This is a genomic window from Promicromonospora sp. NPDC057138, assembly GCF_042670845.1.
In the GTDB taxonomy this organism is placed as follows: Bacteria; Actinomycetota; Actinomycetes; order Actinomycetales; family Cellulomonadaceae; genus Promicromonospora.
In genome coordinates, this window is sequence record NZ_JBHUUX010000048.1 from 1 (window position 1) to 42851 (window position 42851).

The window sequence follows — 42851 nt, forward strand, 5'->3', positions numbered from 1 at the left end:
CGTTGCGCCTAAGTGCCCGTCTTAGGCGCAACGATCACGCCCACAACCAAGTCAGACGCCTAGGTTCAGGTCCTTGATGCGGATCGGGTCTCCTGTTTCCAGCGAGCGGTTGCCCGCGTAGCCGACCGACGACGCACGGACGCCGTCGACGTAGCCGGCCGCGCGGCCCAGCGGGTCCGGCTCGCCCGACGGCGCGAACACGCTGGCCAGCAGCAGCGCGTCGCCGCCGCCGTGCCCGCCGCCGCCGCGCACGATGGGCCGCTCCTCCGCGCGCTCCCAGTGCCGCTGCACCACGAGCCGCTCCCCGATGGGCCGCACCTCGTCGCCGGCGAACACCTCGGTGGCGCTCGGGTCGAGGATCGCCGCGTCGTTCTCGCCGAACTCGACCGAGCCCCGCTCGGTGACCTCGAGCTCCGCCCTGCCGCGTGTGCCGTTCACCACCACGCGGTAGCCCTCCCAGGGCGCGTGCGCCGTGAGCGAGTAGGTCAGCAGCGCGCCGCCCTGGTACTCGACGACGAGGCCGAGCGTGTCCTCCGTGGTGATCCCCGCGTCGAAGACCGAGCGGTTGCGCACGTAGCCGTCCACCGCCTGGGCCTCGGGCCCGTACAGCGTGGACAGCCACTCGTTCTTCTCGACGGAGAGCTGCCACGGGTCGACGCCGCGCTCGTTCAGCGCGCGCTCGGCGTCGGTGGGCTCGTAGTCGGTGGCGTGCGCGCCGTCGTCGCCGTAGAAGCGCCGGCCGCCCGTGGCGAAGACGCGCTCGGGCACGCCGTCGATCCACCAGTTGACCAGGTCGAAGTGGTGACTCGACTTGTGCACGAGCAGGCCGCCGTTGTTCACCTTCTCGCGGTGCCAGCGGCGGAAGTAGTCGGCGCCGTGCACGGTGTCGAGGGCCCAGTCGAAGTGGACCGACAGCACCCGGCCGATCTCGCCGCTCGCGATCACCTCGCGCAGCGCGCTGTTGCGCGGCGAGTAGCGGTAGTTGAACGTCGTGACCAGGTCGCGCCCCGTCTCGGCGACGGCGTCCACGATCTGCCGGGCCTGGTCGGCGTGCGCCGCGATCGGCTTCTCCACGACGACGTCGGCGCCGGCCCGCAGCGCGCGCGCCACCAGGTCGCCGTGCGTGCGGTCGACCGAGGTGACGATCACGCGGTCCACGGACTGCTCGGCTATCGCCTTCTCCAGGTCGTCCGGCTGGTAGACGGGGCGGAGGCCCCCGAGCGCCGCCGCGACCCTCGCCTCGTAGGCCGCGGCGCGCACGGGGTTGGGCTCGACCCAGGCGACGATCTCCCCGTCGGGGGCGTGCGTGCCGATCAGCGCGTTGACGTACATCGAGGCGCGATGCCCCGTACCGACCACCGCGTAGCGGCGCCGCCCCTCGGGCAGCGGGCCCGACGGCGGCTCGGGTGCTCGGGTCGGACCGGTGATCGGCTCGGTGGTCGGCTCAGGCATCGGTGAGAGCTCCTTCGGTCGTCATCGACGTCGGGTGGACGGACTGAACGATACGACGCCGGGAAAGCGCTGTCCATGGCCCCGAGGTCACCGCTCGGGCGTCAGCACCACCTGGCCGGCCCAGGCGAAACCGCCGCCGAAGCCGAACAGCAGCGCGGGCGCCCCCGCCGGGATCTTCCCGGCGTGCCACCACTTGGACAGCCCGAGGGGGATCGACGCCGCGGAGGTGTTGCCCGACTCCGTGATGTCGGTGACGACCACCTTGCCCTCCAGCCCGAGCGCCTTGGCCAGCGGCTCGATGATCCGGAGGTTCGCCTGGTGCGCCACGAGCACCTCGATGTCGTCGAGGCTCAGCCCGGAGCGGGCCACGACGTCCCGCGCCCGGTCCGCGGCCCGCGTGATGGCCCACTTGAACACCGCGCGGCCGTCCTGTTGGAACTTCACCTCCGGCGCCTCGATCCGCACGGCGGGCGTGAGCTCCGGCTCCGTGCCCCAGACGACCGGCCCGACCGCGGGGGCGTCGGTGGCCTGCAGCACCGCCGCCCCCGCGCCGTCGGCCGTCAGGATGCACGTCGAGCGGTCCGTCCAGTCCGTGTACGCGGTGAGCTTCTCCGCGCCGATGACCAGCGCCGTGCGCGCCGACCCCGCGCGGATCGCCTGGTCGGCGACTCCTACCCCGTGCGCGAACCCCGAGCAGGCCACGTTGAGGTCCATCGCCGCCGGTCCCACGATGTTGCGCAGGTCCGGCGCCTCCTCGCCCTCGGGGGTCGAGGCGCCCGGCTGGACCCCCGTATGCAGGGCGTACGCGACCCGGCCGGCGGTGTTCGGCGAGCGGTCGTCGGCGGTGGCGGTCGCGACGATCACCAGGTCGACGGCGTCCGCGGACAGACCTGCGTCAGCGAGCGCGTGCACGGCGGCGGCCGTCGCCATGTCGGCGACGGTGACGTCGTCGGCCGCGGCGTGCCGCGTGATGATGCCGGTGCGGGACCGGATCCACTCGTCGTTGGTCTCGACGCGCTGGGCGATGTCCTCGTTCGTGAGCGTCTTCGGCGGCTGATGGTGACCCAGGCCGATGATGCGGGACCCGGCAGCGCCGGCGGGGAGGGTCAGTGTGGGCGGCTTGGCCATGAGGTCAACGTAGCGCGCTCAGGTCGAACGGTTCGACGAGCAGCCCGGGAACCCGCTCCCGCGCCGCCCGGACGATGCGCTCCTCGGCGCCCGGCCCCAGGTCCGGCACCTCACCCACCTCGCGGAACGCGCTACGGAGCTGCGCGTCGTACCGCTCCCCCATCGCCGCGTTGCGGCCCTTGTACGTCCACCCGATCAGGTTGCCCAGGTCGAACCGCGGCGCGCACGCGCGGCACGACATGATGCCCGGCGGCCGCCGGAACCGGGTGGTCCGGTGGCCGGCCGGGCACGCCCCGACCCACGGCCCGTCGATCGACGGCGCGGCCGGGTCCACGCACCGCCGTCCCGAGCACCCGATCCGCACCGCCACCTCGCGCCACGCCGGCCCGTGCTTCGCCCTGGACCCCGCGAGCGCGTGCGCCACCTCGTGCAGGATCGTGTCCCGCACCTCCCGCTCGTCATGGATACGGGTGAGCGGCGCGGACAGGCTGATGCGGCTCTTGGTGTAGTTGCACATCCCGGCGCGCCGGACGGCGTCGTCGAACTCGAACGTCCAGGCCTTCAGGCCGTGCTGGTCCATCAGCTCGCGCGCCAGGCGCGAGGCGGCGACAAGGTTCATGGGTTCCCCTGCGTTGCTAGTGAGTGGGTCGAGGCGTCCGGCCGTGCCGGACGCGGTCGAACCTACGGGCCCTCACTGACACCCCCGCGGAGTTATCCACAGCCCCATGCCGCAATGCCGACCAGTCAGGCATCGCTCCCCAGGGTGCCCGACGGCGATTCCGCCGGCGGGATCGGGAAGTTCGTCCGGAACACGTTCGACGGATCGTAGACCGCCTTCACCGTCCGCAGCCGCGTGAACGTCGGTTCCGGGAAGGCCTCCAGGAGCCGTTCGGGCCGGCTGTCGGTGTCGAACGAGAGGTACGAGCCGTCCATCACCGGCCCGATCTCGGCGTCCCACGCCTGGTCGAGCCGCTCCTGGCCACTCCCGATCGCCGACAGGGAGAAGTTCTGGTGCCGGTGCGCGTATGCCGTGGCGTCGGGCGCGACGTCGTTCCCGGCGCCGCCCGTGGCCCGGATCGCCGTGAAGTACGACTCGCCCGAGCCCAGCAGCCGCTCGATCGCCCGGCTCGTTCCCTGGTCCAGGTGGTCCAGCAGGCCCGACCGCGCCGACGGGTCGCCGCCGCCGGAGTGGTGGGCGTCCTCCTGGCGCACGATCCCCGAGTAGGGCGTGAGCTGGGCCTGGTGCCCGAGCAGCGGCCCGGCGTCGGCCAGCAGCTCGAGCTGAGCTATCGCCTCGTCCGGGTCGGCGTCGGCGCCCTCGGCCGCGAACACGGTCATGAGCTGCGCCATCGGCGTCTGGCCGCGGCGTCCGCCGGACAGGTACATGAACGAGGTCAGCCCGCGCGGCGCCGCCTCGACGGTGGCGCCCCACTTCTCCAGCAGGCCCACGGTGTCGGTCGCGTCGAGAGTCATCTGCGAGAAGACGACGTCGCCGACGGCGCCGACCTCGATCTCCAGCCAGGTGACCACGCCCATGTTCCCGCCCGCGCCGCGCAGCGCCCAGAACAGGTCGGGGTGCTCGTCGCGGGAGGCGTGCAGCACCCGCCCGTCGGCAGTGACGACCTCGGCGGCGACCACGTGGTCGATCGTGAGGCCCTGGAGCCGCCCGAGGTAGCCGATGCCGCCGGTGGTCCCGAGCCCCCCGACGCCCACGCCGCCGTAGTCGCCCGAGGTGATGGCCCAGCCGCGCGGCGCGAGCGTCGCGGCCACCTCGCCCCAGGTGGCCCCGGCGCCGATCCGAACGCGGCGCGTCGCCTCGTCGACCACCTCGACCGACCGCATGCCGCTCATGCTGAGCACCACGCCGCCGTCGTTGGTGGACCGGCCGGAGATGCCGTGCCCGGCCGAGCGGACGGCGAACTCCACGTCCTGCTTCTGCACCCAGGCCAGGCCGGACGCGACCTCCTCGGCCCCCTGCGGCCGCAGGACCAGGCCCGGCGCGCCCGAGCGCAGGTAGTTGTGCCGCACCGCCGGGTACTCGCGGTCGCCCGGCTCGACGGCGCGCGAAGCGAGCTCCGCCGGGAGCGAGTCGTAGTCGATCCCCGGGCGCCGCGCGGCCAGCGCGGCCGTGCCCCGGCGGGCGGACGCCGGGGCGGTCCCGGCGGAACGCCGCTCCGCCGCCACGGCCTCGCGCACGGCCGGTGCGACGTCCTGCGCGAACGCCCGGATCTGGTCCGGGTCGTCACCCATGACGACGAACCCGCTGACGCCGTCCTCGACGGCAAGCTGCGTGAGCTCCTCGACCCACTGGTCGGCGGGGCCCTGCAGCGGGCCCGTCGAGCGGTCGGTGATCGCGCCACCCACGTTGAGCAGACGGCGGATCTCGCTCGGCGAACGGCCGGCCTCGACGGCGGCGCCGTCGATCGCCGCGTTGCCGCGCGCCAGGTCGCCGTCCTTCATGTAGGGCAGCGAGGGCAGCCAGCCGTCGGCCTTCGCGCCGATGAGCCGGAGCATGCGCTTCTTGTACGCGCCGAGCCAGATCGGGATGTCGTGCGCGGGCGCCGGGCCGCGCTTGGCGCCGTCGACCTGGTGGAACGTGCCGGGCACGCGCAGGGGCGTGCGGTCGGTCGCGTCCCAGATGCCCCGCATGATCTCGATGGCCTCCTCGAGGGCGCCGACGCTCTCGGCCGGCGTGCGGCGCGTGACGCCCATCGCCGCCATCGCGTCCCAGAAGCCGCCGGCACCGGCGCCCATCTCGAACCGGCCGCCGCTGAGCAGGTCGAGGCTCGCGGCCGCGCGGGCCATGAGCGCCGGCTGGCGCATGCCCAGGTTGAGCACGTTGGCGGAGATGTGGATGCGCTCGGTCTGCGCCGCCACCCACGACATCAGCGTCCACGTATCGAGGAACGACGGCTGGTACGGGTGGTCCTGGAACGTGACCAGGTCCAGGCCGAGCCGCTCGGAGAGCTGGGCGAGCTGCACCGGCGTCTGCGGGTCCGCGTTGGTCGGAGTGATGAACGTGCCGAAGAGCAGCTCGTGGCCATAGTCGGTCATGTGTGGGTCCCTCGCGTCGCTCGCTCTGCCGCACCTCACGGCAGATCGTCTGTCTGGCAGACGATATTACTCACAACTCTTCTTGCCTGCCGCACATTCCGCGTAGGATGAGGCCATGAGCACCACGCCCACCGAGACCCGCGCCGGCCGGCACTCGCTGTTCGGCTGGTCCCTCGCCGCGCTGTTGCGCGAGTGGAGCGCCCGGGTCGACGCCGCAGCCGACGACCTGCCGCAGGGCACGCGCGGGTACCAGCTCCTCACGGCGGTGGTGCACGGCGACCTGCCGAGCCAGGCGGCGCTCGCCTCCTCGCTCGGCATCGACCGCACGGTGATGACCTACCTGCTGGACGCGTTCGAGGATTGCGGGCTCGTCGAGCGACAGCTCGACCCGGCCGACCGGCGCGCGCGGCGCATCGTCGCCACGGACAAGGGCCTGGAGGTGCTGGCCGGGATGGACGCGCGCGTCGCGGCGGCGGAGGAGGAGCTGCTCGCGGGGCTCGAACCGGGGCAGCGCGCGATGCTCCGCGAGCTCCTGGAGCGCGCCGCGACGGGCACCGGCCCGGACGAGGACCCGTGCGGCACCGTCGTCCGGGCGACCCGCCCGTCCTGACCTGTCAGACGTCCGGTGACGTGTCAGAAGCCCAGGTCACCCGGGTGATCTGAGCGTCTGACGCCACCGGGTGTCTGACAGGTCGGCGGCCGGTCAGGAGTCCAGGCCGGCTTCCCGGTAGAAACCCTCGATGTGCTCGCGGATGAGTCGCTCGGCCTCGGCACCGTCGTGCCGCGCCACGGCGTCGACGATCTCGCGGTGCTCCGCGCAGAGACGGGCCGCGGTCGCGGGCCAGTCCTCGACGGCCGCCGCACCCGCCGCTACGTACGAGGCGACGGCGGCCCGCATGCCGCTCAGGATCGCCTCCACGAGCTGGTTCCCGCCCAGACGGGCGAGCTCGATGTGGAAGTCCTGGTCGTGCTCCAGGAAGATCGCGATGTCGAGGCCAGGGTCGGCCATCGCCTCGACGTGCGCGCGCGCCTGGTCGAGCGCGGTGTCGTTGGGCACTCGCGCGGCGGCGTCGCGCACCGCGCCCGCCTCGAGCAGGACGCGCGTGCGCACGACGTCGGACACGGGCAGGGTGCCGGACGCCACGTGCAGTCGCACCGCCGCACCCAGGCCGGCCGCAGGCCGGTCGATCACGGTGGCGCCCGCGCTGGGGCCCGAGCCGACGGCGGTGCGCACGATGCCCATCGCCTCCAGGATGCGGATGGCCTCGCGCACCGACGGGCGGGACACCCCCAGCTCCTCCGCGAGCGCCCGCTCCGCCGGGAGCCGCTCGCCGATGGGCCACTTGCCCGCGTTCAGGCCCGACTCGATCTGGGCCAGGACGCGCTCGTGGGTTCTCACCGGGACAGTGTACTTCTGTGGTCTGTCCACAGTGGGCTATGGTGAGGACAGACCTCGAAGGAGAGTGCCCATGCGCATAGCCCTGGCCGCCACCTGTATCGCCGACGCCATGTTTCCGCAGGCCCCGAAGGCCGTCGTCACGCTCCTGGAGCGTCTGGGTCACGAGGTGGTCTTCCCGGCCGCGCAGGCGTGCTGCGGCCAGATGCACGTCAACACCGGCTACCTCGCCGACGCCGTGCCGGTCGTCCGGAACCACGTGCGCACCTTCGCCCCCGTGGCGGACGGCGAGTGGGACGCCGTCGTCGTGCCATCCGGGTCGTGCACGGGGTCGATCCGGCATCAGCAGGCCATGGTCCTGGAGCGCGCGGGGCTGGCCGCCGAGGCGCGCACCGCGACCGCCGTCGCCGAACGCACCTACGAGCTGTCCGAGCTGCTGGTCGACGTGCTGGGGGTGACCGACGTCGGCGCGTGGTTCCCGCACCGCGTCACCTACCACCCCACGTGCCACTCGCTGCGGATGCTGGGCGTCGGCGACAAGCCCGAGCGGCTCCTGCGGGCCGTCGATGGGCTGGAGCTCGTCCCGCTCGCGGAGGCCGAGGGCTGCTGCGGGTTCGGCGGGACGTTCTCCCTGAAGAACGCGGACACGTCCGCGGCGATGCTGCAGGACAAGGTGGCCACCGTGGTCGACACGGGGGCCGAGGTGCTCACCGCGGGCGACTGGTCGTGCCTGATGCATATCGGCGGCGGCCTCTCCCGGGGTGGCACGGGCGTGCGGCCGATGCACCTGGCGGAGATCCTCGCCTCGACGCGTCAGGCGCCGGTCGTCCCGGGCCCGCCGGGTGCCGATCGGGCCGGGGCGGGCCGATCCGGGGCCAACCGTCCGGGGGCCAACCGTTCCGGCGCCGACCAGGAGGCGGCCCGATGAGCACGTTCCTCGGCATGCCCGCCGCCCGCGACGGCCGCGGGCCGAGCCCGCAGGCCGCCCCCGGGACGCTGTCGGGGGTGGGCCGCCCGGAGGACCCGCTGCACTGGGGCGCGTCGTTCCCCCACGCCGCGAAGACCGCGCTCGGCAACGCGCAGCTCCGCCGCAACCTGGGCAACGCGACGTCGACCATCCGGGCCAAGCGGGCGCGCGTCGTCGGCGAGGTGCCCGACTGGGAGGCGCTGCGCGACGCCGGGTCCGCGGTGAAGACCGACGTCATGGCGCGGCTGCCTGAGCTGCTCGAGACCTTGGAACGCAACGTGACCGCGCGCGGCGGCGTCGTGCACTGGGCGCGGGACGCCGCAGAGGCCAACCGGATCGTCGCTGACCTGGTGCGGGCCAAGGAGGCCGACGAGGTCGTCAAGGTCAAGTCCATGGCCACCCAGGAGATCGGGCTGAACGAGGCGCTCGCCGAGGAAGGCATCGCGGCGGTCGAGACGGACCTGGCGGAGCTGATCGTGCAGCTCGCGGACGACATGCCGTCGCACATCCTGGTGCCCGCGATCCACCGGAACCGCACCGAGATCCGCGACATCTTCCTGGAGCGGATGGCCGACGCCCCGCCCGACCTGACGGACGTGCCGCGCGAGCTCGCGATGGCGGCGCGGGCGCACCTGCGGCGCAAGTTCCTCTCGGCGAAGGTCGCGATCAGTGGCGCCAACTTCGCCGTCGCGGACACCGGGACGCTCGCCGTGGTGGAGTCCGAGGGCAACGGCCGCATGTGCCTCACGCTGCCCGAGACCCTGATCACCGTGATGGGCATCGAGAAGCTGATCCCGACGTTCGACGACCTCGAGGTGTTCCTGCAGCTCCTGCCGCGGTCCTCGACGGGCGAGCGGATGAACCCGTACACCTCGATGTGGACGGGCGTGACACCCGGCGACGGGCCGCAGGAGTTCCACCTGGTGCTGCTCGACAACGGCCGCACCAAGGTGCTGGCGGACGAGGCCGGGCGCTCGGCCCTGCACTGCATCCGCTGTTCAGCGTGCCTCAACGTCTGCCCCGTGTACGAGCGGGTGGGCGGGCACGCCTACGGCTCGGTCTACCCCGGCCCGATCGGGGCGATCCTCACCCCGCAGCTCACCGGCGAGAAGTCGGACCTGCCGTACGCCTCCACGCTGTGCGGCGCGTGCTACGAGGTCTGCCCGGTCAAGATCGACATCCCGTCGATCCTCGTGGAGCTGCGGGCGCGCGAGGTCGAGCTCGGGGGCGCCTCGCCCGACACCGCGGACCGGGTCTGGAAGGCGGCCATGAAGGCCGCGTCCTTCGCGATGGCCGACGGCGGACGGTTCCGCCGGGCCGCCCGCGTCCCGCGGCTGCTGCGCGCGATCTCGCGCCACGGCGTGATCCGGCGGCTGCCGTTCCCCGGCTCGCTCTGGACGCGGTCGAGGGACCTCCCGGAGCCGCCGAAGCAGACCTTCCACGACTGGTGGGCCGGACGAGAGGACGGGCGATGAGCGACGCCAGGACGGAGATCCTGACCCGCATCCGGGAGGCGCTGGGGTCGGACGGCGGCTCCGCCGATCCGGCGGGCGGCGCTGAAGCGACGGCGACCGGCCCTGTGCCACGCGAGTACCGGTCCGCCGGCGAGCACGCGCCCGGGTCCGGCGTCGTGCTGGACCTCCTGGTCGACCGGCTCGAGGACTACAAGGCGCACGTCCACCGGACAACCTCCGCGGACCTGCCGGGTGTGCTGGCGCGGCTGCTCAGCGAGCAGCGCAGCGGGCAGTCGGCAGAACGTCAGGAGGTCGGCAGCTCGGACCACCGATCACCTGACATTCTGCCGACCGCCCGGAAAGCCGCGCGCGGGTCCGTTGTGGTGCCCGACGGGCTGGAACCCGCCTGGGTTTCCGGGCTGGGCGGGGTCGACGTGCACGTCGACTCGCGGGATGCTCCCCTGTCGGCGGTCGCGCTGGACCAGATCGACGCCGTCGTGACGGCCGCCCGGGTCGCCGTCGCCGAGACCGGCACCATCGTGCTGGACGGCGAACCCGACCAGGGCCGGCGCGCCATCTCGCTGGTGCCCGACGTGCACGTGTGCGTCGTCCGGACCGACCAGGTGGTGCAGACCGTCCCCGAGGCGGTGCGCCTGCTCGGCACCGACCCCGGCAGGCCCCTGACCTGGATCAGCGGCCCGAGCGCCACGAGCGACATCGAGCTGGACCGGGTAGAGGGCGTCCACGGCCCCCGGACGCTGCACGTGGTGCTGGTGTCCTGACACATCGGGTCTCGACGGGCTCGACCACCGTCGAGTCAGGGGTGCAGGCGTGCGCCCTTGACCACCTTGTCCACCACGCGCCGCTCGCCGGCGACCACGACCCCGACCAGGTCCAGCTTCTCGGTCGCGACGCTCGCTACGGCGGCCCGGTTGTCGACGTCGTTCCCCGTGGCGAACAGGTCCGCCGTGTAGACGCCGATGCGCAGCCCCCGGGTGTCGGCGCGCTCGCGGATCGTGGCGAGCCGGTCGCCGTCGGCCACCATGACCATGACCGGGGTGCCGAGCATGGCGAGGTACTCGCGCCCGTCGGCGTCGCGGTAGGTCTCCCCGACCAGCTCGGGGTAGGCGGCGGTCACGGCGCTGGCCAGGAACGCTGTCACGTTGTTCTCCTGCCAGCCGAGCAGGTGGTCCCGCAGGACGATCACGATCTTGGCTTGTTCGAAGGTCATGACACCCAGGGTGCGGGCGGGCGGCGGCGCGGATCTTGTACGTTCTTGACATGGGCCCGCCTGATTCCGACGTCGTACGCGCCTGGCGCCCCGGCGTGCCCGGCGTCGCCGAGGTGCTGCACGCCGCGTGGCACGAGCACGCCTACCCGGCCCACACGCACGACACCTGGGCCGTGCTGGTCGTCGATCGCGGCCTGATCGGCTACGGCCTGGACGGCCAGGAGCACGCGGCGCGGCACACCGGGGTGACCGTGCTGCCGCCCGGCGTCGTGCACGACGGCCGGTCCGTGACCGCCGGCGGCTTCCGCAAGCGCGTCGTCTACCTGGAGCCCACGGTGCTCGATGACGGCCTGGTCGGCCGCGCCGTCGACGCCCCGCTGGTCCTGGACGACGCGCTCCGCGCCCGCTTCGTGGGCCTCGACCAGGCCCTCACTGTGCGCGAGGACCTGGCGGCCGAGGGCCTGCTCGCCCTGGTCACGGAGGGCCTGGCCTGGCATCTCTCCGGCCGCCCGACGCCGCCGCGCGAGCCGCCCGCCGCCTCGACCGCCCGGCGGGCCCGCGACCTGCTCGACGCCGATCCGGCCCGCCCTGTCCGGCTGGCCGAGGTCGCCGCCGAGCTCGGCGTCACCGTGCCGCACCTGGTGCGCGCGTTCACCCGCGAGCTCGGCCTCCCGCCGCACCGGTACCTCGTGGGCCGGCGCCTCGACATGGCGCGCCGCCGGCTCCTGGCCGGCGAGCCCGCGGCCGACGTCGCCGTCGCCACCGGGTTCCACGACCAGGCGCACCTGACCCGCCACTTCCGCCGCCTCCTGCGCACGACCCCAGCCCGCTACCAGCGCGGCGGCCTCGCGGTCTGATCCCCTCTGCTGGTCGAACCTGTCGAGACCCCGTGACCCGACGGACCAGGTCTCGACAGGCTCGGGTCTCGACAGGCTCGACCAGCGGATGCGCCGTGCGCACACGCCGCGCGGTACGGGAGAATGGACACTCGTGACCGATCGAGCGCCCGAGCCCACCCTCTTCGACCTCCCGCCGGGTGCCCGGCGTCCGCGGGCGCGGGTGGTGCTGCTGACCGGGCCCTCGGGGTCGGGCAAGACGTCGCTCACGCAGCGCCTCGGCCTGCCGGTGGTGCAGCTCGACGACTTCTACCTCGACATCGACCACCCGGGCCTGCCTCAGCGGTACGGCAGCGTCGACTGGGACAGCCCGAAGACCTGGGACGCCAAGGGCGCGCTCGCCGCCCTGGAGGAGCTGGCCACGGAGGGCCGGGCCAACGTCCCGGTGTACGACATCCCGACGTCGCGGCGCACGGGTATGCGGCGGCTCGACATCGGCGACTCGCCGCTGATCCTGGCCGAGGGCATCTTCGCGGCACACCTCGTCGACGACTGCCGCGCCGAGGGCTTGCTCGCGGACGCGATCTGCCTCGTCCGGCCCCGCCTGGTCACCTTCTGGTTCCGGTTCCTCCGGGACGTCGCGGAGGCGCGGAAGCCGATCGGCACGCTGTTGCGCCGCGGGACGTCGCTGCTGCGGGCCGAGCCCGCGATGATCGAGGGGTGGGCGGCGCTGGGCTGCCGCGAGACATCACCCGCTCAAGCCGAGAAGGACATCCGAAACCTCCTTGTGCAAAAGTCCTTGGATACGTAATCCTCGTGTAACCGCTTTGCCATGTAATGCACATCCACAGGGCTCACCCTGGGCGCAGGAGGTGGTGTCTGTGATCCAGCGCAATGGCTTGCGTGTGCTCTCGCTGTACGAGGGCTTTTTCAGCGGCGGGGCTCGTGTCCTGCACTCGACGGTGGTCGCCGGTCTGCATCAGGGCGGTCGCCAGCAGCATTCTGTGCTGAGCCTGCACCACGAGGTCCGGCGTGAGGCCACCCTCCAGCGGATGGAGGACGACCCCCGCTACCGCGCGCTGCGCGCCGCGGGCGTCCGGATCGGGTCCCTGGGGCGGAGCACCGACGGGGGCCACGACCCCCGCGTGTTCAGCGAGGTCGAGCTCCGGGCGGCGGCCCGCCAGGCCGAGAGCTCGCACGTCGTGCTGTCCCTCAAGGAACAGCCGCTCCGGCTCGTGAACCAGGACGCGTTCCCGCAACGACCCGTCATCGCCTGCCTGCACCGGTCCGACCCGGAGCACCAGGGCGACGCCCTCGGCGACCTGCTGACCGCGGCGGACCGGGGCCGGCTCGCCGCCGTCGTCTGCTGCGCCGAGTCCACGCGCGACGCGTACCGCGAGGCCGGCGTGCCGGCCGAGCTGCTGCGCGTGGTGCCGAACGGCATCAACCTCGCGCGGTTCCGCCCGGTCCAGGGCGCACGCCGGCTCGCCCTGCGCGGCGCCGCGGGGATTCCGAGCGATGCGACGGTGGTGGTCTACGCCGCGCGGTACGACGAGATGAAGAACCCGGAGCTCTTCCTCCGGTCGGCCCGCACGTTCCTCGAGCTCGAGCCCAAGGGGCACGTGCAGATGTGCGGCGCCGGCATGACGGCGGCCAACCCGGATCTCCAGAACGATCTCGCCCGCATCTTCGGCGACCGGCCGGACCTGCTGGGACACCTGGACCTGCTGGGCGTGCGGCACGACATGGAGCTCGTCTACGCGACGGCCGACGTCGTCGCGCTCACCTCGACGTTCGGCGAGGCCGCGCCGCTGTGCCTGATCGAGGGCTCGATGTGCGGGGCCGTGCCGGTCACCACCCCGGTGGGCGACGCGCCGTCGATCGTGGAGCGCATCGGGTTCGTGACGTCGTACGACCCCGCCGAGATCGCCACCACCTGGATCGAGGCCGCGGCTCGACGCGAGGAGCTGGAGTCCGCGCGGACCGCCGTCCGGCCCCGGTTCAGCCACGTCCGGATGATCGCCGGGTACTCGAGCATCATCGAGCGCACGCACCGCGAAGCAGGCTTAAGGCCGCTCCGCGTCTGACCACCAGCAGCACTAAGCCCCTCCGCGTCCGACCGAGCCCGCCCGAGCGCAAGCGGCGGCCTGAGGAAAGAAATGACCCCCGCGCGGATGTATCTTTTCCCGAAGTGGAGGGCCCCCTGGGGCCCGTGAACGCATCCGCGCGGGGGTCATTTCTTTCCTCAGGCCGCCGCTTGCGCGACCACAGGGACGCCGGACACGGCAGGATGACCTCATGTCCGACGCCCCCGTCACCCTGAGCCAGGTCGCCCGCGAGGCCGGCGTCTCACTCGCGACGGCGTCGCGCGCGATCAACGGGAGCGCCACCCGCAGCGTCCGCGAGGACCTGCGCGAGCGTGTCCTGGAGACCGCGCGGCGCCTCGACTACTCGCCCGACCCCAGCGCCCAGGCCATGGCCCGCGGCCGCACGACGGCGCTCGGGCTCGTGGTGCACGACATCGCCGACCCGTACTTCTCGACCATCGCCGCCGGCGTCGCGCGCGCCGCCGAGCGCGAGGGTCTGATCGTCACGCTCGCCTCGACGGAGCACAGCCCCGAGCGCGAGCTGGCCTTCGTCGAGCTCGCGCGGCGGCAGCGGTCGCGCGCGATCATCCTGGCGGGCAGCAGGACGACGCCGCCGGACGGCGGGGCCGGGTCGGCCCCCGCGGAGACTGTCGCCCTGGCGGAGGGCCGGCCCCAGGCGCTGGAGTCGTCCCTCACCGCCTTCCGGGCCGCCGGGGGCGGCGTAGCCGTGATCGGGCAGGCCGTCGGCGACCTGCCCGCCGTGGAGATCGACAACGTCGGCGGCGCGGACGCCCTCGCGCGAGCGCTGCACGGGATCGGGTACCGCCGGTTCGGGGTGCTCGCCGGGCCTCCTCGCCTACGCACCGCCGCCGACCGGACCAGCGGGTTCCTGGACACGCTCGCCGAGCTGGGCTGCCCGGCACCCGACCGGGACGTCGTGCACGGCGCCTTCACGCGAGACGGGGGCTACGAGGCGATGACAGAGCTGGTCGCGCGGTCGCACGGCGGCACGGCGGGTGCGCGGGCCGACGCCCCGGAGGTGGTGTTCGCCGTCAACGACGTCATGGCGGTGGGTGCGATGGCCGCCGTCCGCGACGCCGGCCGGAGCGTGCCCGACGACGTGGCCGTCGCCGGCTTCGACGACATCCACACCTTGCGCGACGTGACCCCAGCCCTCACGACGGTGCGCGTGCCGCTGGAGGAGGTCGGCGAGATCGCCACTCGCCTGGCGCTGGGCGTCGAGCTGGAGAACGTGCTCGTGCACACCGAGGTCGTGCTCCGGGAGTCGACCCGGACGCGCACCGCGTAGAGCACACTGGGAAGAACGGTTCGCACTCGAGCCACGAGGAGGTGGCCGGCATGGGTGGACGCAGGCTGACTCGCACGGGGAACCGGATCGGTACATGGATGTACCGCACGCTGAACGGCAGGCTGGCCAGCGGCAGCAAGAACGTGCACGTCCTGATGATCACGACCCCGGGCCGCCTGACCGGTATCCCGCGCTCGACCTGCGTGCGCTACCTCGATGTGGACGACGGCTATCTCGTATGGGGCACCGGCTCCGGTTCGCCGCGCGACCCGGACTGGTTCCGCAACCTCCGCCACGCGCCGGTGGCGGACGTCCAGGTGGGCTCCAGGCGCCTGCGCGCCCGCCCGCACGAGCTGACCGGCTCCCAGCGCGACAAGACCTGGACCGAGGTCATCATCGCCGAGGCCCCCGAGGTCGCCAGGATCGCCCGCAAAGCCAACCGGCCCATCCCGGTGGCCATCCTCGAACCGGTCGACGGCGGAGATTAGTCGGCCGTACACGGCGCCGCGATCTCAGCACCGGCCCGGCCATGTACGCAGCACGCGTGGGTGCGCTATTCTCCGTGGGAAAGCGCATTCCCAGCACCGACGATGGAGTCTCGCCCGTGACCACACTTCGCATCGCCATGAACGGCGTCACCGGCCGCATGGGCTACCGCCAGCACCTCGCGCGCTCGATCCTGCCGATCCGCGACCAGGGCGGCGTCACGCTCCCCGACGGTTCCCGGGTCCAGGTCGAGCCGGTGCTGGTGGGCCGCAACGCGGACAAGCTCAAGGAGCTCGCGACGCTGCACGACGTCGAGCACTGGACCACCGATCTCGACTCCGCCATCGCGGACGCCGACATCGTGTTCGACGCCGCGATGACCAACCTGCGCCCCGCGACGCTGTCCAAGGCCATGCGCCAGGGCAAGCACGTCTACACCGAGAAGCCGACGGCGGAGACGCTCACCGAGGCGATCGAGCTCGCGCGGCTCCAGGCGGAGACGGGCGTGACCGTCGGCGTCGTGCACGACAAGCTGTACCTGCCCGGCCTGGTGAAGCTGCGCCGCCTCGTGGACGAGGGCTTCTTCGGCCGCATCCTGTCGCTGCGCGGCGAGTTCGGCTACTGGGTGTTCGAGGGCGACTCGCAGCCCGCCCAGCGCCCCTCCTGGAACTACCGCGCCGAGGACGGCGGCGGCATCACCACCGACATGTTCTGCCACTGGAACTACGTGCTGGAGGGCATCCTCGGGCAGGTCAGGACCGTGACGGCCAAGACGGTCACGCACATCCCGGCCCGCTGGGACGAGTCCGGCAAGGAGTACGTCGCCACGGCCGACGATGCCGCGTACGGCATCTTCGACGTCACAACGCCCGGCGGGGACGACGTCGTCGCGCAGATCAACTCCTCCTGGGCGGTGCGCGTGTTCCGCGACGAGCTCGTCGAGTTCCAGGTGGACGGCACCCATGGCTCCGCCGTCGCGGGCCTGCGCGAGTGCCGCGCCCAGCACCGGTCGCACACCCCGAAGCCCGTGTGGAACCCGGACCTGCCCGTGACCGAGCCGTTCCGCGACCAGTGGCTCGACGTCCCGGCGAACGCCGACCTCGACAACGGCTTCAAGCTGCAGTGGGAGGAGTTCCTGCGCGACGTCGTCGCCGGGCGCCCGCACCGCTACGACCTGCTCTCGGCGGCGCGGGGCGTGCAGCTCGCGGAGCTGGGGCTGCGGTCGTCCGCGGAGGGGCGCCGCGTCGACATCCCGGAGATCACGCTGTGAGCGCCCCGGAGGTCGAGCCTGTCGAGACCAGGGTTTCGACAAGCTCAACCAGCGAGTCCGCGGTCGCCCTTCCCGTGTTCGACGGCGACGGCCGGTTCACCGGGTCGGAGACCGTCGAGCTCGGTGCGCCGGGGCCCTGGACGACGCCGTCGGGCCCGCTGACCTCGCGCGTCGCGTTCGCGGCGGCCCACGTGGTGCCGCAGGTCGGGGCGGAGAACGTGCCGGGTGCGCCGGCCGTCGTCGACTGGGACTCGACACTCGCCTACCGGCACCGCATCTGGGAGCACGGGCTCGGCGTCGCCGACGCGATGGACACAGCGCAGCGCGGCATGGGGCTCGACTGGGCCGCGACGCAGGAGCTGGTGCGGCGGTCGGCGGCCGAGGCGGCCTCCGTGGGCGCGCGCGTCGCCTGCGGTGCGGGCACCGACCAGCTCGCGCCCGACGTCGTCGCTGGGCTGGAGCCGGGCGATGCCGGCCTGGCCACGGTGACCGACGCCTACCGCGAGCAGGTCCACCTGGTGCAGGACGCCGGGGCGCAGGTCATCGTCATGGCCTCCCGTGCCCTGGCGAAGGTCGCCCGGGGCCCCGAGGACTACGCCCGCGTCTACGACGCGGTGCTGGCCGAGGCCGACCGGCCGGTGATCCTGCACTGGCTGGGCACCATGTTCGACCCGGCGCTGGCCGGCTACTGGGGCTCGGACTCCGTGGACTCCGCGACTGCGACGTTCCTCGACCTGGTCCGCGCGCACCAGTCCCGGATCGACGGCGTGAAGGTGTCGCTGCTCGACGCCGCCCACGAGGTGAGCCTGCGCCGGTCGTTGGCGGCGCTGCCGACCTCGTTGGTCGAGCCTGTCGAGACCGGGGCTTCGACAAGCTCAACCGGCGATGCCCGCGTCCGGCTCTACACCGGCGACGACTTCAACTACCCCGAGCTCATCGCGGGCGACGAGCAGGGCCACTCGGACGCGCTGCTCGGCATCTTCGCCGCGATCTACCCGGCCGCCTCGACGGCGCTGCAGGCGTTCGACGCCGGCGACGCCGAGCGCGGGCACAAGATCCTCGCCTCGACCGAGGCGCTGGGCCGGCACATCTTCGCCGCGCCCACGTACTACTACAAGACCGGGATCGCGTTCCTGTCCTGGCTGGGCGGGTTCCAGCCCGGGTTCTCGCTCGTGGGCGGCCTGCACTCCGGGCGGTCGCTGCGCCACCTGGTCGAGCTGGCCCGCCTCGCCGACGGCTGCGGGATGCTGCTCGACCCGCCCCTGGCCGCTGCCCGCCTGCGCGCCTTCCTGACGACGAACGGGGTGCCCGCATGAACGTGTCAGAACCTCAGGGCACCCCGGTGACCCCTACGTCTGACAGGTCGGGTCGGGCGTCGCTGAACACCGCCACCGTCAAGCACGCCTCGCTCGCCGAGGCGTGCGAGGCCGCGGCCGCCGCCGGTTTCGGCGCCGTAGGACCGTGGCGCAACGTGGTGCAGGACGTCGGTGCGGCGCAGGCGGCCCGCATCATCGCCGACGCCGGGCTGCGCGCCTCGTCCCTGTGCCGCGGCGGGTTTCTCACCGCGGCGGACGACGCCGGGATCCGCGCCGCGCTCGACGACAACAAGCTGGCGATCGAGGAGGCCGCGACGATCGGGACGACGGAGCTGGTCTTCGTCGTCGGCGGGCTGGTGGGGTCGACGCCGGGCGGCGCTCCGACGTCGGACGTCGACCGGGACCTCGTCGCGACGCGCGGCCGGGTCGCCGACCGGATCGCCGACCTCGTGCCGTTCGGCGCCGAGCACGGCGTGCGGATCGTGCTCGAGCCGCTGCACCCGATCTTCGCGGCCGACCGGGCAGTGATCTCCACGCTCGCGCAGGCGCTGGACCTGGCGGCGCCGTTCGCGGCGTCCGAGGTGGGAGTGGTCGTGGACACCTACCACGTGTGGTGGGACCCCTCGCTGCGCAGGTCCATCGCGCGGGCCGGGCGCGAGGACCGCATCGCGTCGTACCAGGTGTGCGACTGGGTGCTGCCGCTCGCGGCGGAGCCGCTGAACTCGCGCGGGCACGTGGGCGACGGGTACATCGACTTCGCGACGGTCACGGGCTGGGTGCGCGACGCCGGCTACGTCGGCGACGTCGAGACCGAGATCTTCAACGAGGAGATCTGGGCCCGCCCGACGTCGGAGACGGCGGCGACGGTGCTGGCCCGCTACGAGCAGCACGTGGCGCCCCACCTCTGACGCCGTTGAGTGCTGGGTATTTGTTGGTCGGACGCTTGTATCTCAACAAATACCCAGCACTCAACGAGACGGGCGGAGGGTGAAGCGAGAGACGCCCCAGAGCGCGTAGAGCAGGGGCGCCGCGGCGAAGCCGAGGCCCACCACCGGGCGCGCCGCCACCACCGACGCCAGCAGCCCGAGCACGAGCAGCGCCCCGGCCGTCAGGTACCAGCGCCGGGCCCCCAGCACCAGCGCGGCGAGCAGCACCTCGCGCAGGCGGGCGCTGGGCATCTCGGGCAGGGCGACCAGGGCGAGGACCGCCGTCGTGACGGCCCCCGCAGCGAGGGTTACCAGGACCGGGATGGCTACGGCTCCCGCGGTGCGGCCCCAGAAGAAGAACACGTCGACGGCGGCCACGACGACGGCGCCCGTCCCGAGCGCGCCGATCGCCAGGCCCCGGCGAAGGTGCGCGCGCCAGGCGCGCACGAAGGTGCGCACGACCGCCGTCGAGCCGTCGGTGCTGAAGGCGCCGAACACCGCGAAGGCAGCGGCCAGGGCCGGACCCAGCAGCGGCGCCGTCAGGGCGGCCAGCGGCCACGTCGCCGCGACGTCCGTCGCCGCGACCAGCACCACCAGCGGCAGGCACGCGACCGCCAGGAGCAGGTTGGTCATCAGGCCCGTGTAGACGGTGCCGAACACCATCTCGTAGGTCTCCGGCCCGATCAGCGTCCGACGCCGCGGGGCGGCACCTGCGGCGCCCATCGCGCTCACCCCTTCACACCCGTCGTCGCGATGCCCTCGACGAAGTACCGCTGGCCGACGAAGAAGATCAGCGCGATCGGCAGCACCGACAGCACGGAGCCCGCCATGATCAGCGCGTGCTCGGCGTTGTACTCACCGATGAACGACTGGAGGCCGAGCTGGATGGTCCACAGCGGGCGGTCGCGCAGGTAGATGACCGGACCGAGGTAGTCGTTCCAGGTCTGGACGAACGTGATGATCGTCAGCGACGCCAGGGCTGGCACGGATAGCGGCATGATGATCCGCCACCAGATGCCGTACTCGGAGAGCCCGTCGATACGCGCCGCCTCCGACAGGGAGTCGGGGATGGACTCGTAGTACTGCTTCATGAGGAACACGCCGAAGGCGCCGAACGCCTGCAGCAGCAGGATCGCCCACAGGGTGTTGTTGAGGCCCCAGCTCGAGATCATCTGGAACTGCGGGATCATGTAGGACTGCCACGGCACGGCGATGGTCCCGATGTAGACGAGGAACAGCACGTCCCGGCCGGGGAAGCGCATCTTGGCGAAGCCGTAGGCGGCGAAGCTGCCGGTCAGGACCTGCAGGAAGGTCACAGCGAGGGACAGGACCAGGGTGTTGCGCACCCAGGTGAGCATGTCGGCCTTGGCCCAGATGTCGATGTAGTTGCGCCACTGGACGGGGTCGGGGATCCACTGCACGGGCGCCGTGAACACCTGGTTGTTCATCTTCAGGGACGAGATGACCATCCAGGCGAACGGCAGCATGACGCCCGCCGCGGCGACGATCATCGCCACGTAGAGCAGCACTCGGCCGGACCTCCGGAGCGGGGACGGACGGACGGCCATCACGCCTCCTTCCGCTTGTTGTACAGGAACTGCACCACGGTCACCGAGATGCAGATGAGGAACAGGACGACGGCGACGGCGGAGGCGTACCCGAAGTCGAACTGCTTGAAGCCCTTTTGGTAGATGTACTGGGAGAGCACGAGCGTGGCCTGGCCCGGACCGCCGTCGGTCATGACGAGGATCAGGTCGAAGACCTTGAAGCTCTGGATGGTGACCATCACCGTCACGAAGAACGTCGTGGGGCGCAGGCACGGCAGAGTGACGTTCCAGAACCGCTGCCAGGCGTTGGCACCGTCGATCCGGGCGGCCTCGTGCAGCTCACCCGGCACGGTCTGCAGGCCGGCCAGGAACAGGAGCATGTAGTAGCCCATGTCCTTCCAGATACCCACGATGATCACCGCGGGCATCGCCCAGTCCTTGGAGACCGTCCAGCCCGGCAGGTCACCGTCGACGAACAGGCCCAGGAACTGGTTGATCGGCCCGAACTCGGGGCTGAACAGCATGTTCCACACCACGGCGACCGCGACGATCGACGTGATATAGGGGAAGAAGGCCACGGTGCGGAAGAACGCGGCGCCCCGCAGCTTCTGGTTGAGCAGCAGCGCGAGGCACAGGGACACCACGATGGTGATCGGGATGTGCAGCGCGGCGTAGTAGAAGGTGTTGCCGAGCGCCTTGTGGAAGCTCTTGTCGCCCACCAGCCGCGCGAAGTTGTCGAACCCGACCCAGTCGGCGGTCCCGAAGATGTTCCAGTCCGTCAGGGACATGTAGAACAGCGTGAGCACCGGCGTCAGGGTGAGCACCGCGAAGCCGAGGAAGTTCGGCAGGATGAACGTCCAGCCGACCAGCGCGTTGCGCAGCTTGAGCGACGTCCGCGGGGTCCTGAGCGGTTGCGGGGGCGAGGGCTGCGGGAGCCCGAGGGTCCGCTGGTCGCCGACGACCGGTGTCGTCATGGGGTCTGTCTCCTCTGGATTACGTGATGGTCCGGAGCCGAGCGGCAAGCACTTGGTTGTGGGCGCGATCGTTGCGACTGTGCGTCCGCTTGAGGCGCAACGATCACGCCCACAACCAAAGGGGTTAGCCGACCTCGTTGGCTACGCGGTCCGCGGCTTCCGTGAGCGCCTCGTCGACCGGCGTGGACTCGGACATGATCGCCGAGTGCGTCTCGCCCAGGATGGTCTGGATGGCCGCCGTGTTCGGGCCCACCGGGTTCTCCGGGAGCGTCTCGTGCGTCGTGTACGCGAACCGGGACAGGTCGTCCTGCGGCACGCCCTTCAGCGAGAAGATCTCGTCGGCCACGGCGTCGTCGATCAGGGCCGGCGTGATGCCGATGCCCGCGAGCGCGGCGGCGCCCTCGGGGCCGGCGGCGAACTTCAGGAAGCCCTTCGCGGCCTCGATCTTCGACTCGTCGATCCGCGCGTTGATGCCCATGGTCGTCGGGTCGCCGAAGGTGACCGGCGTGTTCTCGGTGCCTGTCGTCGACTCGTCGAGCTGCGGGATCGGCGCGATGCCCCACTCGAACTTGTCGGCGTCGCCGGACTCCTGCTCGGCCACCAGCGTGCCGATGTACCACGAGCCCATCGGCATCATCGCGGCCTTCTGGGTGCCGAACTGCGCCTGGTAGGTCAGCTCGTTCGTGGTGACCGTGGCGAAGGACGGCTGCGCGCCGGCGTCCTGCAGCGCGAGCTCACGCTCGTAGTAGGGGGCGAGGAACGAGAAGTCGCCGCCGTCGAGCGAGGCGCCCTCGGTCTGCGCGAGCGCGAAGCCCTGGACGGTGGACTGCCAGCTGTGCAGGTAGGTGCCCATGACCTCCTTCTCGCCGATCTTCTTGGTCAGCGTCTCCGCGGCCTCGGCGTAGTCGTCCCAGGTCCAGGACCCGTCGGGCAGGTCGACTCCGGCCTTCTCGAACAGCTCCTTGTTGTAGAACAGGAACCACGAGTCCTGCCGGTACGGCACGGCATAGGTCACGCCGTCGACCGCCATCGGCTCCAGGCCGCCGGTCGCCGGGTCGAGCTCGGCCGCCACGTCCGAGATGTCGAGCAGCGTGCCGCCCTCCTCGAACGTGACGTAGTTCTTCAGGTTCTTCACGATGAAGACGTCGGGTGCCGCGTCCGCGGCCAGGTCGGCGGTGAGGGCGGTGTCGTAGTCCTCGCCCGCCGGGTACTCCTTGAGCTCCACGGTGACGTCGGGGTTCGCCTTGTGATAGGCGTCCGCGAGCGTCTGGAACTCCGGTGTGGACGCGAAGTCCCAGCCGGCCAGGGTGATGGTGACCGGGCCTTCGGCGGCCGCGGGCTCGGACTCTCCGCCGCACCCCGTCAGGGCCAGCGACGCGACGGCAGCGACGCCGACCGCGCTCATGATCTTGCGGTTCATCTCTACTCTCCTTCGAGTGATTGCTGTTCCACGGCCCCTCGATGGTGATCATCGGGAGCGCGTGGGTGGTCAGGGCAGGGTTGCCGTAGTCCGTTTCCCGTCCGGCCAGGTCACGAGGGCTTGTCCGGCGGTGAGCTCAAGCTGCGGGTGCCCGGCCGCGGGCGTCCGCGCCAGGTGCACGCCGACGGCGACCCAGCCGGCCGGGACCGGGGCGTACCGCAGCCAGGGGGTGGTGGTCGGGCCGGCGAGCGGGGTGGCGTCGTCGGACGTCGTCTCGCCGCACACCGGGGCGACGTCGCCCAGCAGGGGGACCAGTGTCGAGGCGAGCCCCGGCCCGGCGGCCCACCCACCGATCCGCAGCGCCGTGGCCGCGTCGCCTGAGCCGTCGACCCGCGCGAGGCGGACCTCCCACGCGCCTCGGACGATCGAGACCGTCGTGATCTGGCCCGCGGGCCTCGCGAGACCCGGCCGCCCGGACCCGTGGTCAGGCGCGGTCAGGTCTGCCTCGACCCAGTGGACGTCGGCCGTCGAGGCGAGCGCGACGGCGGCCCCACCGCTGGTCGAGCTCCCACCGCTGGTCGAACTCCCACCGCTGGTCGAGCTCGTCGAGACCCCGGTCTCGACCGGCGCAGGTGCGGGGGTTCCGGCAAGCTCAACTAGCGACGTCTCAAACCCCGTGCGGTGGGTTGCCTCGCCTCGCTCGTTCAGCAGCGCTACCGACTGGTCCAGGGGGGAGGTCCAGGCCTCGGCGTCCAGCAGGGGCGACGTCGCTGTCGAGTAGCCGAGCCGCGCGTACAGGGGCGAGTCACCGCCGTCAGACCCCGGTAGGGCGTGGTCGGTGCCGTGGTTGATGACGCGGATGATCCCGTCGTCGCGCGTGCCGCTGATCGCCCAGCCGGGCGCGGCCGCGACGGCGAGCACGTCGCCGTCGTCCACGGGGAGCGGCACGGGGGCTGCGGTCCACACCTCGTGCGAGGCAGGGAGTGCGAGCCCGAGCAGGCCCTTGCTCGCCCAGTAGGGCGAGCCGGGGCCGCTGTACCGCTGCGCGATGGGGCGCCACGGGTGGTGCCAGCCGAGGGTGAGGAGCCCGTCCGGGCCCGGCACACCGTGGTCGGCGAAGTGCCGCACGATGCGCGTCGCCGCCTCGCGGAGCTGGCCCGGCCGGCCGACGCCCGCGAGGGCCCCGGCCCAGAACGGCGCGGCGGCGGCGAAGCGGTAGGTCAGGCTGCGGCCCTGGAGGAGCGGGGCGCCGTCGGACCCGACGAGGGCCAGCGCGTCGGTGAGGTAGCGCGCCAGGTGCTCACGGTCGGACGCCGAGCGGGCGGTCAGGTCGTCGCCCGCCGCCCGCGCGACGTCGGCCGCGCCCGACATCCGCGCCCACAGCGCGGGGTACAGATGCAGCGCCCAGCCGGCGTAGTGGTCGAAGCTCCGCTCGGGGCCGTCGGCGAACCAGCCGCCCGGACGGCGGAACCGGTCGTGCGCGGCGAGGTCGTGCACGACGTCGTCGGCGGAGAACGGGCCGCCGACCGACCGCAGGAACGTCTCGACGACGATCCGGAACCAGACCCAGTTGTTGTCCGGGTAGTCGCGGTCGCCCACGACGGACCCGAGGTACTCGACGGTGCGTTCCTGCACGCCGGGCGCCAGGCGGTCCCAGATCCAGGGCCGCGTCATGTCGAGGATCAGCGCGAGCGAGGCAGCCTCGACCTTGGCCTGGCCGTGCTCCTCGGGCCGGGTCCAGCGCTCGGGGTGGGCGGCGTCGGTCCCCGCGGCGAGTCCTGCCGCGTACCGCTCGGCAAGGTTCGCCGGGTCCGCGCCGTCCTCCCCCGCGAGCCGGAAGCCGGCCAGCAGGAACGTGCGCGCGAAGCCCTCGAGGCCGTCGACGGCGGTGCCGTAGCCGCCCGGCGTGCCGGGCAGCGTGATGAGGGACCCGCTCGGCGACGCGTACGGCTGGACCGCCGCGAGGAGCCGGTCGGCGTAGGCGCCGAGCCAGGCGCGCGCCTCGGCGCCGGACGCCCCCGACCTGTCAGGCGCAGAGGTCACCGGTGTGACCTGAGGTTCTGACATGTGGCCGGTCATGCGACGAACTCCATGTCCGCGCGGGTCACGGCGCTCCGCGGCGCCTCGCCGCGCGCGTACCGCTCCAGCTCGTCGAGCGCGGCGGCTGTCATCCGCCGCGTCTCCGTCCCGAGCGACCCCGCGATGTGCGGCGTGATCCAGACGTTCGGCAGGTCGTACAGCACCGACGAGGCTGGCAGCGGCTCCGGGTCGGTGACGTCGAGCATCGCGTAGATGCGACCGGTGGCACACTCGCGCTCCAGCGCGGCCGTGTCCACCACGGCGCCGCGTGCGGTGTTGATCAGGGTGGCGCCGTCCGGCATCAGCGCCAGCTCGCGAGCGCCGATGAGGTGGCGCGTCGAGGGCAGCTCGGGCGCGTGCAGGGACACGATGTCGGACGCCGCCAGCAGCTCGTCGAGCGACACCAGCCGCGCGCCCGCCTCGGCCACGACGGCCGGGTCCACGAGCGGGTCCGCGACGAGGACCTCGCGCGTCTCGGGACCCGAGCCGGGCACGGTCAGCCGGGCCACCACCTGCCGCCCGGTCCGGGAGAACCCGACGATGCCGACGGCCCGGTCCCGGTTGGAGAGGACGCCGTGCTCGCCGAGGTATGACCAGTCGTCGCGGCGTGTGCGGGCGAGGTTCGCGAGGAACGGCGCCTTCTTGCCGGCCATGAAGATCGCGGCCACGGTGAACTCCGCGACCGGCAGCGCGTTCTCGGCCACCGCGTTGGTGACGAGCAGCCCGCGCTCCCAGACGGCGTCGGACACCAGCGGCCGGACCGTGCCGGCGCAGTGCAGCACCGCGCGCAGGTTCGGCGCGAGCTCGAGCACGTCGGCCGTGATCCGGGGAGCGCCCCACGAGGTGAGCAGCACCTCGACGTGGGCCAGGCGCTCTTTCGCCTCCGGGGTGTCGTAGGCGGTGACACGCACCGGCTCGCCGAGCGTCGCGAGCGCGCGCAGCCGGGTGTCCTCGTCGGGACCGAACTGCATACGCCGCGCCCGGTCGTCCATGACGAGCAGGGCTTCAGGTCGCCGCACCACCGCGCTCCTCTCCTTCGAGTCCGCGTCCGCCTGATCGTCCAGACGAACAATTCCGATCAACTACGATCGGACGATGGCCATTGAAGCCTACGTGGTGGACGGTTGGCAAGCCCCTGGCGTTCGTCGAAGGGTTCCTATACGATCATTTTCGAACATCGAGGAGGAGCACATGACAGCAGCGCCGCTGCCTGCGCCCGACGTCACCGACCGGAGCTTCTGGGCCTCCGGTCCCGTGACCGGGGCTCTCGCGCCCACGCTCGCGGCGGCCGACGCCGAGCGCGGCACCCCATGGCCGCAGACGCTCGCCTCGCAGTACGCGCGGTTCTTCCGCGACGGCGACCGCACGGTCCACGAGGGGCACGTCGCCGCCCGGCACGCGCGCCTGACCCGCGCCACACTGGCGGCACTGCTCGACCCGCGCCCCGACCGCGTCGACGAGGTGGTCGACGGCGTGCTGCTGCTGTGCGAGCAGTCGACCTGGTGCTGGGCCGCGCACGACGACACGTTCGACCGCTTCGGCCGCGTCACGCCGACCGTCACCGAGCCGTACCTCGACCTGGGCGCGGGCGAGGTCGCCGCGCAGCTCGCGTGGATCGACCACCTGCTCGGCCCCGCGCTCGACGACCGCGCCCCCGGCGTGCGCTGGCGCATCCGGCTGGAGGCGCAGGCCCGGGTGCTGCGGCCGTTCACCGAACGACGCGACTGGTGGTGGCTCGGCGTCGACCACCCGATCATGAACTGGAGCCCGTGGATCCAGGGCAACGTGCTCGCCGCCAATCTCGCGCTGGAGGAGGACCCGGACCGACGTCGGGCCGTGTCCGCGCTCGTCGCGGAGGGGATCGCCGCCTACTGGGCGTCGCTGCCAGCCGACGGCGGCGTGGACGAGGGCTATCACTACTGGTGGCAGGGCGCCGCACGCGCGCTCGAGGCGCAGGACCTGCTCGGGTACGCCGGGATCGAGCCGTCGCCGGAGGCGCTGGACCGGATCCGTGCGACCGTCGCGTTCCCGCACTCCATGCACCTGGGCGGCGACTGGTACGTCAACGTCGCCGACGGCGCCGCGCGGTCCCTCGCGACCTGGCCCTGGAACGTCGTGCACGCGTGGGCCCGGCGCGTGGGTGACGACGCCGCGGCCCGGCACGCGGCGTCGTACCGCGGGCTGCCGGGCGGCCTGCTCGACGACCGCGCCTCGCTCCCGCGCGCGGTCCGGATGCTGTCGGACGCCGCCTGGGCCGACACCCCCGCTGCGGCGTCGCCCTTGGTGGGGCGGGCTGTCTTCCCATCGACGGGGATCGCCGTGGCGCGCACGACGCCGGGGTCCGCGCGCGGGCTCGCGGTGTCGGTCAAGGGCGGGCACAACGGCGAGAACCACAACCACGTGGACGTGGGCTCGGTCATCGTGGCGCTCGACGGCGTGCCCCTCGTCGTCGACGCGGGCAAGCCCACCTATCGCGCCGGGACCTTCGGGCCGGACCGCTACGACCTGTGGGTGGTCCGGGGCGACTGGCACAACGTCCCGCGGGTGCGCGGCGTGGAGCAGGCGCCGGGCGAGCAGTTCGCGGCCCGCGACTTCGAGGTGTCGGCGGCCGTCGCCGGCGCCGGCGACGCCGGCAAGGCGGGCGGCGAACGTAGGCTTGGTCGCCCTCTGAAGTCTGATAACGCGACCAGGCCTACGTTCGACGAAGCGTCGGCCGCGCAGGGCTGGCGCGCCCGCCTGGATCTTGCCGGGGCCTATCCGGTGGAGGGGCTCGAGCACTGGTGGCGCGAGGTCGCTCTGGATCCGGGCGCCGAGGTGGTGTCCGTCGAGGACTCCTGGTCCTTCTCGGCTGCGAGCGCCATGGCCGCCGCAGACCGCTCGGCCACCGCCGACAACCCTGCGCCCGCCGACAGCTCCACGGCGTGGCACTGGCTGCTCGCCGGCGACGTCACGCTCGCCCCCGGCGGGGCAACAGTCCGGTTCACCCCGGACGGCGCGCCGGCGTCGGCCCGCGCGCTTGCTCTGACCTGGGATGCTGAGGCCGCCGACGCCGAGCTCGAGGTACGCGAGCTGGACGACCCGGAGCTGGCGGCAGTCTGGGGCGAGCACCTGACCCGGTTGCGGCTGACGGCGCGCACCGAGGCGCCGTCGGGCACGTTCCGGGTGACCATGGGACCCACCGGGTCCGGACCGCAGGAGGATGCATGACGGATGAAGCGCCGCTCCCGAGCGAGCGTCGGGCACGCCTCATCGCGCGGGTACGGGAGGCCGGATCGGCGCGGGTGAGCGACCTGTCGCGCGTGCTCGGCGTGACGCCCGTGACCGTGCGGCGCGACCTCGCGCTGCTCGTCGCCGACGGGACGCTGGAGAAGGTGCACGGCGGCGCCCGGATCCCGGCGCGCACCGCAGGCCTCGGCGCCCGTACGGGCGCGGGCACCGGCATCGCCAGGCCCGATCCGGCGTCCCCGGACCGTGTCGACCAGACGACGATCGGCATGGTCGTGCCGTCCATCGACTACTACTGGCCCGAGGTGATCCGCGGCGCGCGGGACGCCGCGCACGGGACGGCGCGGCTGATCCTGCGGGGCGCGTCGTACGACGTCGACCAGGTGCGGCGCCAGGTGGCAGCGCTCGTCGGGGACGACGGCGGGCCCGGCGTCGACGGCCTGCTCGTGGCGCCGCCCGTCGACGGGCCCGAGGCCGCCGAGCTCGGCGAGTGGATGGCCGGCCTGAACCTGCCGGTGGTGCTGATGGAGCGGCGGCTGGCGACCGGCCCGTACCGCGAGCCGCTGGAGTCGGTGGCCACCGACCACGCGCTCGGCTCGGGCATGGCCACGCGGCACATCGCGGAGCGCGGGCACCGGCAGGTGGGGCTGGTGACGTCGCGGACCAGCCCGACGTCGGCCGCCGTCCGGCGCGGTTTCCTCGCGGTGGCGGACGAGCTGGGGCTCGACGTCGTGCTCGACCTGGAGACGGTGCCGTCGTCCGATGCCGGCTGGGCCGACGAGGCCGTCTCCGTGCTGGACCGGTGCGCGGAGTCCGGGACGACGGCGCTCCTCGTGCACTCCGACCGGGAGGCGATCTCGCTGGTGGAGCAGGCGCAGGAGCGCGGCGTGCGCATTCCGGCGGACCTCGCCGTGGTCGCCTACGACGACGAGGTGGCCGGGCTGGCCGACCCACCCCTGACCGCGGTGCGGCCGCCCAAGGCGGCGATCGGCGCGGGCGCGCTGGAGCTGCTGATGCGCCGGCTGGCGGCGGTCCGGGCGGACGACGCCGCGGTGCGGGACAGCGACGGCGGCGACGCGTTCACCGGAGCCGACCGACCGGTGCACCGCATCGAGCTGAGCCCACGCCTGATCGTGCGCGCATCGAGCGGCTCTCACGCCTGAGCAGACTGCGCCCCTGGCTCGCCCGGTCTCAGAACACGCGCAGGTCCGTGCTGTTGCGGACCACGGTCCGCAGGCCCGCGAGCGTCGGCGGCCCGACGCCCGATGCGCGCGCCTGGACCAGGACGTTGCCGAGCGCCGTCGCCTCGGCCGGGCCGGCGATCACCGGGAGCCCGGACGCCTGGGCCGTGAGCCGGTTGAGCAGCTCGTTCCGCGAGCCGCCGCCCACCACGTGCACGGACCGGATCTCGGTCCCGGCCAGCTCGCCGGCCTGCCGCACCACCCGGGCGTACGCGTCCGCCAGGCTGTCCAACACCACCCGGGCCAGCGCCGCCCGGGTGTCCGGGACCTCGGCCCCGGACCGCCGGATCGCGGCGCGCACCCGGGCGGGCATGTCGCCGGGAGCCAGGAACTCGTCGCCGTCCACGGCAAGGAGGCACCTGCCGCCCGGCTCGGCCGCCGCGTCGGTGAGCAGCGCGTCGAGGTCGACCGGAGGTCCGCCGTCCCGCGAGTCCCCCGCCGTCCACACCCGGACGCACTCGTCCAGGATCCACAGCCCCGTGACGTTACGCAGGTACCGGACGGTGCCGTCGACGCCGAGCTCGTTGGTGAAGTTCGCCGCACGGCTCTCGTCGGTGAGCACGGGCTCAGGCAGCTCCACCCCGACCAGGGACCAGGTGCCGGAGGAGATGTAGGCGGCGGTCCCGTCCTCCGGCAGCGGCGTCCCGACCACGGCGGACGCGGTGTCGTGGGAGGCCACGGCGAACACGGGGACCCGCCCGAGGCCCGTCACCTCGCGCACGGCGTCCGTCAGGGGACCGGCCACCGTGCCCGGCTCCACGAGCTCCGGGAGCCGTTCACCCAGCCCCGAGAGTCCGGGGTACTCGGCGACCAGCCGATCCAGGAGGCCGGAGGCCCAGGTCCGCGTCCTGGCGTCGAGCAGCCCTGTCGTCGACGCGTTCGTCACCTCCGCGACCTGCCGTCCGGTCAGCCAGTACGTGATCAGGTCGGGCACGAGCAGCAGCCGGGAGGCGCGGGCCCACTCGGCCGAACCGGGCCCACCGTCAGCCCCCGCCACGAGCTGGAACTCCGTGGTGAACGGCAGGTGCTGCAGGCCGTTGACGGCGTAGTGGCGAGCGAAGGGGATGCGCTCGTAGACACGGTCCGCGACGCCGTCGGTCCGGGCGTCCCGGTAGCACCACGGGTCCCCCACGAGCGCGCCGTCGGCCCCGAGCAGCCCGTGGTCGATCGCCCAGGAGTCCACCCCGATCCCGCAGATCTCGACCCCGGTCCGCGCCGCCAGGGTGCCCGCGGAGCGCAACCCGTCGAGGATCCCGGACCACAGCGACCCGATGTCCCAGCGCAGGCCGTCGCCGGAGTCCACGGGGCCGTTGGCGAACCGGCCGCACTCGACGAGCTCGACCCGGCCGCCGTCGAGCACTCCGAGCATCACCCGGCCCGACGTCGCCCCGAGGTCGATCGCGACGAAGGCAGGGGTCGCGAGAGGCTCGACCACCGGCGCCCCACCGGGCATTGACGTACTCACCGCAGGAACGCCGCCGCCACGCCGGCATCGACGGGCACGTGCAGGCCAGTCGTGTGCGAGAAGTCCGAGGTGCACAGCGCGAACACGGCGGCCGCCACGTTCTCGGGCAGCACCTCGCGCTTGAGCAGCGTGCGCTGCGCGTAGAACTCGCCGAGCTTCTCCTCCGGCACCCCGTACACGGCGGCCCGGTTGGCACCCCAGCCGGAGGCGAAGATGCCCGACCCGCGCACCACGCCGTCCGGGTTCACGCCGTTCACGCGGATCCCGTGCTCGCCCAGCTCCGCGGCCAGCAGCCGCACCTGGTGCGCCTGGTCGGCCTTGGTCGCCGAGTACGCGATGTTGTTCGGCCCGGCGAACACCGAGTTCTTCGAGGAGATGTAGACGATGTCGCCGCCCAGGCCCTGGTCCACCAGCACGCGCGCCGCTTCACGTGAAACCAGGAACGAGCCCTTGGCCATGACGTTGTGCTGCAGGTCCCAGTCGGCCTCGGTGGTGTCGAACAACGACCGCGACAGCGACAGCCCCGCGTTGTTCACCACGAGGTCGACGCCGCCGAACGCCAGCACCGCCTCCCGCAGCCCGGCCTGCACCGCCGCCTCGGACGACACGTCCATCGCCACGCCGATCGCGACGTCCGCCGCGCCGAGCTCGGCCGCCGCCGCGGCGGCCTTCGCGAGGTCCAGGTCCGCGACCACCACGCATGCGCCCTCGGCGGCCAGCCGCGTGGCGATCGCCTTGCCGATGCCCGACGCCGCCCCGGTCACCAGGGCGATACGCGTCGCCAGGGGCTTGGGCGCGGGCATGCGCCGCAGCTTCGCCTCCTCGAGGGCCCAGTACTCGATGCGGAACTTCTCGTCCTCCGCGATCGGCGCATACGTGGAGATGGTCTCCGCGCCGCGCATCACGTTGATCGCGTTGACGTAGAACTCGCCGGCGACCCGCGCCGTCTGCTTGTTCCGCCCGTAGGAGAACATGCCCACGCCCGGGACCAGCACGATCGCCGGGTCCGCGCCGCGCATCGCGGGTGGCTCCTCGCCGCGCGCCCGCGCCGCCGCGGCGCCCCGCTCGTAGTACGCCGCGTAGTCCGCCCGGTAGGCCTCGTGCGCGGCCCGGAGCGCGGTCACGGTCTCCTCCACCGTCGCCGACGTCGGCACGTCCACCACCAGCGGCTTCACCTTGGTGCGCAGGAAGTGGTCCGGGCACGACGTGCCGAGCTCCGCGAGCGGCACCAGCCGCTCCCGGGCCAGGAAGTCCAGCACGACATCGGAGTCGGTGAAGTGGCCCACCTGCGGCGCGTCCGCCGACGCGATGCCGCGGATCGCCGGGGCGAGCGCCGCCGCGCGCGCTCGCCGGTCGGCGTCGGGCAGCGGCTCGTAGCCGGCGCGCACGGGACCGAACGGGTGCGTGCCGTCGGCGGCGAGCGCCGCCGTCCGCGACTCGATGAAAGCCTCGGCGCGCCGGATGATGCCGAGCGACCGCTCCTCCGCCTCGGCCGAGGTGTCGCCCCACGCCGTGATGCCGTGCCCGCCCAGGATGCAGCCGATGGCCTGCGGGTTCGCCGCCTTGATCGCGGCGATGTCCAGGCCGAGCTGGAAGCCGGGGCGGCGCCAGGGCACCCACACGACCTCGTCGCCGAAGATCTCCCGGGTGAGCGCCTCGCCGTCGGCCGCCGCGGCCACGGCGATGCCGGAGTCGGGGTGCAGGTGGTCCACGTGGGCGGCGTCGACCAGGCCGTGCATCGCCGTGTCGATCGACGGGGCCGCGCCACCCTTGCCGTGCAGGCAGTAGTCGAACGCGGCGACCATCTCGTCCTCACGGTCCAGGCCCGGGTACACGTCGACGAGCGCGCGCATCCGGTCCAGCCGCAGCACGGCCAGGCCCTGGGGCTGGAGCGTGCCGAGGTCCCCGCCGGAGCCCTTGACCCACAACAGCTCCACGGGCTCGCCCGTCACCGGGTCGGTGGCGGTCCCCTTCGCCGACGTGTTGCCGCCGGCGTAGTTCGTGTTCCGCGGGTCGGCGCCCAGCCGGTTCGAACGGGCGACCAGCTCTGAGACCACACGCTCCTGGACCGCACGATCCTTGACGACGTCGTTCATGCTCCCCATCCCGCCTGCGCGCCGCCGACGCGCTCGCTCACGATCTTCTCGGCATAGCCCGACGCCGCGAACGCGGCGGTCGGGTTCGGGTCGAGGCCCATCTCCTCGCGCAGCTCGGCGACGAGCGGCCGGACGTCGGTGTCGTACGCGTCCATGAGAACAGCGTGCGCGCCGAGCACGTCGCCGGAGAGCTGGGCCGCCGTCAGCGCGTCGACGTCGACGAGCAGCGCCTTCGCCGTCGCCTCCTGGACGTTCATGACCGACCGGATCTGGGCGGGGATCTTCGGCTCGATGTTGTGGCACTGGTCGAGCATGAAGTTGACCCCGCTGTCCGGCGCGTGGGCCCCGGCGGAGACGATCTCGTGCATGATCCGGAAGAGCTGGAACGGGTCCGCGGCGCCGACCATGAGGTCGTCGTCGGCGTAGAAGCGGCTGTTGAAGTCGAAGGCACCGAGGCGGCCCTGGCGCAGGAGCTGCGCGACGATGAACTCGATGTTGGTGCCGGGGGCGTGGTGGCCGGTGTCCAGCACCACCTTGGCGCGGTCGCCCAGGGCCATGACGTGCAGCAGCGACGTGCCCCAGTCCGGGACGTCGGTCACGTAGAACGCGGGCTCGAAGAACTTGTACTCGAGCACCATGTGCTGGTCGTCGTCGAGCGCGGCGTAGATCTGGCTCAGCGACTCGGCGATCCGGTCCTGGCGGGCCCGGATCGAGTCCTGGCCCGGGTAGTTGAGGCCGTCGGAGAGCCACACCTTGAGGTCCTTGGACCCGGTGGCCCGCATGACGTCGATGCACTGCTTGTGGTGGTCAACGGCCTTGGCCCGGACCCGCGGGTCCGGGTGCGCGAGCGAGCCCAGCATGAAGTCGTCGTCCTGGAAGACGTTCGAGTTGATCATGCCGATCCGCACGCCCAGGTCCTCGGCGTGCTGGGCGAGGACGGAGAAGTCGTCGACGAGGTCCCACGGGATGTGCAGGCTGACCCGCGGCGCGACGCCGGTGTACCGGTGCACCTGGGCGGCGTCGGCCAGCTTCTCGAACGGGTCCCGCGGCACGCCCGGCTGGCCGAAGACCTTGAACCTGGTGCCGGAGTTGCCGAACGCCCAGGACGGCAGCTCGATCGTCTGCTCCCGGAGCGCGGCCTTGGCCACCTCGGTCCGTGTGGATGCCGCCATGGCGTCCTTCCTCTCCGCGCACTCCCTCGTGCACTACCTTGAAACGATTCACTGCGACTGTATTCTGACGCCCCGCGAAGGTCAAGGCCGCACCCGGGCCGATCGGCAAAAAGTCAGGTGATCGGCAGCCCGAGCTACCGATCACCTGACTTTCTACCGACCACCCGCAATGTCCTGCGGGCCCCGCGTCAGTACCGCGAGTCCGCGTAGGCGAGGTACTTGCTCGTGACCATGATGGCCCGGCGCAGCGCGGCCTCGCTCTGGCCCGACGTGAGCCGCTCCACCCAGACCTCGACCTGGGCGGAGGTGGGCGTGACGCCCAGGTAGTGCTCGTACGTCGCGACCACGCGCAGCCGCACGGACTGCGGGTTGTCCCACAGCGAGCTGACGACGGCGGTCCGGCCCAGCGTGGACAGCCGCGAGACCCAGTAGTCGAGCTGGGTGGCCGTCGGGGCGCGGTGCAGCATGTGCTGGTACAGCGCGGTCACGTACGCCTCGTCGGTGCCGCCCACGTGCGCGTAGTACTTCGGGTTCGCGAGCAGGAAGGGCTCGACGTCGTCGATCGTCCGCGTCCCCTTCTGGATCGCGGCCAGGTGCGTGGACACCTGGGTGGACGACGGCGTGTAGCCGAGCGTCGCCTCGTACGCCGAGACGATCCGCGCGGTGCGGTACTTGTCCGACTTCTCGAGCGCGTCGACGAGCACCCCGGCGCCGTCGAGGGAGACCTTGTACTCCCAGAACCCGATCTCGCCGGCGGTGGCCTCGCGCCCGAGGCTGTCCTTGTAGACGGCCTGGACAAGGTTCGTGTACTGCTCGGCCACGTCGGCGTACTGCTGCGCGTACACCGCTGCCCGGTCCTGGATGCTCGCCAGCGTCGGGTAGGCCATGTCGCCCGGGCACTCGGTCTGGTGCGTGGCGCGGTGCCCGAAGACGCGCGGCAGCACCACCTGCTCCCCCGCGGCGTACCGGCCCCCGTCCGTCAGAGCCGCGGAGGTGAAGGTCGCCGACTCGTCCGGGTTCACGCCGTACAGCGAGAGCTTGTAGCCGGCGATCTTCGCGACGCTGTCCTTCTGCGCCGTGGAGGGTGCCACGCTCGTGTAGGTGCCGATCATCGAGACGCCGACGGTCCGGGTGTTGAACCCGCCGGCGTGCGCGCCGATGATCGGGGCGTCGATGCTGCCCTGGGCACCCTCGTAGATGTTGCCCCACTTGTCGACCAGGAAGTTGTAGCCGATGTCGCACCAGCCGCGGGTGTTCTGGTGGTACGCCTGGTCGTTCCGGATGAGCTGCATCGCCTGGGCGACCGTCGTGTAGTCGTTGGGGTTCACCGTGTGGTGCACGACGGCGCCGTCGAGCCGGTCGGCCGCGCCCCAGGTGACGCCTGGCTCGCCGATCCCGCCGTCCGGCGGGCAGTCCTCGATGGCACGCGGCGGGGCGGCGCCCCACTCGGCGCGCGTGATGATCGTGGGCCCGTTCGCGGCGGTAGACGCCGCCACCGTGCCCGACGTCGTCGTGGCCGCCGTCCGGACCTGGTCGGAGCCGACGAGCGTGAGCTCGACGCCCGCCGGGACGGTCGCCGCCTGGTCGACGGTCGCGACCTGGACCGCCAGCGCCTCGCCCACGTGGACGGGGTCCGACATGAACTCCGTCTGCACGCCGTCGGGGACGTCGCTGGACTTCTCCAGGTGCGTCCACGGGCCCCAGCTGCCGTCCCCGGCCAGCGCCCTGACCTGCAGCTCGGGCATCTTCGCGTCGACAGCGGCGGGCCACTTGACGCCGACGGTCTGGAACCCGTCGGGGGCCGCGACCGCGCCCGCGATGCGCCCTGCGGCGTCGGTGGTGTCGAGCACCACCTCGCCGTCCGCGACGGTGGCGCCCTCGGCGTCCGCGGCGGGCGCCGCCTTGGTGACGTCGGCGACCCGCTCGGTCGCGGCGGCGGGGGCCGCGGCGACGGCGATGGTCTCGACCGTGGCCGCCGTCGTCGGAGCGTCCGGGAGTGCCGAGTCCTCCGGCGCGACGGGCGCCGAGCTGGCCTCCGGTTCGAGCGTGGGCGTCGCCGTCGCCGCCGTCGCCAGCGGCGCGAGTGCGCCCCCGAGCACCATCGCCGGCGCCACGCCGAGGATGATCGTCCTACCCACCACCGTGCGGGCGACCGAAGCCCTCAGCCTCGATGTCGGTGCTGCCGCGTGCCGAGCCACCATGTCCTCCTCGTGTCGAGCGTCGTTCGCACCCTGCAAACGACACAAATAACAGAGGGACCCTAGGTGCGCCTGACCGGCACCGACCCGACTTTCACCCGCGAACCGCGGGTGAACTTCTAATACGTACCTGACGTGTCAGACGCACAGATCACGGGAGTGATCTGTGCGTCTGACACGCCAGGGGCCGCCGCTGTCTGTGGCGGCTCAGAAGTCGAAGTCCGCGATGTTGCTCTTGTCGAAGACGAACGGCTCGCCGAGCAGCACCTCGCCGTCGGCGCCCACCGTGAAGTCGCCGAGGCGGCCCGCCTTGAAGGTGTCGCCCTCCTCGCCGGTGATGTCCCCCGCCGCGAGGGCGGCGGCCGCCTGCGTCGCCAGGTACCCCAGGTCCTTCGGGTTCCACAGCGCGAACGCCTCGACGGTGCCGTCCTCGACGTACTCGCGCATCTGGTTGGGGGTGCCGAGGCCGGTGACCGCGACCTTGCCCTTGTACTCCGACGTCGAGATGTACCGCGCCGCCGCGGCGATGCCGACGGTCGTGGGCGAGACGATCCCCTTGAGGTCCGGGTGCGACTGCAGCAGCGCCGCCGTCTTGTCGAACGAGGTCTGGTCGTCGTCGTCACCGTAGGCGGTTTCGACCAGCTCGATGTCCGGGTAGTCGGAGGCGAGCTTCTCCTCCATCAGCGCGATCCACGCGTTCTGGTTCGTCGCGTTGGCCGACGCCGACAGGATGGCGATCTCGCCCTTGCCGCCGATCTGGTCCGAGATCAGCTCGAGCTGCTTGTCCGCGATGCCCTCGGCCGAGGCCTGGTTGACGAACAGGTCGCGGAACTGGGGCTCGGTGTCCGAGTCGAACGTGACCACCTTGGTGCCCGCGTCCCGCGCCTCCTGCAGCGCGTCGCCGATCGCCGTCGGGTCGTTGGCCGAGACCACCAGCGCGCTCACGCCCTGCTGCGCGGCGGTGTTGATGAACGGCACCTGGGCGTCGGGGGAGGCGGTGTCCGGCCCGACCTCCTCCACGGTGGCGCCCAGCTCCCCGGCCGCCTCCTGCGCGCCGGCCGTCGACGCCTCGAAGTACGGGTTGCCCAGGTTCTTGGGCAGCATGGTGATGGTCACGTCCTCGGTGCCGCCCCCACCGCCCCCATCGCCGTCGCCCGAGCCGCAGGCGGACAGTCCCAGCGCCAGCACGGCGGCCGTGCCGGCCGCAAGCACAGTTGTGAACTTCATCGTTCTTCTCCCTATGTTCCTTGCCCGACGGCGGAGCGCCGTCGGAGGCGCAAGCCACCCGCGATGCGCGGGGCGACCACCGACACGACGAGCGCCGTGCCGATCACGATGTTGATGACGTTGACGGTGACGCCCTCCAGGCGGAGCGCACTGCCGAGGACGCCGATGAGCAGGACACCCGCGACGACGCCGTGGATCGCGCCACGTCCGCCGAAGATCGACACGCCGCCGAGCAGCACGGCCGCGACGACCTGCAGCTCCATGCCGGTCGCGTTGTCGCCGCGGGCGCTGCCGTAGCGGAGCGTGTAGAAGACGCCCGCGAGCGCCGACACCGCCCCGGACAGCACGAACAGGATCAGCAGGGTCCGCTTGACGTTGACGCCCGAGAACCGGGCGGCCTCGCTGCTGCGGCCGATGTCCAGCACGTTACGGCCGAACGGCGTCGCGTGCAGGAGCACCGCGAACACGGCGATCGCCAGGAGCAGCCCGAGGGTGATCACCGGGTAGGGCGAATCCCCCAGGTTCTCCGTGGCGCCGTCGGTCCAGGACTCGGGGAAGTCGGTGACCGCCGTCGTGCCGAGGAGGCCAACGGCGAGGCCGCGGTAGAGGGCGAGCGAACCGATGGTGACCGCCAGCGACGGCAAGCCGGCGTAGGCGACCAGGGCACCGTTGACCGCCCCGCACACCGCCCCGAGCAGCACCGATGCCGGCAGCGCGACCCACAGACCGAGCCCCGCCTGGTGCAGCAGGCCGAACGTGACGCTGGAGAGCCCCACCACCGAGGCGACCGACAGGTCGATCTCTCCGGTGCCGATGATCAGGGTCATGGGCATGGCGATCAGCAGCACGGGTGCCACGTCGAGCACGAGGTAGGTGATGGTGAGCGGGCCGTCGAAGCCCTGGACCACCGAGGACGCGACCGACCAGGCCACGATCAGGATCAGGATGGTCAGCATCTCGCGGGTGAGCAGCGCTCGCTGCCACCACGGGCGGGCGTGGGTTCTCATGCGGACGCCTCCTCGCGGTCGTTCGGGCCGACGCCGGGTCGTGGCGCGCGGGGTGGGGCAGCGGAGGGCGGCCCGGCGTCCCGCTCGGCCGCCAGGCGGCGCGAGCGGCGGTTCGCGAGCACCCGGTCCAGCGCGATCGCGCCGATGATGAGCGCGCCGACGACGGCGCGCTGCCAGAAGTCGGGGATGCCCACCACGGGCAGTGCCCGGTTGATCGTGAGCAGCAGCATCGCGCCGAGCGCGGCGCCCGCGGGGGTGCCGCTGCCACCGAAGATCGCGACGCCGCCCACCACCACGGCGCCGACGACCTGCAGCTCCAGGCCGCTGCCCGCGCCCGAGGAGACCGTCCCGTACCGGGCGGCGAACATCACGCCGGCGAGGCCGGCGAGCGCACCGTTCAGCGCGAACGCCGACAGCAGCCGACGCCGGACGGGCAGACCCTGCAGCGCCGCGGCGTCGGGGTCGGACCCGATGGCGTACAGCTGGCGCCCACCGCGCGCGGTGTACAGGTAGTAGGCGACGGCCACCAGGACGACGGCGGCGACGATCGTCAGCACGGGCACGCCCAGCAGCTGCCGCGTGCCCAGGCCGAGGAAAGAGCGCGGCATGTCGCCGGCGTCGATCCGGTCGCTGCCGGCCCAGGTGAGCGTCACCCCGCGGTAGACGTACAGGGTGCCGAGCGTGATGACGAGCGCCGGGACCCGGGCGAACGCGACGATCGAGCCGTTGACCAGGCCGAGCACCACCCCGGCCGCGACCGCTACGAGCGCGACCACGACGATCGGCAGGTTCGGCGCCTCGATGAACAGCCGGCCCGTCAGGTAGGCGGTGAGCCCCAGCACCGAGCCGACGGACAGGTCCACGTTGCGCGTGATGACCACCACCGCCTGCCCGACCGCGAGCACCACGAGGATCGCCGGGGTGAGCAGCAGGTCCCGCCAGCCGCCCGCGCTGAGCAGGAAGCCGGGCTGGATGGCGGTGGTCACGCCGATCACGACGAGCAGAGCGAGGGCGATACCGGCCTCGCGCCGGCGGAGCAGGCTCATGCCGCCTTTCCTTCCTGGGTCGCGCCGGGCGTCGCCGCGCGCATGACGACCTCGGGCGTCGCCTCCGCGCGAGTCAGCTCGGCGGCGATCCGCCCTTCGCGGACCACGAGCACGCGGTCGGCCATGCCGAGCACCTCCGGCAGCTCGGACGAGATCATGAGGACCGCCAGCCCCTCGGCGGCCAGCGTGGACAGCAGCCGGTGCACCTCGGCCTTGGTGCCGACGTCGATGCCGCGGGTCGGCTCGTCGACGATGAGCACCTTCGGGCCGGTGGCCAGCCACTTCGCCAGCACCACCTTCTGCTGGTTGCCGCCGCTCATGGTGGTGGCGGGCGCGTCCAGTGCCCCGGCCTTCACCTCGAGACGGCCGGCCCAGTCGCGCGCCAGGCGCGCCTCGGCGTCGGGCAGCAGGATGCCCAGGCGGGCCATCCGACCTCGCATGACCGACGACACGTTGCGCCCCACCGACGACTCCGTGACCAGGCCCTGCAACCGCCGGTCCTCGGGGACCAGGGCGAGGCCGGCGGCGATGGCCGCGGCCGGGTCACCCGGGCGCAGGCCCCGCCCGCCGACGACAACGCGCCCGGCGTCGTAGTGGTCGACGCCGAACACCGCGCGGGCGATCTCGCTCCGCCCCGCGCCGACGAGGCCCGCCAGGCCGACGATCTCACCGGCCCGCACCTCGAAGGACACGTCGTGAAAGGTGCCGGTGGACTCCAGCCCCTCGACCCGCAGCACCACCTCGCCCGGCGTGCTCGGGACCTTGGGGTAGAGATCGGCCACCGCGCGGCCGACCATGCGCCGCACGAGCTGGTCGGGCGTGACGTCGGCGACGGCGTCGGTCGAGACGTGCTCGCCGTCGCGCATGACGGTGACCGTGTCGCAGAGGTCGGCGACCTCGTCGAGGCGGTGCGAGATGAAGACGACGGCGCGCCCGGCGTCCCGCAGCCCCCGGGCGACGGCGAACAGGCGACGTACTTCGACGGCGCTCAGGGCCGCCGTCGGCTCGTCCATGACCAGGAGGCGGGCGTCCAGGGAGATCGCCTTGGCGATCTCGACGATCTGCTGGTCCGCGATGGACAGGCCCTCGGCCGGGCGGTCCGGGTCGAGATCGACGCCGAGGTCGCGGAACAGGTCGCGGGCGCCGTCGCGCATGGCACGCCGGTCGATCCGGCGGAAGCGGCCGAGCGGCTCGCGGCCCAGGTAGATGTTCTCGGCGACCGTCAGGTCCGGGAAGCTCGCGGGCTCCTGGTGGATGACGGCGACACCGGCGGCCTTGGCCTCGGCGGGGCCGGCGAAGTCGATGGGCTCGCCGTCGAGCTCGACGACGCCGGCATCGCGACGGTGCACGCCGCCCACGATCTTGACCAGCGTGGACTTGCCCGCGCCGTTCTCCCCGACGAGGGCGTGGATGCTGCCGGGCTGGACTATCAGAGTGCCGGAGCGGATCGCCGCCACAGGCCCGAAGGACTTGGCGACCCCTTCCAGGCGGAGCGTCGGTGTGGCGTTCGGCATGTCTCTCCATCGAGCTCTGCAGGCGGTCGGCGATGACCGCAGATCCCCGGTTGAATCGTTTAAACCGGCTTACCCGGAACATAGACCGGACCGGTCAGGACGTCAAGAACCTACGGCGTGCCCGTTGCTCAGGAGGTCCCTTTACGGAACTCTTGGGCGATCAGGGGTGAAATCAGCCCGCAGCACTTCGTGGAGGTGTCCGCACATGAGCCAACCAGTGGCCGAGGAACACGAAGCCCTCGGCGAGGAACCGACCGAGCTCAAGCGGGTGATGGGGCCGAAGCTGCTCCTGCTCTTCATCGTGGGCGACATCCTCGGCACGGGCATCTATGCCCTGACCGGAAAGGTCGCCGCCCAGGTCGGGGGCGCGGCCTGGGCGCCGTTCATCGTCGCGTTCGCCATCGCCCTGGTCACCGCGTTCTCCTACCTCGAGCTCGTCACCAAGTACCCACGCGCCGCCGGGGCGGCGCTCTACACGCACAAGGCGTTCGGGGTGCACATCCTCACCTTCATGGTCTGCTACACCGTCATGTGCTCGGGCATCACGTCCGCGTCGACGGCGTCGCGGGCCTTCGCCTCGAACCTCGCGGTGGGCTTCGGGCTCGACGCCGAGAACGCGACGCTGGTCATCACCATCGCGCTGGTCTTCATGGGCGTGGTCGCGGCCGTGAACCTGCGCGGCGTGGGCGAGAGCGTCAAGGCCAACATCTTCCTGACCCTCGTCGAGCTGTCCGGCCTGCTGCTCGTGATCCTGATCGGCTTCTACGCCGCATTCGCCGGCAAGGTCGACTTCTCCAGGACCATCGTGTTCGAGGACCCGAACGACAAGGGCGCCTTCTTCGCCGTCACGGCGGCGACGGCGCTGGCCTTCTTCGCGATGGTCGGCTTCGAGGACTCCGTGAACATGGCCGAGGAGACGCACGACCCCGTCAAGAACTTCCCCAAGATGATGATCACCGGCATCAGCATCACCGGGGTCATCTACGTGCTCGTGTCCCTGTTCGCGGTGGCGATCGTCCCGGTCGGCGTCCTTGCGGAGAGCGAGACCCCGCTGGTGACCGTGGTCCAGACGGCCGCCCCTGGTATCCCTGCGGGCGCCATCCTCCCGTTCATCTCGATGTTCGCGGTCGCCAACTCGGCGCTCATCAACATGCTCATGGCCAGCCGTCTGCTGTACGGCATGGCCAAGCAGAACGTGCTGCCCAGCGCCCTGGGTCGCGTCGGTGCCCGGCGCCGGACGCCGTGGGTCGCCATCCTCGTCACCACCCTGATCTCGTTCGGGCTGATCTACTTCGTCAGCCGCGACCCGGACAACGACGTCGTCGCAGCTCTCGGCGACACCACGGCCCTGCTGCTGCTCGGGGTGTTCGCCATCGTCAACGTCTGCGTACTGGTGCTGCGCCGCGACCCGATCGACCGCCGGCACTTCGTGGCGCCGACCGTGCTCCCGATCATCGGCGCGATCGCGTGCCTGTTCTTCGTGGGCCCGTGGACCGGACGCGACCCGATCACCTATCAGATCGCCGGCTGGCTGCTCGGCATCGGCCTGGTCCTGTGGGCGCTGACGTGGATCACCAACCGGCTGCTGGGCCAGCGCACCACGATCACCGACCTCGAGGCGCTCAACGAGCCGGAGGGCGGCGTCAACTAGCCCGAGGCCGACCGCGAAGTAGAGCGCCTGTCCGGCTTCCGCACGGGTCAACCGGTCTCTTATACACATCTCCGAGC

The 42851-nt window shown here is 72.4% G+C and carries 35 protein-coding genes; 15 read left to right on the plus strand and 20 right to left on the minus strand.

Annotated features, from left to right (window positions below; all coding sequences use genetic code 11):
* Window positions 1-51: 51 nt before the first annotated feature.
* The 4 genes from ACFT2C_RS21150 to ACFT2C_RS21165 form a co-directional block, all read right to left on the minus strand.
* On the minus strand, window positions 52-1452 hold the full coding sequence (locus ACFT2C_RS21150) for a Gfo/Idh/MocA family protein (RefSeq protein ID WP_377209052.1): 1401 nt from the start codon (window positions 1450-1452) through the stop codon (window positions 52-54).
* 87 nt (window positions 1453-1539) lie between these two features.
* The gene (locus ACFT2C_RS21155) at window positions 1540-2580 is read right to left on the minus strand and encodes a 3-oxoacyl-[acyl-carrier-protein] synthase III C-terminal domain-containing protein (RefSeq protein WP_377209053.1); all 1041 of its coding nucleotides are present in this window, start codon (window positions 2578-2580) and stop codon (window positions 1540-1542) included.
* Between the two features lie 4 nt (window positions 2581-2584).
* Entirely contained in the window at window positions 2585-3199 is a 615-nt protein-coding gene (locus ACFT2C_RS21160; protein ID WP_377209054.1) for a SprT-like domain-containing protein, read from the minus strand.
* Between the two features lie 125 nt (window positions 3200-3324).
* A complete protein-coding gene (locus tag ACFT2C_RS21165; protein WP_377209055.1) occupies window positions 3325-5634 on the minus strand; it encodes an LLM class flavin-dependent oxidoreductase in 2310 nt (769 codons plus the stop codon).
* A 115-nt stretch (window positions 5635-5749) separates the two neighbouring features.
* On the opposite strand from ACFT2C_RS21165, the gene ACFT2C_RS21170 reads away from it, so the two are divergent.
* Entirely contained in the window at window positions 5750-6244 is a 495-nt protein-coding gene (locus ACFT2C_RS21170; RefSeq protein WP_377209056.1) for a MarR family winged helix-turn-helix transcriptional regulator, read from the plus strand.
* A 93-nt stretch (window positions 6245-6337) separates the two neighbouring features.
* Here the strand turns inward: ACFT2C_RS21170 and ACFT2C_RS21175 are convergent, their stop codons facing one another.
* Complete coding sequence (locus ACFT2C_RS21175) at window positions 6338-7033, minus strand: FadR/GntR family transcriptional regulator (RefSeq protein WP_377209057.1); 696 nt, start codon at window positions 7031-7033, stop codon at window positions 6338-6340.
* A 70-nt stretch (window positions 7034-7103) separates the two neighbouring features.
* Here ACFT2C_RS21175 and ACFT2C_RS21180 point away from each other — a divergent pair, with 70 nt between their 5' ends.
* Genes ACFT2C_RS21180 through ACFT2C_RS21190 form a run of 3 tightly spaced genes read left to right on the plus strand, consistent with a single transcriptional unit; the run spans window position 7104 to window position 10233 of the window.
* Complete coding sequence (locus ACFT2C_RS21180; protein ID WP_377209058.1) at window positions 7104-7958, plus strand: (Fe-S)-binding protein; 855 nt, start codon at window positions 7104-7106, stop codon at window positions 7956-7958.
* A complete protein-coding gene (locus ACFT2C_RS21185; protein ID WP_377209059.1) occupies window positions 7955-9472 on the plus strand; it encodes a LutB/LldF family L-lactate oxidation iron-sulfur protein in 1518 nt (505 codons plus the stop codon). Before ACFT2C_RS21180 ends, ACFT2C_RS21185 begins: the two co-directional genes overlap by 4 nt.
* Window positions 9469-10233 carry a lactate utilization protein C gene (locus ACFT2C_RS21190; RefSeq protein WP_377209060.1) on the plus strand — a complete coding sequence of 255 codons (765 nt, stop codon included), beginning with the start codon at window positions 9469-9471 and terminating at the stop codon, window positions 10231-10233. Before ACFT2C_RS21185 ends, ACFT2C_RS21190 begins: the two co-directional genes overlap by 4 nt.
* 35 nt (window positions 10234-10268) lie before the next feature.
* Here the strand turns inward: ACFT2C_RS21190 and ACFT2C_RS21195 are convergent, their stop codons facing one another.
* On the minus strand, window positions 10269-10682 hold the full coding sequence (locus ACFT2C_RS21195; protein WP_377209061.1) for a DUF2000 family protein: 414 nt from the start codon (window positions 10680-10682) through the stop codon (window positions 10269-10271).
* Window positions 10683-10732: 50 nt separating this feature from the next.
* Between ACFT2C_RS21195 and ACFT2C_RS21200 the strand changes: the two genes are divergently transcribed.
* The 8 genes from ACFT2C_RS21200 (at window position 10733) to ACFT2C_RS21235 (ending at window position 18894) form a co-directional block, all read left to right on the plus strand.
* Entirely contained in the window at window positions 10733-11539 is an 807-nt protein-coding gene (locus tag ACFT2C_RS21200; RefSeq protein ID WP_377209062.1) for a helix-turn-helix domain-containing protein, read from the plus strand.
* 133 nt (window positions 11540-11672) lie between these two features.
* A complete protein-coding gene (locus ACFT2C_RS21205) occupies window positions 11673-12329 on the plus strand; it encodes a uridine kinase (RefSeq protein ID WP_377209063.1) in 657 nt (218 codons plus the stop codon).
* 70 nt (window positions 12330-12399) lie between these two features.
* Window positions 12400-13605, plus strand: coding sequence for a glycosyltransferase (locus ACFT2C_RS21210; protein WP_377209064.1), 1206 nt, complete (start codon window positions 12400-12402; stop codon window positions 13603-13605).
* Window positions 13606-13816: 211 nt separating this feature from the next.
* Complete coding sequence (locus ACFT2C_RS21215; protein ID WP_377209065.1) at window positions 13817-14914, plus strand: LacI family DNA-binding transcriptional regulator; 1098 nt, start codon at window positions 13817-13819, stop codon at window positions 14912-14914.
* Window positions 14915-14964: 50 nt separating this feature from the next.
* Complete coding sequence (locus ACFT2C_RS21220) at window positions 14965-15402, plus strand: nitroreductase/quinone reductase family protein (protein WP_377209066.1); 438 nt, start codon at window positions 14965-14967, stop codon at window positions 15400-15402.
* A 137-nt stretch (window positions 15403-15539) separates the two neighbouring features.
* Entirely contained in the window at window positions 15540-16670 is a 1131-nt protein-coding gene (locus ACFT2C_RS21225) for a Gfo/Idh/MocA family protein (RefSeq protein WP_377209085.1), read from the plus strand.
* 74 nt (window positions 16671-16744) lie between these two features.
* Window positions 16745-17986 carry a dihydrodipicolinate synthase family protein gene (locus ACFT2C_RS21230; protein WP_377209086.1) on the plus strand — a complete coding sequence of 414 codons (1242 nt, stop codon included), beginning with the start codon at window positions 16745-16747 and terminating at the stop codon, window positions 17984-17986.
* Complete coding sequence (locus tag ACFT2C_RS21235; RefSeq protein ID WP_377209067.1) at window positions 17983-18894, plus strand: sugar phosphate isomerase/epimerase family protein; 912 nt, start codon at window positions 17983-17985, stop codon at window positions 18892-18894. The genes ACFT2C_RS21230 and ACFT2C_RS21235 overlap by 4 nt, the downstream gene beginning before the upstream one ends.
* Before the next feature lie 60 nt (window positions 18895-18954).
* Here the strand turns inward: ACFT2C_RS21235 and ACFT2C_RS21240 are convergent, their stop codons facing one another.
* From ACFT2C_RS21240 to ACFT2C_RS21265, 6 genes are all read right to left on the minus strand, one after another.
* Window positions 18955-19635 carry a ferredoxin-NADPH reductase gene (locus ACFT2C_RS21240; RefSeq protein WP_377209068.1) on the minus strand — a complete coding sequence of 227 codons (681 nt, stop codon included), beginning with the start codon at window positions 19633-19635 and terminating at the stop codon, window positions 18955-18957.
* Window positions 19636-19640: 5 nt separating this feature from the next.
* Window positions 19641-20480 carry a carbohydrate ABC transporter permease gene (locus ACFT2C_RS21245; protein ID WP_377209069.1) on the minus strand — a complete coding sequence of 280 codons (840 nt, stop codon included), beginning with the start codon at window positions 20478-20480 and terminating at the stop codon, window positions 19641-19643.
* Window positions 20480-21433: a carbohydrate ABC transporter permease gene (locus tag ACFT2C_RS21250; RefSeq protein WP_377209070.1), complete on the minus strand. Its 954-nt coding sequence runs from the start codon at window positions 21431-21433 to the stop codon at window positions 20480-20482. The genes ACFT2C_RS21245 and ACFT2C_RS21250 overlap by 1 nt, the downstream gene beginning before the upstream one ends.
* A 124-nt stretch (window positions 21434-21557) precedes the next feature.
* A complete protein-coding gene (locus ACFT2C_RS21255; protein WP_377209071.1) occupies window positions 21558-22853 on the minus strand; it encodes an ABC transporter substrate-binding protein in 1296 nt (431 codons plus the stop codon).
* A gap of 69 nt (window positions 22854-22922) precedes the next feature.
* Window positions 22923-24896 (minus strand): DUF2264 domain-containing protein, encoded by a 1974-nt coding sequence (locus ACFT2C_RS21260; RefSeq protein ID WP_377209072.1) that lies wholly within the window; start codon window positions 24894-24896, stop codon window positions 22923-22925.
* Window positions 24897-24928: 32 nt separating this feature from the next.
* The gene (locus tag ACFT2C_RS21265) at window positions 24929-25951 is read right to left on the minus strand and encodes a hydroxyacid dehydrogenase (RefSeq protein WP_377209073.1); all 1023 of its coding nucleotides are present in this window, start codon (window positions 25949-25951) and stop codon (window positions 24929-24931) included.
* Window positions 25952-26123: 172 nt separating this feature from the next.
* Here ACFT2C_RS21265 and ACFT2C_RS21270 point away from each other — a divergent pair, with 172 nt between their 5' ends.
* Window positions 26124-28139 (plus strand): hypothetical protein, encoded by a 2016-nt coding sequence (locus tag ACFT2C_RS21270; RefSeq protein WP_377209074.1) that lies wholly within the window; start codon window positions 26124-26126, stop codon window positions 28137-28139.
* Complete coding sequence (locus ACFT2C_RS21275) at window positions 28136-29320, plus strand: substrate-binding domain-containing protein (RefSeq protein ID WP_377209075.1); 1185 nt, start codon at window positions 28136-28138, stop codon at window positions 29318-29320. The genes ACFT2C_RS21270 and ACFT2C_RS21275 overlap by 4 nt, the downstream gene beginning before the upstream one ends.
* A gap of 28 nt (window positions 29321-29348) precedes the next feature.
* Here the strand turns inward: ACFT2C_RS21275 and ACFT2C_RS21280 are convergent, their stop codons facing one another.
* From ACFT2C_RS21280 to ACFT2C_RS21315, 8 genes are all read right to left on the minus strand, one after another.
* The gene (locus ACFT2C_RS21280) at window positions 29349-30833 is read right to left on the minus strand and encodes a rhamnulokinase family protein (protein WP_377209076.1); all 1485 of its coding nucleotides are present in this window, start codon (window positions 30831-30833) and stop codon (window positions 29349-29351) included.
* A gap of 26 nt (window positions 30834-30859) precedes the next feature.
* Window positions 30860-32959 (minus strand): bifunctional aldolase/short-chain dehydrogenase, encoded by a 2100-nt coding sequence (locus tag ACFT2C_RS21285; protein ID WP_377209077.1) that lies wholly within the window; start codon window positions 32957-32959, stop codon window positions 30860-30862.
* Window positions 32956-34131, minus strand: coding sequence for an L-rhamnose isomerase (rhaI, locus tag ACFT2C_RS21290; protein WP_377209078.1), 1176 nt, complete (start codon window positions 34129-34131; stop codon window positions 32956-32958). Before rhaI ends, ACFT2C_RS21285 begins: the two co-directional genes overlap by 4 nt.
* Before the next feature lie 188 nt (window positions 34132-34319).
* Entirely contained in the window at window positions 34320-36269 is a 1950-nt protein-coding gene (locus ACFT2C_RS21295) for an N-acetylmuramoyl-L-alanine amidase (protein WP_377209079.1), read from the minus strand.
* Between the two features lie 267 nt (window positions 36270-36536).
* On the minus strand, window positions 36537-37556 hold the full coding sequence (gene rhaS, locus ACFT2C_RS21300; RefSeq protein ID WP_377209080.1) for a rhamnose ABC transporter substrate-binding protein: 1020 nt from the start codon (window positions 37554-37556) through the stop codon (window positions 36537-36539).
* 11 nt (window positions 37557-37567) lie between these two features.
* On the minus strand, window positions 37568-38563 hold the full coding sequence (locus tag ACFT2C_RS21305; protein ID WP_377209081.1) for an ABC transporter permease: 996 nt from the start codon (window positions 38561-38563) through the stop codon (window positions 37568-37570).
* Window positions 38560-39609 (minus strand): ABC transporter permease, encoded by a 1050-nt coding sequence (locus tag ACFT2C_RS21310; RefSeq protein WP_377209082.1) that lies wholly within the window; start codon window positions 39607-39609, stop codon window positions 38560-38562. Before ACFT2C_RS21310 ends, ACFT2C_RS21305 begins: the two co-directional genes overlap by 4 nt.
* Window positions 39606-41123, minus strand: coding sequence for a sugar ABC transporter ATP-binding protein (locus tag ACFT2C_RS21315; RefSeq protein WP_377209083.1), 1518 nt, complete (start codon window positions 41121-41123; stop codon window positions 39606-39608). The genes ACFT2C_RS21310 and ACFT2C_RS21315 overlap by 4 nt, the downstream gene beginning before the upstream one ends.
* A gap of 205 nt (window positions 41124-41328) precedes the next feature.
* Here ACFT2C_RS21315 and ACFT2C_RS21320 point away from each other — a divergent pair, with 205 nt between their 5' ends.
* Window positions 41329-42774, plus strand: a complete 1446-nt coding sequence (locus ACFT2C_RS21320; RefSeq protein ID WP_377209084.1) for an APC family permease — start codon at window positions 41329-41331, stop codon at window positions 42772-42774.
* Window positions 42775-42851 lie beyond the last annotated feature (77 nt).

Bases quoted from the DNA above. Each gene is read 5' to 3' on its own strand.
- ACFT2C_RS21255 (WP_377209071.1), bottom strand. From the start codon at position 22,853: ATGAACCGCAAGATCATGAGCGCGGTCGGCGTCGCTGCCGTCGCGTCG.
- ACFT2C_RS21180 (WP_377209058.1), top strand. From the start codon at position 7,104: ATGCGCATAGCCCTGGCCGCCACCTGTATCGCCGACGCCATGTTTCCG.
- ACFT2C_RS21165 (WP_377209055.1), bottom strand. From the start codon at position 5,634: ATGACCGACTATGGCCACGAGCTGCTCTTCGGCACGTTCATCACTCCG.
- ACFT2C_RS21160 (WP_377209054.1), bottom strand. From the start codon at position 3,199: ATGAACCTTGTCGCCGCCTCGCGCCTGGCGCGCGAGCTGATGGACCAG.
- ACFT2C_RS21320 (WP_377209084.1), top strand. From the start codon at position 41,329: ATGAGCCAACCAGTGGCCGAGGAACACGAAGCCCTCGGCGAGGAACCG.
- rhaS (WP_377209080.1), bottom strand. From the start codon at position 37,556: ATGAAGTTCACAACTGTGCTTGCGGCCGGCACGGCCGCCGTGCTGGCG.
- ACFT2C_RS21285 (WP_377209077.1), bottom strand. From the start codon at position 32,959: ATGAACGACGTCGTCAAGGATCGTGCGGTCCAGGAGCGTGTGGTCTCA.
- ACFT2C_RS21170 (WP_377209056.1), top strand. From the start codon at position 5,750: ATGAGCACCACGCCCACCGAGACCCGCGCCGGCCGGCACTCGCTGTTC.
- ACFT2C_RS21310 (WP_377209082.1), bottom strand. From the start codon at position 39,609: ATGAGCCTGCTCCGCCGGCGCGAGGCCGGTATCGCCCTCGCTCTGCTC.
- ACFT2C_RS21235 (WP_377209067.1), top strand. From the start codon at position 17,983: ATGAACGTGTCAGAACCTCAGGGCACCCCGGTGACCCCTACGTCTGAC.
- ACFT2C_RS21240 (WP_377209068.1), bottom strand. From the start codon at position 19,635: ATGGGCGCCGCAGGTGCCGCCCCGCGGCGTCGGACGCTGATCGGGCCG.
- ACFT2C_RS21245 (WP_377209069.1), bottom strand. From the start codon at position 20,480: ATGGCCGTCCGTCCGTCCCCGCTCCGGAGGTCCGGCCGAGTGCTGCTC.
- ACFT2C_RS21305 (WP_377209081.1), bottom strand. From the start codon at position 38,563: ATGAGAACCCACGCCCGCCCGTGGTGGCAGCGAGCGCTGCTCACCCGC.
- ACFT2C_RS21200 (WP_377209062.1), top strand. From the start codon at position 10,733: ATGGGCCCGCCTGATTCCGACGTCGTACGCGCCTGGCGCCCCGGCGTG.
- ACFT2C_RS21150 (WP_377209052.1), bottom strand. From the start codon at position 1,452: ATGCCTGAGCCGACCACCGAGCCGATCACCGGTCCGACCCGAGCACCC.
- ACFT2C_RS21275 (WP_377209075.1), top strand. From the start codon at position 28,136: ATGACGGATGAAGCGCCGCTCCCGAGCGAGCGTCGGGCACGCCTCATC.
- ACFT2C_RS21220 (WP_377209066.1), top strand. From the start codon at position 14,965: ATGGGTGGACGCAGGCTGACTCGCACGGGGAACCGGATCGGTACATGG.
- ACFT2C_RS21195 (WP_377209061.1), bottom strand. From the start codon at position 10,682: ATGACCTTCGAACAAGCCAAGATCGTGATCGTCCTGCGGGACCACCTG.
- ACFT2C_RS21270 (WP_377209074.1), top strand. From the start codon at position 26,124: ATGACAGCAGCGCCGCTGCCTGCGCCCGACGTCACCGACCGGAGCTTC.
- ACFT2C_RS21315 (WP_377209083.1), bottom strand. From the start codon at position 41,123: ATGCCGAACGCCACACCGACGCTCCGCCTGGAAGGGGTCGCCAAGTCC.
- ACFT2C_RS21190 (WP_377209060.1), top strand. From the start codon at position 9,469: ATGAGCGACGCCAGGACGGAGATCCTGACCCGCATCCGGGAGGCGCTG.
- rhaI (WP_377209078.1), bottom strand. From the start codon at position 34,131: ATGGCGGCATCCACACGGACCGAGGTGGCCAAGGCCGCGCTCCGGGAG.
- ACFT2C_RS21215 (WP_377209065.1), top strand. From the start codon at position 13,817: ATGTCCGACGCCCCCGTCACCCTGAGCCAGGTCGCCCGCGAGGCCGGC.
- ACFT2C_RS21225 (WP_377209085.1), top strand. From the start codon at position 15,540: ATGAACGGCGTCACCGGCCGCATGGGCTACCGCCAGCACCTCGCGCGC.
- ACFT2C_RS21185 (WP_377209059.1), top strand. From the start codon at position 7,955: ATGAGCACGTTCCTCGGCATGCCCGCCGCCCGCGACGGCCGCGGGCCG.
- ACFT2C_RS21250 (WP_377209070.1), bottom strand. From the start codon at position 21,433: ATGACGACACCGGTCGTCGGCGACCAGCGGACCCTCGGGCTCCCGCAG.
- ACFT2C_RS21155 (WP_377209053.1), bottom strand. From the start codon at position 2,580: ATGGCCAAGCCGCCCACACTGACCCTCCCCGCCGGCGCTGCCGGGTCC.